At 64.6% G+C, this 57,037-nt stretch carries 51 protein-coding genes (2 of these 51 running past the window's edge); 24 read left to right on the top strand and 27 right to left on the bottom strand.

Features of this window, described 5'->3' with window-relative positions; all coding sequences use genetic code 11:
• The 6 genes from LB572_RS10335 to LB572_RS10310 form a co-directional block, all read left to right on the top strand.
• On the top strand, positions 1–164 hold the 3' portion of the coding sequence (locus tag LB572_RS10335) for an HPr family phosphocarrier protein (protein WP_224667646.1). The gene continues 139 nt to the left of window position 1, outside the view; only the last 164 of its 303 coding nucleotides appear in the window; its start codon lies beyond the left edge, outside the window; it ends in the stop codon at positions 162–164.
• Between the two features lie 41 nt (positions 165–205).
• Positions 206–1,780, top strand: a complete 1,575-nt coding sequence (gene ptsP, locus LB572_RS10330; protein WP_224667645.1) for a phosphoenolpyruvate--protein phosphotransferase — start codon at positions 206–208, stop codon at positions 1,778–1,780.
• Positions 1,781–1,787: 7 nt separating this feature from the next.
• A complete protein-coding gene (locus LB572_RS10325) occupies positions 1,788–2,219 on the top strand; it encodes a hypothetical protein (protein ID WP_140802019.1) in 432 nt (143 codons plus the stop codon).
• A gap of 23 nt (positions 2,220–2,242) precedes the next feature.
• Positions 2,243–3,229, top strand: coding sequence for a dihydroxyacetone kinase subunit DhaK (gene dhaK / locus LB572_RS10320; RefSeq protein WP_224667644.1), 987 nt, complete (start codon positions 2,243–2,245; stop codon positions 3,227–3,229).
• Between the two features lie 277 nt (positions 3,230–3,506).
• Positions 3,507–4,532 (top strand): nucleotidyltransferase family protein, encoded by a 1,026-nt coding sequence (locus LB572_RS10315; RefSeq protein WP_224667643.1) that lies wholly within the window; start codon positions 3,507–3,509, stop codon positions 4,530–4,532.
• Between the two features lie 8 nt (positions 4,533–4,540).
• Complete coding sequence (locus tag LB572_RS10310) at positions 4,541–5,524, top strand: formyltransferase family protein (protein WP_224667642.1); 984 nt, start codon at positions 4,541–4,543, stop codon at positions 5,522–5,524.
• A 6-nt stretch (positions 5,525–5,530) separates the two neighbouring features.
• On the opposite strand, the gene LB572_RS10305 is transcribed toward LB572_RS10310, so the two are convergent.
• From LB572_RS10305 to LB572_RS10295, 3 genes are read right to left on the bottom strand one after another with little or no spacing between them, the layout of a single operon-like run.
• The gene (locus LB572_RS10305) at positions 5,531–6,511 is read right to left on the bottom strand and encodes a serine kinase (protein WP_224667641.1); all 981 of its coding nucleotides are present in this window, start codon (positions 6,509–6,511) and stop codon (positions 5,531–5,533) included.
• Positions 6,508–6,939 (bottom strand): lasso peptide biosynthesis B2 protein, encoded by a 432-nt coding sequence (locus tag LB572_RS10300; protein WP_140802014.1) that lies wholly within the window; start codon positions 6,937–6,939, stop codon positions 6,508–6,510. The genes LB572_RS10305 and LB572_RS10300 overlap by 4 nt, the downstream gene beginning before the upstream one ends.
• On the bottom strand, positions 6,939–7,226 hold the full coding sequence (locus LB572_RS10295; RefSeq protein WP_140802013.1) for a PqqD family protein: 288 nt from the start codon (positions 7,224–7,226) through the stop codon (positions 6,939–6,941). The genes LB572_RS10300 and LB572_RS10295 overlap by 1 nt, the downstream gene beginning before the upstream one ends.
• Before the next feature lie 595 nt (positions 7,227–7,821).
• On the opposite strand from LB572_RS10295, the gene LB572_RS10290 reads away from it, so the two are divergent.
• The 3 genes from LB572_RS10290 to LB572_RS10280 all read left to right on the top strand — a co-directional run bounded on the left by LB572_RS10290 (position 7,822) and on the right by LB572_RS10280 (position 11,780).
• Positions 7,822–9,729 (top strand): propionyl-CoA synthetase, encoded by a 1,908-nt coding sequence (locus LB572_RS10290; RefSeq protein WP_224667640.1) that lies wholly within the window; start codon positions 7,822–7,824, stop codon positions 9,727–9,729.
• Positions 9,730–9,835: 106 nt separating this feature from the next.
• Positions 9,836–10,915 carry an acyltransferase family protein gene (locus tag LB572_RS10285; protein ID WP_224667639.1) on the top strand — a complete coding sequence of 360 codons (1,080 nt, stop codon included), beginning with the start codon at positions 9,836–9,838 and terminating at the stop codon, positions 10,913–10,915.
• 151 nt (positions 10,916–11,066) lie between these two features.
• Positions 11,067–11,780, top strand: coding sequence for a metallophosphoesterase (locus LB572_RS10280; RefSeq protein ID WP_224667638.1), 714 nt, complete (start codon positions 11,067–11,069; stop codon positions 11,778–11,780).
• Between the two features lie 62 nt (positions 11,781–11,842).
• On the opposite strand, the gene LB572_RS10275 is transcribed toward LB572_RS10280, so the two are convergent.
• The 6 genes from LB572_RS10275 to LB572_RS10250 all read right to left on the bottom strand — a co-directional run bounded on the left by LB572_RS10275 (position 11,843) and on the right by LB572_RS10250 (position 19,414).
• Entirely contained in the window at positions 11,843–14,224 is a 2,382-nt protein-coding gene (locus tag LB572_RS10275) for a polysaccharide biosynthesis tyrosine autokinase (protein WP_140802008.1), read from the bottom strand.
• Between the two features lie 167 nt (positions 14,225–14,391).
• Positions 14,392–15,288, bottom strand: coding sequence for a UTP--glucose-1-phosphate uridylyltransferase GalU (gene galU / locus LB572_RS10270; RefSeq protein ID WP_140802007.1), 897 nt, complete (start codon positions 15,286–15,288; stop codon positions 14,392–14,394).
• A gap of 29 nt (positions 15,289–15,317) precedes the next feature.
• Positions 15,318–16,304 carry a glycosyltransferase family 2 protein gene (locus tag LB572_RS10265; protein WP_140802006.1) on the bottom strand — a complete coding sequence of 329 codons (987 nt, stop codon included), beginning with the start codon at positions 16,302–16,304 and terminating at the stop codon, positions 15,318–15,320.
• Positions 16,294–17,232, bottom strand: coding sequence for a glycosyltransferase (locus LB572_RS10260; protein WP_140802005.1), 939 nt, complete (start codon positions 17,230–17,232; stop codon positions 16,294–16,296). Before LB572_RS10260 ends, LB572_RS10265 begins: the two co-directional genes overlap by 11 nt.
• Positions 17,232–18,212, bottom strand: a complete 981-nt coding sequence (locus tag LB572_RS10255; protein WP_412033551.1) for a glycosyltransferase family 2 protein — start codon at positions 18,210–18,212, stop codon at positions 17,232–17,234. The genes LB572_RS10260 and LB572_RS10255 overlap by 1 nt, the downstream gene beginning before the upstream one ends.
• Positions 18,213–18,238: 26 nt before the next feature.
• Positions 18,239–19,414, bottom strand: coding sequence for a glycosyltransferase family 4 protein (locus tag LB572_RS10250; RefSeq protein ID WP_140802003.1), 1,176 nt, complete (start codon positions 19,412–19,414; stop codon positions 18,239–18,241).
• Between the two features lie 196 nt (positions 19,415–19,610).
• On the opposite strand from LB572_RS10250, the gene LB572_RS10245 reads away from it, so the two are divergent.
• Together LB572_RS10245 and LB572_RS10240 are read left to right on the top strand one after the other, a co-directional pair.
• Entirely contained in the window at positions 19,611–21,107 is a 1,497-nt protein-coding gene (locus tag LB572_RS10245) for a lipopolysaccharide biosynthesis protein (protein ID WP_140802002.1), read from the top strand.
• 39 nt (positions 21,108–21,146) lie between these two features.
• Complete coding sequence (locus LB572_RS10240) at positions 21,147–22,169, top strand: phosphoribosyltransferase (protein WP_140802001.1); 1,023 nt, start codon at positions 21,147–21,149, stop codon at positions 22,167–22,169.
• A gap of 109 nt (positions 22,170–22,278) precedes the next feature.
• Here the strand turns inward: LB572_RS10240 and LB572_RS10235 are convergent, their stop codons facing one another.
• The 9 genes from LB572_RS10235 to LB572_RS10195 form a co-directional block, all read right to left on the bottom strand.
• On the bottom strand, positions 22,279–23,358 hold the full coding sequence (locus LB572_RS10235; protein ID WP_140802000.1) for a glycosyltransferase: 1,080 nt from the start codon (positions 23,356–23,358) through the stop codon (positions 22,279–22,281).
• 59 nt (positions 23,359–23,417) lie between these two features.
• Complete coding sequence (locus tag LB572_RS10230) at positions 23,418–24,638, bottom strand: glycosyltransferase family 2 protein (protein ID WP_181179167.1); 1,221 nt, start codon at positions 24,636–24,638, stop codon at positions 23,418–23,420.
• A 93-nt stretch (positions 24,639–24,731) separates the two neighbouring features.
• The gene (locus LB572_RS10225) at positions 24,732–25,175 is read right to left on the bottom strand and encodes a hypothetical protein (RefSeq protein WP_140801998.1); all 444 of its coding nucleotides are present in this window, start codon (positions 25,173–25,175) and stop codon (positions 24,732–24,734) included.
• Positions 25,176–25,186: 11 nt separating this feature from the next.
• Entirely contained in the window at positions 25,187–26,635 is a 1,449-nt protein-coding gene (locus LB572_RS10220) for a GMC oxidoreductase (RefSeq protein WP_140801997.1), read from the bottom strand.
• 90 nt (positions 26,636–26,725) lie between these two features.
• Positions 26,726–28,057, bottom strand: coding sequence for a UDP-glucose dehydrogenase family protein (locus tag LB572_RS10215; protein ID WP_140801996.1), 1,332 nt, complete (start codon positions 28,055–28,057; stop codon positions 26,726–26,728).
• 131 nt (positions 28,058–28,188) lie between these two features.
• Complete coding sequence (locus LB572_RS10210) at positions 28,189–29,061, bottom strand: glycoside hydrolase family 16 protein (protein ID WP_224667636.1); 873 nt, start codon at positions 29,059–29,061, stop codon at positions 28,189–28,191.
• 192 nt (positions 29,062–29,253) lie between these two features.
• Positions 29,254–29,631, bottom strand: a complete 378-nt coding sequence (locus LB572_RS10205; RefSeq protein WP_140801994.1) for a hypothetical protein — start codon at positions 29,629–29,631, stop codon at positions 29,254–29,256.
• Positions 29,632–29,755: 124 nt separating this feature from the next.
• Positions 29,756–30,778: a glycosyltransferase family 2 protein gene (locus tag LB572_RS10200; protein WP_140801993.1), complete on the bottom strand. Its 1,023-nt coding sequence runs from the start codon at positions 30,776–30,778 to the stop codon at positions 29,756–29,758.
• Positions 30,779–30,788: 10 nt separating this feature from the next.
• Positions 30,789–32,027 (bottom strand): nucleotidyltransferase family protein, encoded by a 1,239-nt coding sequence (locus LB572_RS10195; RefSeq protein ID WP_140801992.1) that lies wholly within the window; start codon positions 32,025–32,027, stop codon positions 30,789–30,791.
• Positions 32,028–32,528: 501 nt separating this feature from the next.
• Between LB572_RS10195 and LB572_RS10190 the strand changes: the two genes are divergently transcribed.
• From LB572_RS10190 to LB572_RS10165, 6 genes are all read left to right on the top strand, one after another.
• Positions 32,529–32,681 carry a lasso RiPP family leader peptide-containing protein gene (locus LB572_RS10190; RefSeq protein ID WP_095769314.1) on the top strand — a complete coding sequence of 51 codons (153 nt, stop codon included), beginning with the start codon at positions 32,529–32,531 and terminating at the stop codon, positions 32,679–32,681.
• Positions 32,682–32,836: 155 nt separating this feature from the next.
• A complete protein-coding gene (locus LB572_RS10185; RefSeq protein ID WP_140801991.1) occupies positions 32,837–33,136 on the top strand; it encodes a PqqD family protein in 300 nt (99 codons plus the stop codon).
• Entirely contained in the window at positions 33,120–33,536 is a 417-nt protein-coding gene (locus tag LB572_RS10180) for a lasso peptide biosynthesis B2 protein (RefSeq protein ID WP_224667635.1), read from the top strand. Before LB572_RS10185 ends, LB572_RS10180 begins: the two co-directional genes overlap by 17 nt.
• Before the next feature lie 3 nt (positions 33,537–33,539).
• Positions 33,540–35,453, top strand: coding sequence for a lasso peptide isopeptide bond-forming cyclase (locus LB572_RS10175; RefSeq protein WP_140801990.1), 1,914 nt, complete (start codon positions 33,540–33,542; stop codon positions 35,451–35,453).
• Positions 35,450–36,430, top strand: coding sequence for a serine kinase (locus tag LB572_RS10170; RefSeq protein WP_224667634.1), 981 nt, complete (start codon positions 35,450–35,452; stop codon positions 36,428–36,430). The genes LB572_RS10175 and LB572_RS10170 overlap by 4 nt, the downstream gene beginning before the upstream one ends.
• Positions 36,431–36,438: 8 nt before the next feature.
• Entirely contained in the window at positions 36,439–38,334 is a 1,896-nt protein-coding gene (locus tag LB572_RS10165) for an ABC transporter ATP-binding protein (RefSeq protein ID WP_224667633.1), read from the top strand.
• Here LB572_RS10165 and LB572_RS10160 read toward each other — a convergent pair.
• Entirely contained in the window at positions 38,308–38,580 is a 273-nt protein-coding gene (locus LB572_RS10160; RefSeq protein ID WP_224667632.1) for an exopolysaccharide production repressor exox, read from the bottom strand. The two genes, LB572_RS10165 and LB572_RS10160, sit on opposite strands and share 27 nt — an antisense overlap.
• A 608-nt stretch (positions 38,581–39,188) precedes the next feature.
• On the opposite strand from LB572_RS10160, the gene LB572_RS10155 reads away from it, so the two are divergent.
• The 4 genes from LB572_RS10155 (at position 39,189) to LB572_RS10140 (ending at position 43,864) form a co-directional block, all read left to right on the top strand.
• Positions 39,189–39,866, top strand: coding sequence for a sugar transferase (locus LB572_RS10155; RefSeq protein WP_041001197.1), 678 nt, complete (start codon positions 39,189–39,191; stop codon positions 39,864–39,866).
• A gap of 187 nt (positions 39,867–40,053) precedes the next feature.
• Positions 40,054–41,232, top strand: a complete 1,179-nt coding sequence (locus tag LB572_RS10150; RefSeq protein ID WP_224667631.1) for a polysaccharide biosynthesis/export family protein — start codon at positions 40,054–40,056, stop codon at positions 41,230–41,232.
• A 229-nt stretch (positions 41,233–41,461) separates the two neighbouring features.
• Positions 41,462–42,553, top strand: a complete 1,092-nt coding sequence (locus tag LB572_RS10145) for an acyltransferase family protein (protein ID WP_224667630.1) — start codon at positions 41,462–41,464, stop codon at positions 42,551–42,553.
• 27 nt (positions 42,554–42,580) lie between these two features.
• Complete coding sequence (locus LB572_RS10140) at positions 42,581–43,864, top strand: O-antigen ligase family protein (protein ID WP_140801984.1); 1,284 nt, start codon at positions 42,581–42,583, stop codon at positions 43,862–43,864.
• Here the strand turns inward: LB572_RS10140 and LB572_RS10135 are convergent, their stop codons facing one another.
• The 8 genes from LB572_RS10135 to LB572_RS10100 form a co-directional block, all read right to left on the bottom strand.
• Entirely contained in the window at positions 43,865–45,961 is a 2,097-nt protein-coding gene (locus LB572_RS10135) for an ABC transporter permease (protein ID WP_224667629.1), read from the bottom strand. It abuts the gene before it with no gap.
• Positions 45,958–47,019, bottom strand: a complete 1,062-nt coding sequence (locus LB572_RS10130; RefSeq protein WP_224667628.1) for a quaternary amine ABC transporter ATP-binding protein — start codon at positions 47,017–47,019, stop codon at positions 45,958–45,960. The genes LB572_RS10135 and LB572_RS10130 overlap by 4 nt, the downstream gene beginning before the upstream one ends.
• Positions 47,020–47,112: 93 nt before the next feature.
• Positions 47,113–48,051: an ABC transporter substrate-binding protein gene (locus tag LB572_RS10125; RefSeq protein ID WP_224667627.1), complete on the bottom strand. Its 939-nt coding sequence runs from the start codon at positions 48,049–48,051 to the stop codon at positions 47,113–47,115.
• Between the two features lie 81 nt (positions 48,052–48,132).
• Positions 48,133–48,960, bottom strand: coding sequence for an SDR family NAD(P)-dependent oxidoreductase (locus LB572_RS10120; RefSeq protein WP_224667626.1), 828 nt, complete (start codon positions 48,958–48,960; stop codon positions 48,133–48,135).
• An 18-nt stretch (positions 48,961–48,978) separates the two neighbouring features.
• Positions 48,979–49,749, bottom strand: a complete 771-nt coding sequence (locus LB572_RS10115; protein ID WP_140801979.1) for a glucose 1-dehydrogenase — start codon at positions 49,747–49,749, stop codon at positions 48,979–48,981.
• An 8-nt stretch (positions 49,750–49,757) separates the two neighbouring features.
• Positions 49,758–50,264, bottom strand: coding sequence for an acetone carboxylase subunit gamma (locus LB572_RS10110; RefSeq protein ID WP_224667625.1), 507 nt, complete (start codon positions 50,262–50,264; stop codon positions 49,758–49,760).
• A gap of 5 nt (positions 50,265–50,269) precedes the next feature.
• Complete coding sequence (locus LB572_RS10105; RefSeq protein ID WP_224667624.1) at positions 50,270–52,465, bottom strand: hydantoinase B/oxoprolinase family protein; 2,196 nt, start codon at positions 52,463–52,465, stop codon at positions 50,270–50,272.
• A gap of 14 nt (positions 52,466–52,479) precedes the next feature.
• Positions 52,480–54,621 carry a hydantoinase/oxoprolinase family protein gene (locus LB572_RS10100; protein ID WP_224667623.1) on the bottom strand — a complete coding sequence of 714 codons (2,142 nt, stop codon included), beginning with the start codon at positions 54,619–54,621 and terminating at the stop codon, positions 52,480–52,482.
• A 110-nt stretch (positions 54,622–54,731) separates the two neighbouring features.
• Here LB572_RS10100 and LB572_RS10095 point away from each other — a divergent pair, with 110 nt between their 5' ends.
• The 3 genes from LB572_RS10095 to LB572_RS10085 form a co-directional block, all read left to right on the top strand.
• Complete coding sequence (locus LB572_RS10095; RefSeq protein WP_224667622.1) at positions 54,732–55,511, top strand: helix-turn-helix domain-containing protein; 780 nt, start codon at positions 54,732–54,734, stop codon at positions 55,509–55,511.
• A gap of 142 nt (positions 55,512–55,653) precedes the next feature.
• Positions 55,654–56,319 (top strand): bifunctional DNA primase/polymerase, encoded by a 666-nt coding sequence (locus LB572_RS10090; RefSeq protein WP_224667621.1) that lies wholly within the window; start codon positions 55,654–55,656, stop codon positions 56,317–56,319.
• A protein-coding gene (locus tag LB572_RS10085) for a glycosyltransferase (protein ID WP_224667620.1) crosses the window boundary here: on the top strand, positions 56,316–57,037 show its 5' end (the start). It continues 1,384 nt past the right edge of the window; 722 of the gene's 2,106 nt are visible here — the first part of the coding sequence; it begins with the start codon at positions 56,316–56,318; its stop codon lies beyond the right edge, outside the window. Before LB572_RS10090 ends, LB572_RS10085 begins: the two co-directional genes overlap by 4 nt.

Here is a 57,037-nt window from a genome sequence, read left to right as displayed (position 1 = left end):
TCGACGCCAAGAGCATCGTCAAGGTGATGGCGGCGAAGGCGCCGAAGGGCACCCTGCTGCATATCCGCGCCAAGGGCGACGGTGCTGCGCAGGCGGTCAAGGCGCTGGTCGATCTGGTGCAGCGCGACTTCGACGAGGACGCGGATCATGCCCGGTCCGCTTGAGACGGATCCGCATGCCCACAGGCCCGCAAGGAAAGCGAGCCATGCGGGTTGACGGTATTCCCGCCTCTCCCGGCTACGCCGAAGGCCCGCTGTTCGACCTGGAGCAGCCGCCGGCCGCCTATCAAGGCAAAACAAACGCGACCGAGGAAAGAGCCGCGCTGGAAGGGGCGATCGGCAAGGCCGTCGGCCGGCTGGCTGCGTTGATCGAAACCGCCGATGGGGACGCCGCCGGCATCCTCGAATTCCACATCGCCATGCTGGAGGACGACGCGCTGAGCGGTCCGGCCATCGCGGCGATCGGTTCCGGGCAGCTGGCGGACGCCGCCTGGCGCGCGGCGCTCGACAGCGAGATCGCCGGCTACGAAGCATCGGACCAGGACTATTTTCGCGCCCGCGCGGCGGACCTGCGCGATATTCGTGACCAGGTGCTGCGGGCGCTGAGCGAGGACAGCGAAGCCGCGGCGCCCCCGGGCGCGATTCTCTGTGGCCAGGACATCGCGCCAACGCGCTTCCTCGAGACCGACTGGAGCAAAGGCGGCGGCATCGCGCTCGAGCGAGGCAGCACCGCCAGCCATGTCGCCATGCTGGCGCGCTCGCGCGGCGTGCCGATGGTCGTCGGTCTGGGCGCCACGGCCCGACCGGTCACCAGCGACGCGCTGCTCGATGCCGAACGCGGCGGGATCGTCTTCTTGCCGTCGCCGGCCGAGATCGAAGCGTTCCGGCAATCGGCCGCCGCCTTCGCCGACCGCCAGGGCGCGGCAAAACCATTCCTGACGGAGCCGGCGGTGACCAAGGCCGGCACAGCGGTGCGCGTCCAGGTCAACATCGCCTACCCTTCCGACGTCGACGGCATCGATATCGCGACCTGCGACGGCGTCGGCCTGATGCGGACCGAATTCCTGTTCGGCAAGACATTGCCTGACGAGGAGACGCAGTACCGTGCCTACCGCAAGGTGCTGGAATGGGCCGGCGACAAGCCGGTGACGATCCGCACCGTCGATGCCGGCGGCGACAAGCCGTCGCCGGGTTTCACCGTCGAGGAGACCAACCCGTTCCTCGGCCTGCGCGGCATAAGGCTTTCGCTCAAGCGTCGCGATATCTTCCGCGTGCAGATCCGGGCATTGCTGCGCGCCGCCATCCACGGCAATCTGAAGGTGATGTTCCCGATGATCGCCACATCCGATGAATACAGCCAAGCCGCGGCGCTGTTCGCCGAAGAACAGGCAGCACTTGCGGCGCAGGGCGTCGCGCGCAAGCTGCCGCCGCTCGGCATCATGGTCGAGGTGCCGTCGGTGGCGCTGGCGCCGGAGGCCTTCGCCGATGTCGCCTTCTTCTCGATCGGCTCCAACGACCTGACGCAATATGTGATGGCGGCCGCGCGGGACAATGCGGCCGTGGCGCATCTGAACACCGTCCGTCACCCGGCGGTGCTGCGGCTGATCGCAGCCGTCGCCGCCTTCGGGCGCGACAAGGGAATCCCCGTCAGCCTGTGCGGTGACGCAGGCGGCGATCCGGCAACCATCCCGGCGCTGCTCGAGGCCGGCCTGCGCGACCTGTCGGTCGCCCCCGCGCAACTCGCCATGGCCAAGGCGGCCATTGCGGCCGTTGCGGTATAGACGCGGCATGGCCGGGACCGAGAAGATACCGGAAGCCGGCTCGGAAGAGGCGATCCGCGCCTATAAGACGATCCTGTCGCAGGTGATCGACCAGCGCCCGTCGGGCATGCGGCAACGCCTGGCCGATGCGCTCGGCAAGCACCGCAGCTTCGTAACGCAGATTTCCAGCCCGGCCTATTCGATCCCGATCCCGTCAAAGCATCTGCCGTCCATCTTTTCCGTCTGCCATTTCAGCCAGGCCGAGCGCGACCAGTTCATGGCCGCCTATCACCAGGCGCATCCCGGCAAGGTGCCCGCGACCTCCGGTCCGCGCAGGACACGCCATGTCTCGCTCATCGTGCCGGATTTCGGCGACGATAGGCAGAACGCCGCGCTCGACCGGGCGATCAACGAATTCATCCAGAAAATAACCAGCATCGCCGGCAAGGGCAGCGGCTAGAGCGGGAGCATGGGAGGACTGCCATGAAGAAATTCATCAATTCGGTGGACACGGTCCTGGCTGAAAGCCTCGATGGCTTTGCGGCCGCTCATGCCGATATCCTCGTGCTGGGCGACGACCACAAATTCATCCGCCGCAGAGCGCTGAAGCCCGGCAAGGTGGCGCTGATCTCCGGCGGCGGCTCCGGCCACGAGCCGCTGCATGGCGGCTTCGTCGGCCATGGCATGCTGGACGCCGCCTGCCCCGGCCAGGTGTTCACCTCGCCAACGCCGGATCAGATGCTGGCGGCCGTGCAGGCCGTGGACACCGGCGCCGGCTGCCTGTTCATCGTCAAGAACTATGAAGGCGATGTGATGAACTTCGACATGGCGGCCGAGATGGCGGACGGCGTGCTGCAAGTGGTGACCAATGACGACGTCGCGGTCGAGAACTCGTCCTACACGACCGGGCGGCGCGGCGTCGCCGGCACGCTGGTGGTGGAAAAGATCGTCGGCGCCGCGGCCGAGCAAGGCATGGCGCTGCCCGCGCTCAAGGCGCTGGGCGAGCGCGTCAACGCCGCGACACGCTCGATGGGCGTGGCGCTGACCAGCGGTACGGTGCCCGCCGCCGGCAAGCCGACCTTCGAGATCGGCGACGGCCAGATGGAGTTCGGCGTCGGCATCCATGGCGAACCCGGCCGGCGACGCGACACGTTGAAAAGCGCCGATGCCATCGCCGAGGAGGTCTGCGCGGCAATCGCCGGTGATCTCGGCGACCGCGCCAAAGGGCCGGCGCTGCTGCTCGTCAACGGCTTCGGCGGCACGCCGTCGATGGAGCTCTATCTGATGTACAACAGCGCCCGCAAAATGTTCGAGAAACAGGGGGTGGTGGTTGTCCGCTCGCTGGTCGGGTCTTACGTGACCTCGCTCGACATGGCCGGATGCTCGATCACGCTGACGATGCTCGACGACGATACCGCGGCGCTATGGGACGCGCCGGTGCATACGGCGGCGCTGCGCTGGGGAATTTAGCCGGCGTCAGCCGAGGCTGAGCGGCGAATTCCGGGCTAGACCGGTGTTTTCGAGGCGGCCACCACGGTGGGCAGCCTGCCTGCCTTGCGCAAAACCGGCGCTTGATACGGCTTCTTGGTCATTTCATGCCTCCGACTTCAGATTGTAAGGATGCGGCAAAGCTATTGGCACTGTCAATTCATGCGCGGGCTTTGCCCTCGCGCTGCTGGCATCCCTGATGCTTTTCTGCAACCATGCCCGCCATATTTGTCTTCCAGGAACGAACCCCGACAGATCTATGCTGCCTTCTCTTGCGCCTGCCGATGAGAAACTGCTGCTGACCTTCGCCGACCCCCAGGCGCCGGCCGCCATTGGCAATGGTCTTGCGGCCAAAACCCTGCTGGCGCTGCTCGCCAACGCGGAGTTCCACGGCGTGCTGCCGATCATGCTGCGCAAACTCCGGGAGATCGGCGACGCCCGACTGCCGCAGGACGCAGCGCTGCAGCGGAAATTGTCGGAATTGCGCGACGAAGCGACAATGGCAACCGGTCAGTCGATGTTGCTGCAGTATCACGGCGACCGCATCATGAAAGCGCTGGCTGCGAAAGGCGTGCCGGCCCGGATCGTCAAGGGACCGGTGTTCGCACGCAAGCTCTATCGCCAGTCTGCGGACCGTCCCTTCACCGACATCGACATTCTCGTCGAGCCTACCAGCATCGAGGCGGCCAACCGGACGATCGGCGAATGCGGCTTCGAGCTTGGCAGCGACGAGACCGAGTCGCACGAATTGCAGGAGTTCAAATGGCTGGAGAAAGAGAACTCCAGCCTGCTGATCGAGTTGCATGGCAATCTTGTGCATGACACCGGTATGCGCCGGCGCTTGTCGCTCGGATTTCGGGAACTGCAGACAATTGACGACGGCGAAAACGACACGCCGGCCTCACTGCTCACCATCGCCATCGTCCATGCCGCCGGCGGCCACAAATTTCACCGGCTGCAGCTCTGCGTGGATGTGCTGCAAGGCGTGCGGGCGCTGAAATCGCCGGAAGAGGAAGCGCGCCTGCTCGAGGCCGCCCGCATGACCGGCATCGAGCTCGAGCTGGCCACGGTCCTCAACGTCACCGGGCGCCTTTTCGGCGCGCCGCGGGCGATCGAGCTCGCCAACCGCATCAAGCCGGACCTCTCGATACGGTTGGCGAAATGGCTGATCACCGGCAACATGCTGCTTCGGGTCAATTCCCGCGAAAAGCTGCGCTCGCGCCTCAGCCGCGATGCCTTCCGCTGGGTGCAGAGGCTGGCGCGGCCGCGGCCGTATCCAGCCTGAGTCTCGGCATGGAGAAGCCGCTCTCGGCCGTGTTCGTCACCGAGGTTTCTTCCGTCACCGGGCCGATGCTTGCGCGTTGGGCAAATCGCGGCCACCGCATTGCCGCCATAGTGGTGCCTGGCCCACGTGCCGGCAAACGCCGCAGCTTCAGCGTCCTGCGCCGTCGCCTGCGGCGCAGGCTTGCGTTGAGGTCTCATCTCGGACACGCTGTGCCCCCGCTGATCGAATTCAGCCCGCCCTATGACTGGGCTACGCTCGGGCCGCGGCTCAGCGCGCCTGGCGCCGATGTCTTGATCTGTTTCGGCTACGGCAGGCTGATTCCGCAAACCGCGCTAGAGCTGTTTCCAAAAGGCGGCCTCAACCTGCATCCCGCGCTTCTGCCGCACTATCGCGGCCCGAATCCGATCCACCGGCTAACTATCGACCAGATGCATGACGCCCATGGCGGCGTGACCTTGCACAAGATGACGTCCGGCTTCGATGAGGGCGATATCCTGGCGCAGGTCGGTTTTGCAGCAGAGGACTGGCGTTCGGCCGCAACGGTGAACCAGGCCTTGGCCGACGCCATGGCTGTGCTTGCGGCGGATATTGCGCCTGAGTTTTGCCGTGGCAGGCTTGCCGGATCGCCCCAGCCTGACGGGGCATATGTGTGGGCCCGCATCGAGCCCGGTCCGTTGGTCGTCGGCACGCAATCGTCAAGCGAGCATGTCGCCCGGCTATGCCGGATCGTCGGGTCGAGCGTGCCGGTCAGCGTCCTGATCAATGGAAAGCCGGTTCGGTTGGCTCAGCCGATCCGTCGCCTAGGACCGCCCACCGGCGAAGCGGCGAAATACCGATGGGGATTGGTGGAGTTCGATTGCGCCGACGCGCGCGTCGTGCATCTGGCCTACAACAAGCTTTCCCGGCTGTTGATGCGATGGAAGGCGAAGCGTTATCCGGCTCGACAAGAGCCACGATCCTTCGACATCAGGCGCTTCGGCGCGAAGGACTGACGCGCCTCAGCCCTGCACCGCAGCGCGGATCAGCGCCGCCGCCTCGACCGGCCTCGCCCCGATTTCCAGCGTGAAGGTCGGCACCCTCTTGACCAGCGCAGCGATCGCCGCCATCCGCCTTTTCTGCACCGACAGCAGGCCAGTCATGCCGGTCCTGACATTGTCCGTGGCCAGCGCCACCATGGCGTCGGTCCTGGCCATCGGCAGCAACCGGGTCTCGGTGTCCGCCGAACGCGCAAGATGCAGGAGCGCAACGACGGGTCTGGGGCGCACATCCTCGACGCGGATGATTTCGCCGAGGCGGTCCAGCGAAACGGATTGCTCGCCCTCGGCGTCCCATGTCTCCCCCAGGCAGGGCGACACGAAAGACAGCATCGCTGCGGTGTGGCGATGGACCTTCACCTTGCGCGGCATGCCCCAGGCCGTGACGCCATCGGCTGTCGTCTTCAGGATCATGACGTCGTCCGAGCAGAGGCCGAAGCCCTGCGAGGCGAGCGCCAGCGACGTCGTCGACTTGCCGGTGCCGCTCGGCGCGTGGATCAGCACGAGCGCCTCGCTGTCCGGCAGCGTCAGGCCGGCCGTGTGCAGCATATGCTGGCCGTCGGCATCGAGCGCTGCATCCAGCACCATCATCAGCAGGGTCCACTTGATCTTGCTGTCCGGATGGAGACGGATTTGGGCTCGGCCCTCGCCGTCGTGGATCGACACGGTCTGCTGGCCTGGGAAAACCAGATGGAAGACGCTTCCGGCGTCGATCATGCGGCAATGGCCGTCCAGCGGCACTTCGCCGTCGAAAGCCAGCTTTCCTTGGGGATTCTCCTGCAACTCGAGCGTTTCGACGATGTCGATGCGAAAGCCGGGCTGGACAGCTGCTTCCACACGCAACGTCCCGAGCATCAGGTCGAAATTCGGCCAGAGATCGGCGCGCGCGGCGGTGATGCCTATGACCTGGCCGTTGAGGTCGTAGCGGAAAGTCTGATCGCTCAAGCGGCTGTCGCCTTCGTCCTGGCCGGGTGGCGGTAGATCTCCACCATGCCGGGCTGGCTGTCGCTGACCACCGGCTTGCCGTCGAGGCAGACCCAGCAATGCGCCGACAGGCGGGGCTCTTGCATCGACTTGGCGTCGACGCCGAAACGCAACTCCGGATCGAGACCGGCCATGCGCAGAAAGCGAAAACCGAGCAGACCTTCCCGAAGGCATCTGCGGTCGCGCATCAACCAGGGGCGCCGCACCGTTCGTTTGACGCGCTGCACGATGTAGGTCCAGGGCAAGTCGCGATAAGGCGCAGGCGACTGCAGCGGCGCCAGTTTCAACACGCTTTCGAAATCGCGCCGGCCGACCAGCACCGGCATCAGCCTGGCGCTGAACCACAAATGAACGCGGAACAGGACGCGCAGGACCGGTCCGTCGGCCATCACGCGCCCGGGTCGGCGAGGATGCCTTCGGCCACCAGCTCGGCGGCCAATGCGGTCATGTCCTCGTCGAGCGTTGCCTTGTCGACCTCGAATTCGTCCGACAGCAGGTCGACGATCTGGTCGAGGTTGCGCGCACCATCGACCTTGCCTAGGAAAGCCTCGGTCGTGTCGTTGCAGGTGTAAAGCTGGCCGCTGCGGGCCAGAAGCACGACGGCGCCATCGCCGACATGCTGCACGGACGCGTCGTCCGCCATCCGCAGCACCGTTTCAGAGCCGATTTCAGCCATCCGCCCGCTCCCTTCGCTCAAGAGCAATTAGCGCGGCACCGCTAGGCTGTCCATCGCCGTGAGTGACGGTACCTAGGCGGGTTGCGACCTATCAGCCGCTCGGACCCGTCGGGCCGCTTGAATTGCCCGCCGCGAGAATCGACAACTTCCCGCGTTTGGTCAGCACCGGCTTCTCATAAATCCGCTTCATGAAATTCCCTCGATTCCACATCCGAAAGCGATGGCCGGCTCCCTGCCCGCCACGGGGCGAATATTAGCGAGGTCTTGCCTTCCTGTCCTTAGGTAAGCTATGAGTCCGCCGGGCTTTGGGGAGTGATCTGTATGCGTTACAACTGGGAACGGGCTCCGACGGCGTTCGAGCGCCATCGGAAGGCGCTTGCGGCGGCTATCCTGATCGCCGGCGGCGTCGGGTTGATGCTGGCGGCGCTGCCGCTTTAAGCCAGCCGATATCGCGGATTGTGACGGCGACGTCTCCAGGTAGGCGCCGAACGGAGCCGTTTGGCGGCGATGTCGACCAAAATGCAGGAAGACATGGCCGGCAAGAACGACTTAGGCTATTCCCAGGCAGCAAAACGTTCCTGGGGAGGAAGACCACATGGCCTCACGCTACCACGAAGTCTATGAGGGCTGGAAACGCGACCCCATAGGGTTCTGGGCCGAGGCGGCGAAGGCGATCGACTGGTATACGCCGGCCGACAAGGTCTTCGATCCGACGGCAGGCGTCTACGGCCGCTGGTTCACCGGCGCCACCTGCAACACCTGCTACAACGCAATCGACCGCCATGTCGCCGGCGGACGCGCCGACCAGCTGGCGCTGATCCATGACAGCGCGATCACCGGCACGATCCGGACATTCACCTATGCCGAATTGAAGCGCGAGGTCGTCGCATTGGCCTCGGTGCTCAGGCATCGCGGCATCGGCAAGGGCGACCGCGTCATCATCTACATGCCGATGGTGGCCGAAGCAGCCATCGCCATGCTCGCCTGCGCGAGGCTGGGGGCCGTGCATTCGGTGGTGTTCGGCGGCTTCGCCTCGCATGAGCTCGCCACCCGCATCGACGACGCCAAGCCGAAGCTGATCATCACCGCCTCCTGCGGGCTGGAGCCCGGACGCGTCGTCGCCTACAAGCCCTTGCTCGACAAGGCGATCGAGGTGTCGAAGCACAAGCCCGACGCCTGCCTCATCCTGCAGCGCGAGCAGCTGCGCTGCGAGATGAAGGACAATTACGATTTCGACTATGCCGATGCGGTCGCCCGCGAGCGCGCCGCCGGCGCCAATGTCGACTGCGTGCCGGTGCTGGCCACCGATCCGCTCTACATCATCTACACCTCCGGCACGACCGGCCAGCCGAAAGGCATCGTGCGCGACAATGGCGGCCACATGGTCGCGCTGAAATGGACCATGAACAACGAATTCGGCGTCAAGCCCGGCGAAGTGTTCTGGGCTGCGTCGGATGTCGGCTGGGTGGTCGGCCATTCCTACATCGTCTACGCGCCGCTTCTGCATGGCTGCACCAGCGTGCTGTTCGAGGGCAAACCGATCGGCACGCCGGACGCCGGCACCTACTGGCGGGTGATCTCGCAGCATGGCGTGGTGGCGCTGTTCACCGCGCCGACGGCGTTCCGCGCCATCAAGGGCCAGGACCCCAAGGGCGAGTTCGTGCCGAAATACGACCTTTCGAAGTTCCGCACGCTGTTCCTGGCCGGCGAGCGCGCCGACCCCGAAACCATCAAATGGGCCGAGCAGAAGCTCGACCGGCCGGTTGTCGACCATTGGTGGCAGACCGAGACCGGCTCGCCGATGACGATCAATCCGGCGGGCCTGGGGCTGCTGCCGGTGAAATACGGCTCGCCCGGCGTGCCGATGCCCGGTTACGACATCCGCATCCTCGACGATGCCGGCCACGAGGTGACGCGCGGCACGCTCGGCAATGTCGTGGTCAAGCTGCCGCTGCCCGCCGGCTGCCTGCCGACGCTGTGGAATGCCGATGCCCGCTTCCGCCAGGCCTACCTGGAAGAGTTCCCCGGTTACTACAAGACGGCCGATGCCGGCATGATGGACGAGGACGGCTATCTCTACGTCATGGCCCGCACCGACGACATCATCAACGTCGCCGGCCACCGGCTCTCGACCGGAGCCATGGAAGAGGTGCTGGCGGCGCATCCCGATGTCGCAGAATGCGCGGTCATCGGCATTGCCGATGCCATGAAAGGCCAGGTGCCGCTCGGCTTCGTCGTGCTCAATGCAGGCGTGTCGCGCGATACCGGCGCGATCGAAGGCGAGGTCGTAGGGCTGGTGCGCGAGCGCATCGGCCCGGTCGCCGCCTTCAAGACGGTGGTGACGATCAAGCGGCTGCCCAAGACCCGCTCCGGCAAGATCCTGCGCGGCACGATGCAGAAGATCGCCGACAAGGAGGCATGGACGATGCCGGCGACCATCGACGACCCTGTGATCCTCGACGAGATCACTGCAGTGCTGAAGGGCCGCGGCATCGGGGTGTAGACGCAAGACGGCAAAGCGGCGAATTTCTCCCGCAGCGCAATCGTCTGTTGTGCAATGCAGCAATAACGCCTAGACTTCGCGTGGGGGGCCATACCGAAAGCACGGCATGGCTCAGCACAAGACGACATTCGGCGGCGTCGACATCCTGCGTTTCCTGGCCGCCGTCATGGTGATGTTTTATCATTATGGCTTCTGGATCTGGGCCTTCCCCGACGGCATTTCGGCGCGCGCCACCGGCGGCATCCCGCCCCATCCCGAGATGGCCTTTGCCGGCTCCGGCTGGGTCGGCGTGCAGGTGTTCTTCGTCATCAGCGGCTTCGTCATCGCCTTCAGCGCCGAGAACGCCACGTCGCTGAAATTCTTCGAGGCGCGCTTCAGGCGGCTGGTGCCGGCAGTGTGGATCTGCGCGCCGCTCACCGCGATCGTCCTGCTTATGGTGGGCCTCTCCTGGCCGACGGACGCCGTGATCCGCCTCGTCCGCACGGGGCTGTTCGTGCCCTTCGAGCCATGGGTGGACAGCGTCTACTGGACGCTCGGCATCGAGATCGCGTTCTATGCGATCGTCTGGGTGCTGCTGCGGCTCGGTCGCTTCGACCTGATGGAGACCGTGGCCATCGTCATCGGCCTCGTCAGCACATTGTTCTGGTGCGCCTATTTCGCCTTCGGCTGGACCGATCTCGCCGAGACGCGCTGGCTGCAGCTGACGCTGGTGCATCACGGCGCATTCTTCGCCGTCGGCGTGCTTCTGTGGCTGATGCGCTTCAAGGCGATAACCCTGCCGCGCCTTGCCTTCGCGGCCCTGTTCCTGCTCGGGGGCGCGCTGCAGATCGCGAGCTCGGTCGACGTGCACGCCGTCAAGGTGGAAGCCGCGATGCCCTACGCGACGCCGATCATCATCTTCCTCACGGCGGTCGCCCTGATGGCCTGGTCGCTGCGCCTAGACCTTTCCTGGCGCGGCTGGCGGCGCATCGGGCTGATGACCTATCCGCTCTATCTCATCCACGATGTCGTCGGCGCGGCGATGCTCGGCGCCCTGACGCGCGCCGGCGTGCCCTATCTGGCTGCCATTCCCATTGTCGGCGCCGCCATGATCGCGGTGAGCTGGCTGATCGCGGCCGAAGCCGAGCCGCGCGTCCGGCTGCTCTTCGACCACACGCTGTTCCGCTATCGGTTGAAGGCCGCCTGACGACCGCGGCCGCCGAGCACGCGCCGGTGTGGAATTGTTTGCATTCGGCATGATATCGAGGCGCAAATCAGTGCAAGCATTCGAGCCTCAATCCGTGAGCCTGTTCCAACGATCGAGACGTCCTCGACCCGCTCCACGCGAGCGCCTTGTCATGGATATGCGCGACACGGTCGTCTACGCGATCGGCGACGTGCATGGCTGCTATGACGAACTGCGCGCGCTGGAAGGAAAAATCCAGCTCGACGCGCAGCGGTTCCGCGGCCGCAAGATCATCATCATGCTGGGCGACTATATCGACCGCGGGCCGAATTCGCGGCGCGTGATCGAACATCTGATGGCGCCGCCGCCGAAAGGCTTTCAGCGCGTCTGCCTCGTGGGCAACCATGAGGTCGCGCTGCTCCTCTATCTGGACGGCCATCTTTCGCGCGAACCCTGGCTCGGCTATGGCGCCCGCGAAACCTTGTTCTCCTACGGCGTCGACCCGGATCGCCTGACAAGTCTCTACCGTTCGGGCGAGCAGGCGGACGCGCGCATCCGCGAGGCCATTCCCGCCGGCCATGTCGACTTCCTGCGCACGCTGCCGGCGATGATCTGCTCCGACCAATTCGTCTTCGTGCATGCCGGCATCCGGCCCGGCATCGCGCTCGAGGCGCAAGACGAAGGCGACCTCCTCAACATCCGCGAAGAGTTCTTCCAGGCGGCGCACCGCCTCGACCGCTGGGTGGTGCACGGTCACACGATCGTCGACGCCCCGACGCTCGACGGGCGCCGGCTCGACATCGACACCGGCGCCTTTCAAACGGGGCGGCTGACCGCGCTCAGGATCGTCGGCAAATACGGCCGGCTGCTGTCTTCACAGAATTAGGGCGGCACGCCATTTCAGGCTGAGCCGCCCCGTGTCCTTGTTTTTCCAACCGTAAGGCCGCCTCAAGCAGCCTGTTTGGCGCGCGATTCCGACTTATCCAGATAGTAGGTCGAATAGCGGTCGAAGAACCTTTCCGAGCCGCCGAGCGAGCCGTATTTGGCCAGCTTCTTCAGATCGACCTTGTTGAGCACCGCGCCGATCACCTTGTTGGCGATATAGGGCTCTGATTCCAGCATCGAACGCACCATGTTGCGCGGCGTGCGGCCCCATTCGGTGACCATCACGAAGCCGTCGACCAGCGGCGCGAAGGCCTTGGCGTCGACGACTGGCCCGAGCGGCGGCAGGTCGACGATGATGTATTCGAACGTCTCCTTGGCGTTCTCGATGAAACGCCGCATGCCGGCCGAGCCCAGAAGCTCGCTGGTGTGCGAGAACTGGCCGCGCAGCACGGCCGGAATGATCGCAAGCTTGGTCTGGCGGTCGACCTTGCCGACCGACTGCCAGGTCTGGCCGTTGACCACCGCCTCCATCAAGCCCTGCTCGGTCTCCATGCCGAGGCTGCGGCTCAAGCCCGGATTGCGCAGGTCGCCGTCGATGAGCAGGGTCCTGGCGCCGTTGGCGGCGAGCAGGCCGGCGAGGTTCGCGGCCACCGTCGACTTGCCTTCCCCAGGCAGCACCGAAATGACGCCGATGACCCGGCTGCCGCGGTCTTCCATCACGACGTCGAAGGCGATCTTGGCGTTGCGCAGCGTCTCGGCGAACATCGAGGCCGGGGCGTCGATGCTGACGCGCATGCGCGCCCGTTTCTCGGCCGCGGAGAGGCTGGCGACCTTGCCGTCGGCCGGCAGGTCGTCGGGCTTGGAATCCCTTGCCTTGCCGCCGCCGATCGTCGGCAGGTAGCCGAGGAACTTCAGACCGACGCGGTCACGGATGTCCTCGCCCGTCCTGAAGAACCGCTCGTTGAACTCGTTGAGACCGCCGAAGCCGGCGCCAAGCATCAGGCCGAGCACCAGCGACAGCGACAGCACGCGCAAGGTGCGCGGGCTGGAAGCCGCGAGCGGCATCGTCGCGTCGGAAATGATGCGGACCTTGCCGACCGGGAAGGACTGCTGCTGCGAGGCCTCCTCATAGCGGCTGAGGAAGGTCTGGTAGAGCGTGGTCAGCGCCTGGGCCTGCTGGTCGAGCTCCTTCAGCTTCACCTGCGACTGGTTGTCGATCGAGCTCTTGCCGGCGGCGGTGGAAATCTTGTCGCGCAGCGCCGTCTCGCGCGCCTGCGCCACTTCGAAATCGTTACGGTAGCTTTCGGTGAGCTGCTTCAGCTGGCCGAAGATCTGCGCCGAGACATCGGCCTTTTCCTTGGTCAGCGCGACCGCCTGCGGGTGGTCCTTGCCGAAATTCGTCTCGACGTCCTGCAGGCGCTTGGCGATGGCCAGATAGCGGGTCTTGAGCGCGATGATGACCGAGCTGCTCGGCTGGTCGGCGCCGATGGCCGAATCGTTGAAGGCGCTTTCGGAGCCGCTGTCGACAATCGCCTTGTATTGCTGATAGCGTGCGCTGGCCCTGGCGGTATCGGCCTGGGCGACGATGAGCTGGGCGTTGAGGTCGGCGAGCTGCTTGTCGCTCAGCAACTGGCCGTCGCTGTTGGCGGAGAGCCCGTGCTCGGCCCTGAACTTCTCGACCGCCATCGCTGCCTGCTGTGAGCTTTCGCGCAATTCGGTGAGCCTGCCCTGCAGCCACAAGGCGGCGCGTTCGGTGGCGTCGAAGCTGGCGTTGAGCTGGTCGGCCAGATAGGCATCGGCATAGGCCTTGGTGATGGCCGTGGCCAGTGCGGGATCGGGCGCCTGGTAGCCGATGGAAAGCACGTAGCTGCGGCCGTTGCGCTGCGCCAGCACCTCGCTCTGCAGCTTCAGCACCGCATAGTCGTGGCGCGCCGTCCTGATCATGGCCTGGCGCGTCGCCTCGTCGACATTCTGCATGCCGGGGATGTCATCGGCCGAGCTGCCGCGGAAATAACCGACCACGCCGCGCAGGAAGCCGACGCCCTTGGCCAGGGCCGATTGCGGCGGGTTCATGAACGCGTCGTTCTGGTCGAGCTTCAGCTTGTCGACCACCACCGACGCCAGCCGTGCGGAGGTGAGAATCTCGACCTGGCTGAGAAAGGAGGCGTCAGTCTGAACGGTTTGCGACGCCGCCGAAATGTCGTCGACGACCTTGTTCAGGCCCTCGTCGATCAGGACGCTCGCCACGGACATGTATTGCTTGGGGGTGGTCTGCAGATAGATCACGCCCAGGAACAGGCCGATGATGGCGCAGACCGCCACCACCTTGGCCTGTCGGGCGGCCATGCCAAGCAGACGCTCGACATCGATGAAGTCTTCACCCTTTTCCGGATCGGTACTGGGCAACGGCATCCTCTTGTCGAGAGGGAAGTTGGCATAGTTCATCTTCGGTCCAATTCCAGGTTGCAGGCGCTATCGGCCTTGGTAGATCGGCGTCGTGACCAGAAAAGACCGCGCAACGTCGTTGCCAGGATGCGCCGGGCCGGAAGGCCCGGGCGCTTGTATGGCTGTCGCGCCATCGCGGGTTCGCATATGCACCCGAAACATGGGCATTATGCGGCTACTTCCCGGCGCTCATGCGACCGGACGAATTGCTGCAGCATCTCGAAGACAGGCCCCTTCATGTCGTCGCGCGCCAGGGCAAACGCGATGGTGGCCTCGATGAAGCCTTCCTTGGAGCCGCAGTCGAACATGCGGCCATCGAAAGGCTGGGCGTAGAAGGGCTGGCTCCGGGCCAGGCGCACCATGGCGTCGGTGAGCTGGATTTCATTGCCCGCGCCGCGCTGCTGGTTGCCGAGCAGGGCAAATATCTCCGGCTGCAGCACGTAGCGGCCGTTGATGTAGAAATTCGACGGCGCCTTGGCCGGTGCGGGCTTTTCGACCATCTCGGTGACCTTGAAGCCGGAACCGACCTCGTCGCCACGGCCGACAATGCCGTATTTGCCGGTTTCGGCCGGGTCGCAGCGCTCGACGGCGATCACATTACCGCCTGTGCGCTGGTAGAGATCGACCGTTTCGGCGAGGCAGCCGCGCGCGCCGAAGGACACCATGTCGGGCAGCAGCAGCGCGAAGGGTTCGTTGCCGATCACGTCGCGCGCGCACCATACGGCGTGGCCGAGACCCTGCGGCGACTGCTGGCGAATGAAGGAGGTGGCGCCGGCCATCGGCAGCAGGCTCTCCAGCGATTCGAGCTGCGCCTTCTTTCCGGTCTGTTCCAGCGTGCCGATCAGTTCAGGATGCAGGTCGAAATAGTCCTCGATGACCGCCTTGTTGCGGCCGGTGACGAAGACGATGTGCTCGATGCCGGCCTCGAAGGCCTCGTCGACGGCATACTGCACGACGGGCTTGTCGACGACGGGCAGCATCTCCTTCGGCATCGACTTGGTCGCCGGCAGGAACCGCGTTCCGAGCCCCGCGACCGGGATGACTGCCTTCCTGACTTTCTGCATCTGATATTCCTTCTGAGAGAAAAAGATTTCTACTTATCGCTGGCTATCAAATCGCCCGCATGCTTCGTCTCCCCGCCCCGACGGCGAACTTGTGCCGCAATCCTTCTCAGCCGGACCGCGATAGGCATGCTCATATGCCCGATCGCGGCCGGATCCCTGATCGCCGCGCCGATCGCCTTGAGCGGCGCGCGCGCCTTGATGTGCTGAACCAGGGACAGGAACGACGCTGCCTTGCGCAGGCTGCGGCCGCGCCTGGCGAAGGCCGCCCGGGCGCCGCTGTCCATGGGATATGCCGCCGCGAAGGCGGCGTCGGCGCGCATCATTGCCTCGACATGATGCAATTCGAGCACCCGCGAGATCGAGCCGGTGCGGATGTGGTAGACATAGCCGACGGTCGGCTCGACCACGCAGCGGCCGCCGCTGGCCAGCGCGCTCGCCAAAAGAATGTAGTCCTCGCCGATGCGCAGCTTCTCGTCGTAGCGCAGCCTGTTGTCGTCGAGGAGGCGGCGCTGGAAGATCGGCTTGAGATAGCCGAAATTGAAGCGCGATTCGAAGACCAGATTGCCGGCGATGTAGTCGGCGAGCGAAATTTCGCGCAAGCCTTCGAGATAGCCGGCCGGGAACATGGTGTCGTCGGGCGTGCCGTCCTCGCGCACGACCTGCACATTGTCGACCGCAATCTGGGCACCCGCCGCTTCGGCGCGGGAGATCATCGTGGCAAGGCGGTCGGGAAGCACCGCATCGTCGGAATCGAGCACCGCCACCCAGCGGCCCCTGGCGAGGTCGAGGCCGGCATTGCGGGCGCCGCCGGGACCACGATTGGCGGGCAACGCGACCACCTTGACGATATCCTGCGGATAGCCGCGCGCCACATCCAGCGTGCCGTCGCGCGACTGGTCGTCGACGACGATGACCTCGACGGTCACGCCAAGTTGGGCGATCGCGCCGGCGATGGCGCGGTCGAGAGTGGCCTCCGCGTTATAGGCGGCGATGACGAAGCTGACGTCAGGCTGCACGCTTGTTCCCTTGTTCTGGCGAAGTGAGGCCGTACTGGCGGATTTCGCGGACGCCGACCAAACCGCTGACGACACCAACGTGCATAATGCCGCGCAGCACGCTGCGGTTCCGTCGCACCGGGCTGATCGCGGTCAAAATCGCCATGCCGAAGCAGTAGGCGGCCTTGGCCGAAGCCAGCCCGACCTGGCCGGCGCGGCGCACGCCGCCGGTGCCGTGCCCGATCAGATGGCCATGCGTTTGGCCGAAACGGAAGCGGCGGCGGCGCAGCCAGTCGAATGCGGCCCTGGCGCGGGGCACCACCTCGTCGACGAAGGCATCAGGCGCAAAGGCGATGCGGCCGCCGGCCTTGACCATGGCATCGAAGAACTCGGTATCCTCGCCGCCGGTCTGGCCGCGCGCCAGGCTGAAGCGACGGCCGCGCAGGCTCGCATCGGTCATCCTGAGCAGGACGTTGCAGGTGTAGCCGGTGCGGATCTCGCCGCGCACCCAGACCGGCAAGGTCGAGTGGAAGTCGCCCTCTTGCATCCAGGCCGGTGCGTCCTGGCGATAATGCGCCCGCACCGGTCCGAGCACGGCCGCGGCGCCCGTGGCATCGGCCGTCGTGACCAACTCGACCAGCCAGCCGGGCGATGCCGTCTCGTCGTCGTCGATGAAGGCGGCGAAGTCCGAAACGCTGGCATCGAGGCAGGCGTTGCGGGCGATCGAGATGTTGCGCGCCGGCGCGTGGCGATAGCGGACCGGCAGCCTCAGCTCCTCGGCCAGTGCCTTCACCAGCTTCTGGGCGCTGGGCTCGTCGTCATTGTCGGCGATGACGATGCCGATCTCCAGTCCCGCGGGCTTCTCCAGCGCGGCGACCGAGCGCAGCGTGTCGGCCAGCTCCGGCCGGCGGAAGGTGCAGATGCAGATATCGATCGAGCGCCCGGCCATCACGCCACCTTGCGCTGCGAGCGCGGCGTCAGAAGCTGCTGCCAGAAGCCGACCGACCAGCCGAAATGCATAACCATGGCCGAGACCCCGGCCAGCGCGATGCTGGCGTTACGCTGGCGTATCGCCGTCGCCAGGCCGTAGCCGAGACACACCGCCGCCCACAAAAGGAAAGGCACTGCCGCCAGCCAGTGGACGAAGGAGAACAGGGCGAGCAGCACCACCGGCGCCACCAGCAGCGGGATCATCTGGCGGACCTTCGGCACCATGCGATGCTTCAGCACGTTCCTGGCGCGGCCGCGGCCATAGCCGAGATACTGGAAATAAAGGCTCTTCAGCGTCGAACGCGGATAGTAGACCATCTGCGTCCTGCCGCTCATCCAGATGCGGTAGCCGGCCTGGCGTAGCCGGTAGTCGAGCTCGGCGTCCTCGTTGTGGCTGAAACTCTCGTCATAGCCGCCGACATCCTTGAACGCGGCGATGCGCATCAGCGCGTGATGGCCGTGGTCGACCCATTCGCCCTCGGACATATGCCGGTGCTTCGAGCCGCCGGTGCCGAGCTTGGAATTCTGCGCCGCCGCGACCGCCTTCTGCACGGCGCCGGTGCCCGCGGTCAGCATCGAAACGACGACCGAATCGGCGCCGGTGGCAAGCGCTTCCTCGACCAGCCGGTCGCAGTAATCGTCCGGATAGCCGCCATGCGCGTCGATGCGGATCAGGTAGTCGACGCCTTCGCCGAGGGTCGCCACCGCGAGATTGATGGCGGCGCTCTGCAGGCGCTTCGGGTTGGCGAGCAGGATAACGCGAGGATCCTGCGCCACGACCTTTTCGACGATGGCCTGCGTGCCGTCGTCGCTGCCGCCGTCGGCGACGACGATGCGGCCGCCAAGCTGTGCCGCCGCGGGCCGCAACTGGTCGAGCAGGCCGCCGATATGGGCTGCCTCGTTGAGGCAGGGAATGACGATCAGGATCGATGCCCGCATCATCGGTTCTTGTGCGTCTCCCGCCATCACGCCGCCGCCTCCGTCGTCGCAAAATTTGAAGGCATCGCGGCAAGGCCGCGCAGTTTGTCGACGAAGGCTGCGCAGTCGCTGCGGTCGTAGCTCCAGATCCTGGGATTGCGCGCCAACACCCGCGACTTCAGGCCGCGATATCGGTCCTGATCCATCCGGCCGAGCATCGTCTCGATGGCTTCAGGCGTGGCTTCGGACAGGAGCACGCCTATGTCCTGCCCCTTGAGGAACCTGCCGGTTTCGGTGCCGGCCATCGAGATCGGCACGGCGCCGAAGCGGCAGCCCTCATAGAGGCGGTTGGGAAGCAGCCATTCCGAATTCTGGCCGGCCTCGAAGAAATCGATCGCCCAGGAGAAATGCACTTCCCCGTAGATGGCCGCCATGTCCTCCGGGTTGCGGTAAGGCCCCTCGAACGAAAGCCAGGGCTCGGCCTCGACGAAACCGCGAAAGTCCGGGAATTCGGACAGCGCCGGGCGGCCCCTGAGCACGACCTCGAAACGCCCGGCCTGGCGGCGGGTGAAATCGGCCAGCAATTCCAGCGAGCGGCGGCAGCGCAGCGCGCCGAACCAGCCGATGCGCCACGGCGGCGTCGCCGGGCTGTCGTCCTCGAAAGACTGCGCGGCGACAACGGACGCCGCCTCGAAATATTTGTTCTCGATCAGCTCGACGGGCGCGCCGATCTGCCCGAACGGCTCGAAATAATTGGCGATGAAGGCGGGCGAACTCGTCACCAGGAGCTTCACGTCGCGGGCGAGACGACGCTCGGCGCCGCGCAGCGTCCTGCCGACGAAATCGTCGCGCAGCACAAGACGATGGATATCGAGGCATTCATAGACGATCGGCATGCTCCCTCCGAGCGCGCCATTGGCGCGGCGGGCCAGCGCCAGCATTTCGAGGTTGCGCGCGATGATGAGATCGGGCGTGGGCATGGCGCCCAGCTTCGCGCCGATCGACATGGCTGCCTTGGCGACCGCGCCGAGGCGTTGCGCGAATCGGCCGTCGCGCGTCGCGCCGAGGTCGACAGGCTCGACACCCTCGATCTCGGCGACCGGGCTGGTGGTGCGGCGGAAGCCCGCCAGGGTGACCCTGGCGCCGCCTGCCTTGAGCATCTGAACCCTCCGGCGCACCGCCGGGTCGGATACGTCATGCACAAGGTACAAGACATGCAGCATGTAACTCGACCGCTGTTGGGCCCACCCATCGGGGATGCTAGTACAGCTTTTGCTGCATCGCAACAATTTTGGTGCGGCGTAGCAAATGCCCGCACATTTTTTGTTGCACTGCAAAAACGTATTGCGGTAGCTTATGCATGGCGGCGGGCGCCGGTCTCGACGATGTCGGACCGATGCAAGATCAGGGATCCTGAATTTGGAAACCAGTGCATTCGATCCGCCTGAGGGCTCGCTGCGCAAATCGGTCGGACGCGGCGCGGTCGTCACCGCGATAGCGCAAGGCGTGCGGGTGGCGACGCAGATCATCTCCGTCATCGTGCTGTCGCGCTTGTTGTCGCCGCAGGATTTCGGCGTCGTGGCGATGTGCGCGCCGGTGCTTGCCTTCATCGCGCTGTTCCAGGATTTCGGCCTGACCCAGGCGACGATCCAGAAGACCGGCATCCGCCACGAGGAAGTCAACTACCTGTTCTGGATCAACGTGGCGGTGAGCACGCTGCTTGCCTGCGTGCTTGCGGCTTCGGCGCCGCTGGTAGCCGCCTTCTATGGCGAGCCGCGCGTGACAGGCCTCGTCGCCGCCTTCGGCCTGCAGATCATAGCCTATGGCCTGGGGGCCCAGCATGTGGCGCTGCTGACGCGCCGCATGGAGTTCACGCGGCTGGCCATCATCGACATCGCCAGCGCCATCGTCGGTGTCGGCGTCTCGATCGCCTGGACCTTCATCGACCGCTCCTATTGGGCGCTTTTCGCCGGCACGCTGGCAAGCGCCGTGCTGCCGACGTTGTGCTACTGGTACTCTTCGCGCTGGCGTCCCGGCCTGCCGCGCAAGGTCGACGGCATCGGCGCGCTGATCAATTTCGGCGCCGGCATCACCGGCTTCAATTTCGCCAATTTCTTCGCCCGCAACCTCGACAATGTGCTGATCGGCAAATACTGGGGCGAGGCGCAGCTCGGCCTCTACGACCGCGCCTACAAGCTTCTGCTCTTCCCGCTCAGCCAGATCACCAATCCGCTGGCGAAGGTGATGGTGCCGGCGCTGTCGCGATTGAAGGACGAGCCGGACCGCTACCGCAGCGCGTATCTGCGAGTCATGCCGCTGATCCTTCTGGTGGCGCTCCCGGGCGTCGCCTTCGCCACCGCCATGTCGGACACGCTCATTCCCTTCGTGCTCGGCGAGCAGTGGCGGGGAAGCGCGCCGATCTTCCTGGCGCTGGGCTTTGCCGGATTGCTGCAGCCGCTCAACAACCCCGCGGGATGGCTGTTCGTAAGCCAGGGCCGCTCGGGCGACTTCATGCGCTGGGGCATCGTCACCGCGGTGACCTCGGTGCTGGCCTTCGCCATCGGCCTTCCCTACGGCGCGCTCGGCGTCGCGGTCGCCTACGCCATCAGCGAGTATATGCGCACGCCCTTCCTGTGGCTCTATGTCGGCAGGCACGGACCGCTCAAGGCCAGCCATGTGCTCCACGCGGCCTTGCCTTTCGTGCTTGGCGCGCATGTGGCGTTCGGCCTGGTCTGGATCGTCAAACCAATGCTGCAGGCGCCGCCCGTCGTCGCGCTGGCCGCCGGCGCGGCGCTCTCCTATGCCGCCACCATTGTCGTCGCGCTCGCCTTCGGCGCCGGCCGCGACGCGCTTCGCGAGGCCTTGCGGCTGGTCCCGGCACGAGGGTTTTCCGCCGCCCCCAGCGGGGCGAAATGAGCCCGCGCGACACGCTGATCTCAGAACAGGGATAACCGCATGAACTACCGATCGATTTCAGACATGAACGACGCGATCGTGCGCAACCTGCACCGGCTGCCGCGCGATATCGACCTGGTCGTCGGCGTGCCGAGGAGCGGCATCCTCGCCGGCACCATGGTCAGCCTGATCGCGAACATCCCGATGACCGATCTCGACAGCTTCCTGGCCGGCAGGATCTATACGTCCGGGATCACCAAGCGCTGGGCAGGCCTCGACCGGCAGGCTTCCGAGATGCGCAAGGTCCTGGTGATCGACGACAGCATCATCGGCGGCACCGCCATGCGCGATGCGCGCGAAAAGGTCGCGGTCAGCGGCATTAAGGGCGATTTCATCTTCGCCGCCGTGTTCGGCCTGTCGCTGCAGCACGAGGAAACCGACATGGTCTTCGAGGCCGTGCCGCATCCCAGGATGTTCCAGTGGAATTTCATGCATCATATGTTCCTCGAGCAGTGCTGCGTCGACATTGACGGCGTGCTTTGCCTCGACCCGACCGAGGACGAAAACGACGACGGCCCGGCCTACGAGAAATTCCTGGCCGAGGCGCGGCCGTTGCTCGCGCCGACACGCAAGATCGGCTGGCTGGTGACGAGCCGGCTGGAAAAATACCGCAAGCTGACCGAGGCATGGCTCGCCAGCCGCGACATCAAATACGATCATCTCATCATGCTCGATCTGCCGAACAAGGCCGAGCGGCAGCGGCTTGGCGCGCATGGCAGCTTCAAGGCCGAATTCTACCGCAAATCGGACGCCATCCTGTTCATCGAGAGCGAGCACGAGCAGGCGCAGAGGATCGCCAGGCTCTCCGGCAAGCCGGTGCTGTGCGTCGAAACCAACGTTGTGAGCCTGCCCGACCCGATGTCGCTGCCGGCGCTGCAGCAGGCGGCGCGCAACCTGCCCGCGCGGCTGAGGCAGATCAATTCGACCGACGGGCGAAAGCAGGCCGTCAAGGCGACGGCCCGGGCGCTGCTCGGCGAGCGCGGCTACGCGGCCCTGAAGAACCGGGTGAAGCGCCCGGCGTAGAGCGTTAAAGCGCGTCGCGATCTTTCAGATTCGCTCCTTGCGCTTTAGGCTTTTGATTTTGCGCATGTCTTTGCCTCGAAACCGGTTCCCACTTTCGGGAGACATGCTTTTAGGCCGCGCGCCGGACGCCCTGCCGGGCCGCCCTTTCGAGCAGATCGAGAAACACAACCAGCTGCCGCGCCGGATCGAGTTCCGGGCGTTTGGAGAAGGCAACAGCCGCGGCCGATAGCCGTTCGTATTCCTGGCGATCGTTCCACAGGCGCCTCACCGCCGCAGCCCAGTCGGCGAGCGGGGCGTCGTAGTCGAGCACCACGCCGCCGGGCCCGATGGCTTCCGGCAGGCCGCCCCGTTTCGATCCGACGACAGGGATGCCGCTGCAATGCGCCTCTGACGCGACGCGGCCCCAGGCTTCCTCCCATTTGCTCGGGGCAAGCAGGATCCTGGTGCGGCCATAGACCGTCTTCATGTCGTTGGTGCGGTTTTCGAGCGTAACGTTCGGAAGCGGCGCGATGGTCTTGTCGATGCGGGCGCGATGGTCGTCGTCCAGCTTCCAGCTTTCCAGGAAAAGGAACGGGATCTCCGGACAGGCAGCCGCGATCCTGACCGCCAGGTCGAAACCCTTCTCCTCGTAGGGGTTGATCATGGTGACGAATTCGCCGGTCGTGTGCGTGCAGTAGAGCGCGTCGTTGATGGTCGGCGGAAGCACGATGGACTCGATGCCGAATTTTTCCTTGTAGGTGCGCGCCGTGAACTCCGAATTGGCGATGAATAAGGCCGAACCGAGCTCACGCGGATCGCCGGCGAGCTCATGGAATTCGACATTGTGGAGATAGACGACCAACGGCACCCCTTCGGCCAGAAGCGCCTTTCCGAGCAGGACCGACTTATGGCACTGCACGACGGCGACGTCGGGTCTGGTCTTCCCGACGGCGAAACCGGCCGCTTCCCAGGGGAACCAGGCGCGCATCACCGGATAGCCTGGAAAAGTGTCGACGACCGCGGGCTGCCGCAGCAGCTTCATCTTGGCGCGCGCCTTGAAGCCGAACATGCCGTCGCCGAACAGCGAGGCGAGGACCGAGGCCTGGTGACCGTGCTCGATCAGCTGCTCGACCAGATGATGGGTGTTGGATTGCACGCCGCCGGTAAACTCGGGGATGTATCCGTTGCCGCTTGCAAAAAGCACTTTCATCGGTCGGCTCCTAATTCGGTCCAGCGTTGTCCGGCAATCCGGCGCTCAATTGCAGGCCGTCAGCTTGCGCCGCGCAGCAACGGAAGCTTCGACGTCATCGCCCGACAGAGGCGCCCGACCGAGCCTGAAAGAGACAACGTCGAGTACTCCCGCCAGAGCCTCGATGCAGGAACCAGTTTTCCCGCCTTCAAATCGCGGACGAGGAAATGCGGGAAGGAGTGCATGTATTCCCTGACGATATCGGTCTTCAGGGCTCCCGCCTTCCATCCCTTCACGGCCGAGACGAATTCGTCGGCGGGGGCGGTGGCCAGGCCCGTGTCGTAGGCTTCGAAGGTGCGCCGCACGATGGCGCGTTCCTTGTCGCTGAGCGACGTCTTTCCGGCCCGCTCGGCAAGCAAGGCATAGCGGCGGATATCCTCGGCCGCGTGGTGCCATAGGCCCTTCCTGGCCATGATGCTCGAGCGCTGCAGCAGCGCCTGCATCTCGAGATCGGCCGTCTTCGGCAAGGCCTGCTCCGAGCGGTCGAGATATTCATGCAGATCGACCGATTTGTAGATCGCTTCCATGATCACCCGGTCGTACGAGCCCCAGGCCTTGATCCGGTCGGTATAGGAAATCACCACCTTGGTGCTGCCGCGCACCATGTCGTGCTGGCGCTGGAAGAACATCAGGCCGTCGACCCTGACGCCCTTGAACCGCCGCGCCAGCCTCAGCATCATCTCGTAGTCCTGCGACCGGACCAGGGTCTCGTTGAAGCCTCCCACCTCGTCATAGCATTTGCGGCGCACCAGGAGGCCCGGCTGGTGGACGTGGCAATATTCGAGATGGGACGGGAAGAAATTGTCTTGGGCGACATGGCCGAAGGCGACGATCTCGTAATCCTGCTCCGCGATCTGTGCCGAACGCTGGAAACGCGCATATTCGCCGAAAGCGAAGTCCGCCGCCGAATCCTGCTCGAAGGCAGCGAGAAACCGCTCGAGCGCCGTCGGATGCGCGACGTCGTCGTCGTCGAATATCCAGACGAAATCTCCCCTGCAGTGCTTCAGCGCGAAATTCAGCGCCGTCGACTTGCCGCCATTCTCCTTGCGGTAATATTCGACCGGCGCGGGAAAAGCGCCCGCCACCGCGCCGGTGTTGTCCGTCGAGCCGTCGTCCACGATCAGGATCTGATCCGGCACCACAGTCTGCCGCAGCAGGCTGTCGATGGCTTCGGGCAGGAACTTTTCCCGGTTGAAGGTAGGGACGATGACGGTGACCGTCGGTTTGCGCTGCGCAGCCATTGGGGACCTCATGCTAGAGCAATTCCAGGAAAAGTGCGGGACGGTTTTCCGTCCGGAATTGCGTGAAAGCAAAGAGCTTCTGTTCCGCCTGCCTTACGCATTCTGCGGTTCCAGATTGGCGAAGGGATTGGTGCATGGATGCCAGCCGGTGAAGCGGATCGGATCGTCGGGCGAGCTGCGCCAGGCATAATCGGTCAGCATGTGGAACTCGGCGATGACCCAGCGGTCGAAATGGCGGAGGTCGCGCCGCTTGTCCTGGGGCAGCAGCTCGCGCGCCTTGCCGAGCTTCACCGTTTCCGCCAGCGTCACCACGTCCGCCACCTTGGCGCTCGGGAATATCCAAGGGTTGCGGTTCTGGAATTCGAGCACGAACTGCTGCAGGTGTTCGATGCGCATGTTGAGCGGGCCGAAATATTTCTCCAGCGTGACGCGAACCAGGTCCTCGTCCGAGAAGGACGAGACGGCAGCGGCCGCGATGCCGGTGGAGGCAATCCCGCCGGCGACGATGGCCAGTGCGGTGCGGCGCGTGATCTTCATCGGGCTCTCCCTCATGCTGCCAGCTTGCCCGCCGCCCGCAAGGACAGGGCAGCCGCGGTCAGGCTTGGATTGGCGCAGGAACAGCTCGGATAGGTGCTGGTGCCGACAACCACGAGGTTCCTAAGCTGGTGATGGACCATGTCGCGGTCGACCACGGAGTCGGCCGGGCCCGTGCCCATGCGCAGCGTGCCCTGCACATGCGATTCGGTCGGCCTTATGCCGCGATCGAAAATCTCTTCGACCGGCAGCGGCTTGAGCAGTTCCGGCAGCCTTTCCAGCGCTTTCGCCATGCCCTTGGTCGCATAGTCCGACGCGCCCTTGAAGGTCACGAAGGCGTTGTCGTCCTTGTCGAGGATAACGCGGTTTTCCGGATCGAGCAGGTTCTCGGTGACAATGACCAGCGGCAGCACCTGCCGCAGCCGCCCCGGTTCGGCGCGCATGCCGTGCTGCCAGCGGTTCTCGAAATAGACGAGCGCCGCCGCGTGCTCGGCGCGATGCGGGCCGTCGTAGAGGCCGAAATTCAGACCAGTGGTGATGGTCGAGCCGTCGAAATTGTCGACGCCGCCGAGATAGGCCTCGTAATTCCAGCCATAGGATTCGTGCAGACCCAGGCCGACGAACTCGCCGCCAAGTCCGGAGCGCAGCAAGATCGCCGGGCTCTGTATGGCATTGGCGCCGAGGATGAAGAGATCGCCGCTGACCGAATATTCCTTGCCCTGCTGCGTGAAGACGACGGAACGGACCGCGCCGCCGACATGGTCGAACCGGCGCACCTCGACTCCGAGGCAGACCGAGACCTCCGGATGCTGGAAGACATGCATCAAGCCGTTGTTGACGGTGAACTTGGCATCCGCCGGGCACAGCCAGCATCTGAGATTGGCGCAGCACGAGGCGCGCTGCGACGTCGCCACGCGCGCCCGGGCGGTCGGCATGACGAAATGCTGATCCGGCTGCGCCGCCTTCATCATGCGGTCGGGCGTCGACATGCGGTGCGGCGGCTGCGGAAACGGCCGCGAGCGCGGCAGCATTCGCGCCATGTCGGGGTCGCCGGAGATCGACATGATCTCCTCGGCGTCGCCGTAGAACGGCTCGAGCTCGTCATAGCTGATCGGCCAGTCGTTGCCGACGCCGTAGGTGCTCTTCAGCTTGAAGTCGTTGGGGTGGAAACGCGGCGTCTGCGCGAACCAGCAATTGGTGCCGCCGCCAAGGCCGATCGTATAGTTCCACGGCTTGTCGGCATTGTCGGTCTTATAGGTGCTTTCGTCGTCGATGTCGGTGTTGGCGTTCTGGCTGAGCTGCCACTCATGCGTGTTGTGGCGGCCCCATTCGAGCACCAGGACGCGGGCTTTGCGCCGTTTCAGGAATTCGTGCAGGAAGAAGGACGAACCGAAACCGGATCCGATGACGACGAGATCGAAATGCTCGCTGGCGATTTGTTCGGGCCGAACGTCGAGCACCATCAGATCGAACCCTCCTGCTTTGCGCGCATGGTCATTGTCGGCCCCGCTGTCGTTCGCGGCGGCGGCTGTCCTCGAGGCTTGCGGCCATCGTCATGCCGCCATCCTGCCGATCGAGAAATATTCGATGCCGTAGCGCGCGATCACCTTCGGATCGTAGAGGTTGCGGCCGTCGAAGATGACCGCCGTCGTCAGCGCGTCCTTGAGCGCGTCGAAGGACGGCGCGCGGAAGCTCTTCCATTCGGTGCAGATCAACAGCGCGTCGGCGCCGCGCAGCGCCGCCTCCTTGGTGCCGCACAAGAGCAGGTCGTCGCGCAGGCCGTAGATCGCCTGGCATTCCTGCATCGCCTCCGGGTCATAGGCCTGCACCTTGGCGCCGGCCGCCCACAGCGCTTCCATCAGCGTGCGCGACGGCGCCTCGCGCATGTCGTCGGTGTTGGGCTTGAAGGCGAGTCCCCAGACGGCGAACGTCTTGCCCCTGAGCGCACCCTTGAAATAGTGGTTGACCTTGTCGAACAGGACCGACTTTTGCGCATTGTTGCGCTCCTCGACGGCGCGCAGCAGCTTGGCATCGAACTTGACACCCTCGGCGGTCTTGATCAGCGCGCGCACGTCCTTCGGAAAACAGGAGCCGCCATAGCCCAGGCCGGGATAGATGAAGTGGTAGCCGATGCGCGGATCCGAGCCGATGCCCTTGCGCACCTCCTCGATGTCGGCGCCGAGCTGCTCGGCGAGATTGGCCATCTCGTTCATGAAGCTGATCTTGGTCGCCAGCATGCAGTTGGCGGCGTATTTGGTGAATTCGGCGCTGCGCACATCCATCACGATCATCTTCTCGTGGTTGCGGTTGAACGGCGCGTAGAGCTCGCGCATCACCATCTCGGTGTCCTCGCTGAAGGTGCCGACGATGATGCGGTCCGGCTTCATGCAATCGGCGACCGCCGAGCCCTCCTTGAGGAATTCGGGATTGGAGGCGACATCGAAGGCGAGATCCTCGCGGCCGCGCTTCTTCAGCGTTTCGGCGATCCTGGCCTTCACCTTCTCGCACGTGCCGACCGGCACGGTCGACTTGCCGACGACGATCTTGGCGCTGTCCATCTCACGGCCGATGGTCTCGGCGACGGCCAGCACATATTTCAGGTCGGCCGAGCCATCCTCGCCCGGCGGCGTGCCGACCGCGATCATCTGGATCTGGCCATGCCGGACCGCCGCTGCCGCGTCGGTGGTGAAGCGGATGCGGCCGGCCGCGTGGTTTTCCTTGACGAGGGCTTCCAAGCCGGGTTCGAAAATCGGGATCAGGCCCTGGTTGAGCCGCTCCACCTTCTTCTCGTCGATATCGACGCAAACCACCTCGTGGCCGACCTCGGCAAGCACTGCGGCCTGGACGAGACCGACATAGCCAATCCCAAACACCGTCAAATTCATTTGGTTCTATTCCTGTCAAAGGCCGGGCCGCAAAAGCGGTCCGGCCGGTTCAGATGTCCCCCAGGCCCGACGGCCTAGCTGGTTCGGCATGATCTTACCCCAAAACCGGTTCCCACTTTTGGGGATCATGCCTAGTTGGAATTACTTATGCTGCATGCCAGCGATTCCGGAAACTGGCATGGCTGACCCAAGGCGGTGAAAGCGACGCGCTTGACCTCCATGGTCACCTTGCTGCCGGGATCGGTGAAGGCGCCCATCCAGTTGGTCAGCTTGTCGCTGCCCCAGAGGCTGAAGAAGATTTTCTGCGAATGGGTGGGCAGCTCGTCGGGGTTGGTCACCTCATGGACGAGCTTGCCGTTGACATACCAGCGCAGGCGGTCCTTCTCCCAGACGAAGCCGTAGTCGTTGAAGCCCTTGTCGGCGCCGCCTTCGACGTCGACCAGCTTGCCGTTCTTCGGCTTGCCCTGGATGTAGCTGTTGACCTGCACCTTCGACGGATCCTTGGTGAGGACCTCGAAGTCGATCTCGTCCCAGGGCTGTTTGTCCTGCGGGCCGATATAGGAGAAGAAGGCGGCGTTGAGGCCCGAGCCGGTGCCGGTCTTCATCCGCGCCTCATAGACGCCGTAGCCGTAGCGCTGCTTGGTCTGGATCTCGGCGCAGGCGAAATCGCGGTCCTTCAGCTTGCGCTTTTCGAAGCCCAGCGACAGCACGCCGTCGGAAAGCCGAACCAGATCCTTCGACCAGGTGCAGTTCTGATGGGCGCCATTAGTCCAGCCGTCCGAGACGAACCAGCGGGACTGGTTGAAATTCGAGAAATTGTCGACGAAGGACGGCGCGCTTTGCAGCTCTTGCTGCGCCTCTTGCGCGTGCGCCGGATGCAGGCTCGCCGCGATCGCAAGCAGGGCGCCGACCACGCCGAGCCGAAGGTTGGTTAATCCGCTCCCTGGCGCATGCGATATCGCGCAAGCCGCCACGGTGGAGGTGTTGTCTGGATCTGCGTTCATAACAAACTCACCTTGTGTTGTTCCGCCCCAACCCAAAGTCATCCTTGGCCCGCCTGAGCGAGCCCTTCCGATCCTCCGCCTTTGAACTCCGCTCTGTTCCTTGTTTTTACGCAATTCCGGACGGAAAACCGCTCACACTTTTCCTGGAATTGCTTCAGTGCCTCGGACCGATGACGGCGCCCGCAGGCGCCATCAGCCTCTTGCCGTCGCCTGCGCAGCAGACCGGTCGGAACCATCCTCGACGATCGCGTCAAGGGAATGACGCAGTTCCTTCACCAGGCCTTTCTGGCGAACGAGGTCTGCAATGCGCCGCTCGCAATTCAGGATCGAATTCGTCATCGCGCTGACATCCGAGCCCTTGCTGGTCGACGCCGAACCATTCTCCATCGCCTCGACCAGAAAGGCCGCGTTGGCGGCCGTCGACCTGTAACGATTCTCCAGCCCGGTCTTCTCCGCCTCGATCTCGGCCGCAATCTGGTCGAACAGCTTCGCCAGCCGGTCGAAACGCTGGAGATCGGTCTGCCGGTCGCGAGCCGGATCCCGGGATCTGAAGCCAAAAATCGAAGCCATGCTATCGGCCTTTCGAAATTGCTGCATTGCAACATAGACTGCCATTACCGCAGCGACTAGGCAACATCATAGTTTTGCAAATGCGGATTTTTTGAGGGGCGACGGCTTCCGGCGCGATGCGGGATCACTCGTTTGCGGCGCTCGTTGCCGCCATCAGGAAGCGCGTCGGCGGTATTTGTTGCTTTGCAGCAATACCGGTGCGACGGAACAGCGCGTCGAGTTTGTCGGTGGCGACGCCGCGCACGATCGGGATCAGATTCGACTGGCTGGCGAAGGCGTAAGCCGCGGCCGACGCCAGCCCATGCTCGGCTTTCACGTCGAGGAAATTGCGCAACCGGTATTTGTCGCGGACATGGCGCTCGTGGCGACGCAACGCGGCCTTCGAGCGCTCCGGCAGGTTGTCGAGCGCCAGCAGCGCCAGGTCCGCATCGGCAAGACGCTTCAGATCCAGCGTCCTGTGGCGACCGCTCAGCGAATCGGCGCGCACGATCGCGCCATAGCCGCAGGACTTGATGATCTTGAAGCGCGCCCCGCGGGCGACGGCGCGCGCGTAGAGTTCGTAATCCTCGCCAAGCCTGAGATTCTCGTCGTAGCCCAGCCCGTGCCGTTCGAGAAAAGCCCGGCTGATCACCGGCTTCAGGAAACCGAGCTCGCCGCGCAGGACGCGGCGGCGCGAGATGTTGCCGTCGATGAAGCGCTCGAAATCTAGAAATTCCGGATCGGCCGCGAAAGACGGCGCGGCGACCTTGGCAAGGTCGGTCGCGGCATCGTCGCGGATCAGCATGATGTTGTCGGCGGCGAAATCCCAGTCGGCGCTGGCGAAAAGCCTGCGGAAGCGGCCTTCGAGGAAGAAATCGTCGGCGTCGAGAATGCTGATGAAGGGCGATCTGGAGGCCTGGATGGCGGCGTTGCGCGCGGCGGACGGACCGCGATTGACGTCGAAGCGGATGACGGCCAGCCGGCCGCTGCCGTCGTCGGCGGCCAAAGCCACATCGCGGGTGTCGTCGGTGGAGGCGTCGTCGACCACGACGACCTCGGCGACTTCCGCCTCGCGCAGCGCCGAAGCGATGGCGGCGGGAATCGTGCGCGCCGCATTGCGGGCGGCGATGATGACGCAGACCCCCGGGCTCGTCACAGGCGTCGTCATGGGCATGGGCTCACCTTTCGCTTGCATGAGTGGCAGCCCCGCCCGCGATTTTGATCATTTCGCTCCGCGCCGGCTCGATATGGGCCGGGCGCTCGAAGATGCGCCGGCTGAGGTCGGCGGAGGCCGCCCAGCCGGCTTCGGCCAGGTAACGGACCGGCTCGCGGCCGCAGAGCTCCCAAAGCACATGGCGTCGCTGCGGCCAGCGCAGGGACGCCAGCCAGGGCGCGATCACCATATGGAAGAGATCGGCATTGCCGATGCGGGCCAGGACGCGGGTGGCGCGATCCGAAAGCAGCGTGCCGGCGGCGCCGAGCAGCACGTCGGCCGCGCGCAGGCCGAGGAGCAGCGTGTCCGCCAGGCCCTGCCGGGCGGCATGGTCAAGCACCATCTGCTGCTCGGCTTCGCTCAGGCGGCTGGCGCTGGCCCTGACGTCGCAGACATAGCCGGCGCAGGGCTCGCGGTTGAAAAAGGCCTTGGCGACGCTGATCGAGGACAACAGCAAGGTGTCGGCGGCCGCGATCACCGGCATGGCGGCGCCGGCTACCTCGACTTCGCGCCTGCGGCGCAGGAAGCCGTCGGTATCGCGAGGACTGGGCGAACCCGGCTGCTGCAGCCGGTGGTGGAGGTCGACCGTCGAGACCCTCGCGCCATCTTCGCGAACCATATGCTGCTCGCCGAGGAAGCGCACCCACCAGACCGAGCGCGACTTGCCGGCAACCTCATAGCCGATCGTGCGCAACGCATCCCGGGCCTTGGCGAAACCGGTCGGCGAAACCAGTATGTCGACATCACCGGATGGCTTCATGAAATGGTCGCCATAGAGCAGATGCTGCTGCAGCGGCCCCTTGACGAAGACGAAATCGACCCGGCTCTCGCGCAGCACGCGATCGATGGCCATCGAATCGCCGATGCAAGCGGCATTCATCGACATGGTGCGCCGACGGTAGCCATCGAGCCATCCAGACAATTCCGCAGGCGCGGCACCGACGGGCGCACGCTTGAGCGCCTTGAGAAGAAACACGGCGACTTTGTTCAGCCTGGCGATGTCGGCGACGTTGGCGGCCGAGATCGTTGGGGCTGGCAGGATTGTCGGGGCCGACGAGATCGTCGGCGCGGGCGTGTCGACCCGGCCGCCCATGATGCCGACGCCTGGCGCGAAAAACAGCCTCAGGCAGGCCTGAACATAGGCGACTTCGTCGGCGCAGCTGGCGGCGCGCAGCCTTTCATAGGAGCCATCCTGCATCGCCATGCCCGATGTCGTTCTCCGCAAAATGCCGCCCGAGGCGCTTATACCGCAACTGCGAAGAAAAGCACCGGGAAAATTATCGCGACCCGCCCAGGGGCCTGCTCGGGCCGCTTCATCTCTGCAACCCAAGCGTTAGAATCGTCGCACCTTCAATCACTTTTGAAGACAACGAAGGAGATATCCGGCCGGTGCCAAAAAGTGGCGATTTTTTGCGGCAATTTCTTCGCATATGCGAAATGGCTTTCGCGATCCGAAAATTACCACAAATAAATCAAATGCTTATTTAAACGGCAAAGACTTGCGGTTGAATCCGAGAGCGGTCGAGGTTTACGATAATGGGCCTCACGGCTTGATCACCAACGAAGGCGAGCGCAACCGAGAATTGATTAATGCTTGGTAAATCAGGCTTGACTCATGAATGGTGCCGTGCAGCAATCGCGCTGCAGCATAGCAATATGCTGGCGGCGTTCTGCGGCCGCTTCCAGTCCTTAATTGGAGAGTAAAATGGAACAGAATGTTGAAAAGCATGAGTACGAGACCCCCAGCCTGACGGTTCACGGTTCTATCGAAACGATCACGCAGGGCGGTGCTGGCACGACGGCGCTTGACGCGAGCTTTCCCGCGCACACGCCGGTCGGCGAGCTGACTTTCTCTTAAGCTTGCAGACATCCGGGTGTCTAAGTTGGGGCTCCGGATGCTCTTCCAACAGGTGAGCCGGGGGGCTTCTGTCCCCCGGCTTCCTGTCAAGGATCGTCGGCAACCGATCCACGGCAAGGTCTGAGGGCGCGGCGGGCCAGCAACGAGGTTTTAGGATGAACTGGAACCCTTCGGACCATGACCGCGTGGTCGCGACCAACGAGGCGGTGGCTTGTGAATTCGGCGCCGGGCTGGCGCTGCTCCACCTCAAATCCAATGTCTATTACAGCCTGAACGGCGTCGGCGCCTTCATCTGGGAGCAGATCCAGGAGCCGCGATCGATCCTCGATATCCGCAGCGCGGTGTTCGCGCGCTACAATGTCGATGCCGAGCGCTGCAAGGCCGATGTCGAGGGATTGCTCAAGGGGCTGAGCGAAGCAGGGCTTGCGAGGCTCCACAGTGAAGAACTGGTCTAGGCTCCGCTCGCTGAGCGGCCAGGAGATGCTGTTTCTGGCACGCTGCCTGGCAGTGGTGAGCGCGGTACGGCTTGCGCTGACGCTGTCCTCCTATAGCCATGTCCGCAGCCTGGTGACGCGGCTGGACGCCAGACGCGACGCCAGCATCGCCGACCTGCGGCGTGTCGCATGGGGCGTCGCCGCCGCGGCGCGGCTCGTGCCGGGCGCCAGCTGCCTCACCCAGGCGCTGGCCGGACAATATCTGCTCGCCCGCCAGGGCAACGCCTCGAAGATCAGCATCGGCATCGAGAAGGGAACGGGCAGCGAGCTCAAGGCGCATGCCTGGCTGATGAGCGGCAGCCATATCGTGCTTGGCGGCTCAATCAACGGGTTTGCCCATCTGGTCGACCATGGGTCGTGAGCGATGAGCGGCGTCGCCGGAATCCTGCTCAGCGACAATGGCCGGCCCGCCGCGGCCGCCGATATCCAGCAGATGCTTTCGCGCATGCGCCACCGCGCCCGCGACGGCAGCTCATGGTGGACGGAGGGGAGCGTGGCGCTCGGCCACGCCTGGCTCGACACGACCGGCGAGGACGGCCCCGGCCCGCTGACCATGGCCGGCGGCAAGCTCGCCATCACCGCGGACTGCCGGCTGGACAATCGCGACGAGCTTCTGGCGCGGCTCGGCCTGCGCGACCGGTCGATCGCCGACGCGGTGCTGATCATGCGCGCCTATCTCAAATGGGGCGAAGCCTGCCCGACCTATCTGCAGGGCGATTTCGCCTTTGCGATATGGGACGGCGAGCGCCAGGCGCTGTTTTGCGCGCGCGACCATTTCGGCGTCAAACCTTTCTACTATCATTCGACCGGCAGGCGCTTTGCCTTCGCTTCGGAGATCGGGCCGATCCTGGCGCTGGACGGTGTCGGCAGGCGCCTCAGCGAGCACCAGATCTCCGGTTTCCTCGCCGGCTTGCCGGACGATCCGCAGGCCACGCCCTATGCCGAGATCTTCCGCTTGCCGGCGCGGCACAGCATGACGGTCGCGAACCGTCAGGTGGTGCTGCGGCGCTACTGGCAGATCGAGCCGTCCCAGCGGCCGCCGCGCTCGGACGCGGCCGAGGAATTCAGGCATCTCTTCGCGCAATCGGTAGAGAACCGGATGCGCGGCACGCCGGCCGTCGGCGCCATGCTGAGCGGCGGGCTCGATTCCTCCTCGATCGCTTGCGTCGCGGGTCTTCGCGCGGCGGCGCAGCGCAACCCGAAGCTCAAGACCTTCTCGCTGGTCTTCGACAAGGGCTCGTCGATGGACGAGAAGCCGTTCATCGATGCGGTGCTCGACGACAATCCACTCGACGCCACGCTGATTGCCGTCGGCAATTACGCGCCCTTCGCCGAATTCGAGCGCATCCTGGAGGAGCAGGAAGGCACGTTCCTGGCGCCAGGCCTGTCCTTGACGCGCGACCTTTACCGCACGGCGGGCGCCAAGGGCGTCAAAGTGCTTCTCGACGGGCATGGCGGCGACGAGGTCGTCTCGCAGGGCCATGGACACCTTCATGAGCTCGCCAATGCCGGCAGGTGGCTCGAGCTGTGGCGCGAATTGCACAGCGCGGCCAACACCTATGGCGAGGGCATGCTCTCCCTCTATTTCAAGTTCCTGACCATCTACGGGCCGGCCTGGCGGATCGCGCGGATGCGGTCGATGGCCAGACGCGTCGTCGGCAAGGTGCGGCGCAGGCCGGCGCCAGCCGCGCGCGCCGCCTGGACAGGCCTGGTCAACCCGGAGCTTGCCAGGCGCACCGATCTTGCCGAGCGTTTCCATCGCAGCGGTTACATGCCGACAGCCGTCACCGCCAGCGAAGCGTTGACGCATCGCTGGCTGCTGTCGACCGGGCTGGTACCGCACGCCTTCGAAGTGCTCGACAAGGCCGCCGCCAATTCCGGCGTCGAGCCCCGCTATCCGTTCTGGGACAAGCCGCTCGTCGAATTCTGCCTGGCGCTGCCCGGCGAGGAAAAGCTCAAGGACGGTTTTGGCCGCCATGTGCTGCGCCGGGCCATGCACGGCGTCCTGCCACCGGCCGTGCAATGGCGGCGCGACAAGATCGATTTCACCGCCAACCTGGTCAAGGGCATGCTCGGCAACCACCGCGAGCTTCTGGACAGGCTGCTGATATCGGACAGCGAGCGGATCGCGCCCTATGTCAACTTGCCTGAAGTGAACGCGGTCTATGAGCGCCTGCTGCGCCAGCCCGAGCAGGCGACGCTGCCCGACGTCCAGCATGTCTGGCGCTCGGTATCGCTGTCGTTGTGGCTGCGGCAAGTCCAGGGAAGCCCCGCATGAACCTCCCGATCGCTTCCCTTGCGCGGCCCGACCCCGCCACCGAGACGACGGCGCCAGCCGGACGCGTCCGCCATTTCTACAAGGCCTACGGGCTGATCGTCAGCTCGGACGTGGCGCTGCCGGAACTGGAACCGGCGGCGACGGCGACACCCGACCTGGAGATTGCTGTCGGGCCGGTCGACTTCCCCGACGGCGCATCGCAGGGCGCGACGGCCTTCCGGTTCGAGCCGACGCGCCAATATCTTTTATGGCAGGCCGTCGGCACCTTCATGATCAGCGACGGCAGGCGTATCGATGTCGATCCCGCGCCGGGGATCGACGACCCGCTGCTTGCCTTTCCGCTGCTCGGGCCGGTGATGGCGCTCGCTCTTCACCAGCGCGGGCTGCTCGTCCTGCATGCCAGCGCCATTGCCGTCAGCGGCGAGAGCGTGATCTTCATGGGCGACAAGGGTGCCGGCAAGTCGACGACGGCGGGCGCGATGATCCGCGCCGGCCATCGGCTGCTCACCGACGATGTCGTGGCGCTGGATCTGTCCGATCCGAACCGGCCGATGATCCTGCCTGGATTTCCGCAGCTCAAGCTCGCCGCGGACGCGGCCGGCGCCATTCGCCTCGATCAGGCGGAGGTGCGTCCGCAGGTGCATCCGCAAATCGACAAGGCGCAGCACCGGCTGCGCGACGGATTTGCCGGCGAGGCGGTGCCGGTATCGCGCATCTATGTGCTCGAGCGCGGCGGGCGGGCGGCGATCTCGCCGCTAACCGGCGCCGCCGCGCTGCCGGCGATCATCAAATTCTCCTATGTCACGCGGTTCGGCCGGCAGGCGCTGCCCGGCGATCTTGCCGCCGCGCATCTCAGCCAATGCGCACAGGTCGCCGGGCGGGTCGGCGTCAGCCGCCTCGAAGTGCCGACCGGACTCACCCGGATCGACGAAGCGGTCGCCGCGATCGAAACCGACCTGGCGTCCGGGACAGGGTGAGCCAAGGCATGGGCTGGTCCTCGAAATTTCGCCTGTCGCTTTTCCGGGACGTCGCCGGTTTCGGCGCCATGATGGCGCATGTCGGCGGACGGCGCACGGCGACGGCGCTTGCCTTCCTGATGCTGGGGAGTCTCACCGAAGGCATGTCGATCCTGCTGCTCGTGCCGCTGTTGCGCCTGATCGGCAAGGCCGAGCAGGATTACGCGGTGCGAGTGCCGGAGGCCTTGCATTGGCTGGTGCCCGGCGGGACGCTGTCGCTCGCCACCGTGCTCTCACTGCTCGTCGCGCTGGTGGCGCTGCAGGCGATTTTCAACCGCTTCAAATCGGTCTACATGGCGCGGCTGCTCTACGACTTCGTCAACCGCGTGCGCATGAACCTGTTCGAGAGCGTCGGCAAGGCGCGTTGGGGCGTTTTCACCCGCATCCGCGGCTCCGATCTCGACCATGCCCTCAACGGCGACGTCGACCGCGTGCAGGTGGCGGCCTTCTCGCTGCTGATGCTGACCCAGGCGACGTTGCTCCTGGCCGGCTATCTCGTGGTCTCGCTGTTCATCTCGCCGGCGATGACATCCTTCGCCATCCTCATCGGGCTGGTGCTGCTGGTCGCGCTGCAGCCGTTCAGGGCGCGCGCCAGCGCCTACGGCCGCACGCTGACCGGCAATCGCCAGGACCAGTACCGCACGGTCTCCGAGTTCCTCGGCGGCATCAAGGTCGCCAAGAGCCTGAATGTCGAGGCAAGCTACTTTTCCGAGCTCGGCGCGACGCTGGAGAGGATGAAGGCCGACAACATCGCCTTTGTCCGCAACAGCTCGCTCGGCACCGCGCTGTTCCAGGTTACGAGCGTGATCGGGCTCAGCCTCTTCATCTATATCGCGCTGGTCCGCTTCCACCTGTCGCTGGCCGAGATCGTCGTGCTGCTGCTGGTCTTCATGCGGGTCGCGCCGCGCTTCATGGATATGCAGCTTCAGACCCAGCAGGTGCTGATCAACCTGCCGGCCTACGCTTCGATGCAAAACCTCCAGGCCCGCTTCGACGCCGAGCGCGAGCCGGAGGAGAGCATGGCCGAACAAGCCGCAAAACTGTCGCTCGAAACCGGTCTCAACATCCGCGATGTGGCCTTCGCCTATGGCGAGGGCGACGGCAAGCCGGTGGTCAGCGACATCACTTTCGGCCTGCCGGCGGGCAAGGTGACGGCGCTGATCGGCCCCTCCGGTTCCGGCAAGAGCACGATCGCCGACATGCTGCTTGGCCTGCTCGAACCCACCGAGGGACATATCCTGACCGATGGCGTCGAGATCACGGCGCAAAATCGCAGGGCCTGGCGCGACAAGGTCGCCTATGTGCCGCAGGACGTGTTCCTGCTGCACGACACGATCGCCGCCAATCTGCGCCTTGCCGCGCCTGAGGCCAGCGACGACGAGCTATGGGCGGCCTTGCGCAACGCCCACGCCGCCGATTTCGTCGAGCGGCTGGCATTGCGGCTCGATACGGTGGTGGGCGACCGCGGTGTGCGGCTTTCCGGCGGCGAGCGGCAGCGCATCGCCTTGGCGCGGGCGCTGCTGCGCAAGCCGTCGCTGCTCATCCTCGACGAGGCGACGAGCGCGCTCGACTGGCAGAATCAGTCGCTGATCGCCCAATCGATCGAGGCGCTGCGCGGCCGAATGACGATTTTGACCATCGCGCACCGGCCATCGATGATCGCCTTCGCCGATTGGGTCGTGGCGATCGAGAACGGACGCATCGTCGAGGTCGGACAATATCGGCGGCTGAAAGCGAAGGCCAGCAGCCGCCTGGCCAGGATGCTTTCCGGCGAGCAGGCCGAGCGCGAAACCGCGCCATCGGTCGAAGCCGGGTCGATACCGGCGCCGGCCGAACGATCAGTGGAGGCTGCGTCTGGCGCTTAGCTTTTCGCCTTCGGCGACCTCGTTCAGGATTGCGCCGCGGTCGGCTTCGCGGGCCTTGTCGGCCGATGTCGGCGTGGTTCTGCCGATCATGGCAAAGACCAGAAGGAAATAGCCGGCCTGGATAATGACGGCGCAGACGACGGCGCGAAGCAGGATGGTGCCCGCCGAGGCGCCATCGAAATAGGACCAGCCGATGACGATCGCCAGCGCGAACATCATGCCTATGATGAATTTCGGCAGAGACATGTTCGCCGGCCCCTCAACCGAGACGAGCATGCAGAAGCTGCGACTTACCCACCCGCGTAACTCCCCGTTGCGCCAAAGAGCTTTATATGGCTGCCCCTATCCGGCCGGTTGCTTCCGGCCTTCCTTACCCATGCAGACTATGACAGGAACATTTTGCGACTCTATTAAGGCGCGCCTGCCGGAGCAAGGCCGCGCAGGTATGGTTTCCAACGATTTTACGAGATCGACTCTGCCATGCTGCGTCGCACACTCTGGCTCCGGCAGCTATTCAATTAGCCGCCTACCGCTCCAGTAAAACCTGTCACTTTGATTAGTATTTTAGCTGAATAACTTACCATGGCGAGTGCTTCCAGCCGTGTGCAACCGCGTTTCTTCTGCAGCAAAGAACGCACTGTCCAAAAATGGCCCAAAAGGTGGACTACATTTTCCTGGTTTTCTCTCATCTTGTCATAAACGTGCCACAAAGGTGAAAATTTGGGCAGGGCAGGTTTATTATTTAGTCAATTCATGACGTGAACATTTCAATGCGATGGGAAATTGTGTGTTGCGCTGCAGCATTTTTTTGATATCTTGCCGTAAACCATCCGTTCAACGTATGGAGCTTCTGCATGAGGGACGTCGCCAAGTCGGCTAATGCGGGTTTTGCGCAGGTCGGCGTTGATTTTCCACCCCCCATCGGCGGTCTGCTCAAACGCAGTTTCGATATCGTCGGTTCCCTGTCCGGGCTGGTTCTGCTCAGCCCGCTTTTCCTAATGGTCGCCCTGCTGGTCAAGCTTTCGGACAATGGTCCGATCTTCTATGGCCACAAGCGCATCGGCCGCGGCGGCAGGATTTTCTCCTGCCTCAAATTCCGCACCATGGTGACGGACGGCGAGCGCGTGCTCGCCGCCTATCTGGCCGCCAATCCGGAAGCCAACGCCGAATGGATCGCGACGCGCAAGCTGAAGAACGATCCACGCGTCACCCGCGTCGGCCAGGTGCTTCGCAAGCTCAGCCTCGACGAGCTGCCGCAGATCCTCAACATCCTGCAGGGCGATATGAGCCTTGTCGGCCCGCGCCCGGTCGTGCGCGACGAGCTGGAGATCTATGGCAGCGCCGCGGTCTATTACCTGAAGTCGCGTCCCGGCCTCACCGGGCTGTGGCAGGTAAGCGGGCGCAACGACGTGTCCTACGACACGCGCGTCGCCTTCGACCGCCACTATGTCGAGAACTGGTCGATGTTCCAGGACATTCGCATCATCTTCAAGACCGTTCCTGCCGTGTGGATGTCGCGCGGCAGCTACTGACCAACTAGGCCTGCCCCCGCCGAACTCGGGGCAGGCATCCGGCAGTGATCTCATCGGGCGGATGGGGCCAAAGCGGATCGGAAACGTTCATTTGACAAAAGCCCTCTTAGGACTGTCTTTCGCCTGCAGTCTCATATCCCGGACACCAGCCCGCTTCGCGGGCGTTTTGCTTGCGGCGTCGCTGACCATGCCGCAACTGGCGGCCGCCGACGATTATCAGCTTGGCCCACAGGACAAGCTTAACATCCGCGTCGCCGAATGGCAGACGGTCGACGGCACGTTCCGCGACTGGTCGGCCATCAATGGCGAGTATTCGGTCGGCCCGGGCGGGACGCTCTCGGTGCCGTTCGTCGGCAACTTGCAAGCCGCCGGCAAGACGACGGCCGATGTCGCCTCGGCGATCGGGCTTGCCCTGCAGCGTAAGCTGGCGCTACCCGACAAACCGGAAGCTTCGGTCGAGATGGCGCAGTTCCGGCCGTTCTACATTTCGGGCGAAGTCCAGACCCCCGGCCAGTTTCCCTTCGTGCCCGATCTGACGGTGCTCAAGGCAATCAGCATCGCCGGCGGCATAAGGCGCAACGCCGATTACGGCCCCCAGCTCGGCAAGGACCTGGTCACCGCCAAGGGCAGCTTCGACATCTATGACGACCAGCGCATCCGCCTGCTCGTCAAACGCGCCAGGATCGATGCCGACCTCGCCGGGAAGACGACCTTCGAGGTGCCAAAGGAAATCGAGGGCGATCCGAAACTGGCGACCATCGTTGCCGACGAAACGGCGATCTTGGTCTCCGACCAGAAATCGCTGAAGCTGAAGCTCGATGCGCTCGACGATTTGAAGGGTGTTCTGCAGTCGGAAATCGAATCGCTGCAGAAGAAGATCACCAACCAGCAGAAGCAGGTCGACCTGGCCGAGAAGCAGGCCGAGAGCATCGGTCCGCTGGCGCAGAAAGGCCTGGTTGCCAATGCGCGCCTGCTGTCGTCGCAGCAGTCGGTCACCGACCTGCAAGGCAAGATCCTCGACTATGAGACGGCCATCCTCACCGCCAAGCAGTCGATCAGCAAGGCAGATCAGGACGCCATCGATGCCAAGAACTCGCTGAATTCCACCCTCACCGCCAACCGCCAGCAGGCCGAGGCGGACCTCAACGAGGCGACGTTGAAGGCGGGCATGCAGAAAGGCCTGATCGCGCAGGCGTCGGACCCGGCGACGGCGGCCAGCATGACCGGCGACCAGGAGCCGACCCTGCTCTATTCGCTGGTGCGGGTCGCAGACGGCAAGACCAGCGAGGTCGAAGCCAAGGAAGACACGCCCGTGCTGCCGGGCGACGTGATCAAGGTGAAGCTGGCGCCGACGGCCAGCCAGTAGCGCCGCCGGTCCGAGGCTTGCGCGGAGCGAGCCGGGAACGCAGGCGGGAGGGACAAGCCAGGCTCGTTCGCGTCGAGCCGGATATGATTTCAGGTCGATGACCCGAAATCATCCGGCTCTAAACCAAAGAGATAGAGCATGATGTCATCCGAAAACCCGCTTCACACTTTTCGGCATCATGCTCTAGGCGCGGGCGGGCGATCTGTTTTGGACCGCTTGAAGGCATAACATGCAGGCCGCAGCCCCGCGTCACGTATATCTGAACCTCGACGCCATCCGCGGCGTGGCGGCGATCAGCGTCATGCTGTACCACTTCTCGCCGTTCCTGGCCGACGCCAAGGTGCTGCCGTCGAGCTATCTTGCGGTCGATCTTTTCTTCCTGCTCAGCGGCTTCGTCATCGCGCATGCCTATGACCGCAAGATCGAGAATGGCATGGGCTTCGGCACTTTCGTGGCCATCCGCCTGATCCGGCTCTATCCGCTCTATCTCGCCGGCACGCTGCTCGGCTTCTTCTATCTGCTGGTCAAGAACGGGCTGATGCCGGCCGAATACATGCCGCTGTCCGAGATCGGCATGCAGCTGACCACCGGCATGTTCTTCATCCCGCTGGTCAGCGATGCCTATCACACGATCTTTCCGCTCAATCCGGCTTCGTGGTCGCTGTTCTTCGAGCTCATCGTCAACATCGCCTATGTCGCGGTCTTCGTCATCTTGTCGCGGCGCGTCCTGACGGGGATCGTCGCCGTCAGCCTCGTGCTGCTGATCGTCGCCTCGATCTTAGCCGGCACGCTGGACTTCGGCATGACCGGCAGCACCATCCTCAGCGGGCTGCCGCGCGTCACCTTCTCGTTCTTCCTCGGCGTGCTGCTCTGCCGATCGATGGCGCGCTGGCAAGATGGCCTCGGCTTTCTGCGGCGCGGCTTATGGGTCGAGGGCGCGATCCTGCTCACGCTTGGCGTCTTCGCCATCGCGCCGGCCGGCGGCGCGCGCGTTGCCTACGACCTTGCCGCGATCGTCATCGTCTTCCCGGTCATGGTGATGACCGGCGCGGTGGCGCCGACCGCGCCGCTTCTGTCCGGCTTCTATGGCTGGCTCGGGCGGATTTCCTACCCGATCTACATTATTCACACGCCGATGCTGATGATCATCGCCGGAGCCGGCAAGGCCTTCTCGATCGATCCGTTCGCGCATCATCCCTGGTTCGGCATCGTGATGGCGGCCCTGGTCGTCGTCATCGCCGACATCGCCACGCGCATCTATGACGAGCCGGTACGTCGCTTCCTGCAACGGCAAATGCAGCGCGCCCGGGCCGTGGCTTAGAGAAGGGCTAAACGGACAAAATCCGGTATGAAGATTCCGAAATCCATCCTGATCGATCCCAATCGCAACGAAACCTACGGCACCTTCGCCGTCGCGGTTTCGATGCTCGCCTTCGCCTATTCGCCGAATTTCGGGCAGATCCTTATCCTTGCCTACTACGCCGTCTGGCTGCCGCTGCTGTTCGTCGACTATCGGCGCTTCACCTGGAGACTTTCCAGCGCCTGGCTGCCCATACTGCTTGCGGCCTATGTCTGCTTCTCGGTGTTCTGGTCCCAGGCGGCGGGCATCAGCGCGCGCGCCGCGGTGCAATATTCCTCGCATATCGTCTGCGCCTATGTGGCCGCGCGCACCATCAACATGCGCACGCTGGTAGTGGGCTCGCTGATCGGCATCTTCTTCGTTCTGCTCTATTCCCTGAAAGTCGGCGCTTACGCGCTCGACACGATCGACGGCACGGTCAATTTCGTCGGCGCCTTCGGCTCCAAGAACCAGATCGGCTTCTTCTCGTCGCTCGGCATCTTCTTCTGCCTTGCCTTCCTGGTCTTCTACCGGCGCAACTGGCTGGGCTTCGTCTGGACCGCGCCGATCATGCTTTTATCGGTCTATATGCTGGCCATCGCCCATTCGGCGACGTCGGTGGCCTCGCTGCCGGCGGTGATCGGCATCGTTATGCTGCTCACCATGACCAAGGTCTTGTCGCTGCGCTATCGCCGGGTGCTGTTCATCGTCGGCGCCGGCGCGCTGGTGACGGGCGTGGTCGCAGCGCTCAACCTCGGCCTGCTGGACGTCGTGCTCGGCCTCTTCGGCAAGGATTCGACGCTCACCGGCCGCACCTATCTGTGGGAGCAGGGCTGGGAGGCGGCGCAGCAGCATCCGCTGCTCGGCTATGGCTATGCCGCCTATTGGGTGCAGGGCTTTGCCGATCCGGAGCGGCTGTGGGCGGAGTTCTACATCTCGACGCGCTCCGGCTTCCATTTCCACAACACCTATGTCGAGACGCTGGTCGAGATCGGCTTCATCGGCGTCACCTTGCTGGCGCTGGTGATCCTGCGCTCTTTCTACGGCCATGTGTCGAAAGTGGTGTTCGGCGACTGGAACGCCGATTCGGTGGTGCTTGCCGGCGCGATCGGGCTGATGCTGATCCGCTCCTTCTTCGAGGTCGAGATGCTCGGCCCCTACTTCATGGCATCCTTCATCGTCTATTACGGCCTGTTCACGCTGACCCCATTGCCGGCTTTCCGGCGCCGCAGGGTTGCCATGCCCGCCGAGGATGACAGACCTGCCAACGGCCGCGTCCCGGCGCCGGTCTGATCAGTGTGAAGCAACCGCGGAGCGCGCGACGGCGGCCTGGATCAACCGGTCGGCAAGGATCGCCAGGAAGGCGATCGACAGGCCGGCGATGAGGCCCATGCCGGCATCGGCCTTGCCGAGCGCGACATAGACCGCCTGGCCGAGATCGCGCGTGCCAACAAGGGCGGCGATGGCCAGCATGGAGAGCGCCGCCATGATGGTCTGGTTGAGGCCGAGCATGACGACCGGCAAAGCGAGCGGCAGCTTGGCCTGCAGCAAGGTCTGCATCGGCGTCGCGCCCATCTGCTCGACCGCCTCGACGACGTCGGCGCGCACATGCCTCAGTCCGTGCTCGACATAGCGGATCGGCGGCACGATGGCATAGAGCATGATGGCGATCAGCGCCGTGAACTCGCCGACCTTGAAGAACATCAGCGCCGGGATGAGGAAGACGAATTGCGGCATGGTCTGCAGCGCGTCGCAGATCGGCTTCAGGATGCGCGAGACGCGGTCGCTATGCGCCGCCCATGTGCCAAGCGCGCCGCCGACCAGAAGGCAAAGCAGGACCGCCAGCGTGCAGAGATAGAGCGACTGCACCAGCTGTGGCCACAGCCCGTTGACCAGGATCAGCCCGAAGCCCGCTACCGCGAAGAGGCCGAGCCGCGGCCCGCCCACCTGGGCGGCAAGCAGGGCGACGGCAAGGATGAAGACGAGCCAGGGCAGATCGAGGAAGCCGGTGTAGAGAACGAGGCCGGCGGCGACCACGGCGACCGCCGCCCGCCAGCCGGAACGGCGCACAACCAGAACGGCCAAGGCCAGCACCAGGACGACATAGGCGGCCAGTGCCGACGGCGGCAAGACGAAGCCCCACATTGCCGGCGTTGCCGAGCCCGAAATGCCGACGCGCATCGGCAGAAGCAGGCAATAGAGCACGGAATTGCGCAGGCCGTTGAAGAACCAGGCATAGTCGCGCACCAGCCCCAGCAGCCACTGGTTGACGGCGCCCATCTGCATGCGCAGCCCGGTTTCCGGCAGAAGCGTCGCATCGGGGGCTGCGAGCCGGATGACGACGGCGAGAGCCAGCGCGACCGCCAGCGTCATGGCCAGGCGGCGCGACGTCATCCAGCGCATGGCGCGCGTCGGCCCGGTTTCCGGCGCCTTGGCGAAGCCGATGGTGAGGCGGTCGATGAGGATGGCAAGCAGCGCGATCACCAGGCCGGAGAGGATGCTCTGGCCGAACTCGGCCTTGCGCATCGAGGACAGGACTTCCCAGCCGATGTCCTCGAAACCGCCGATGATGGCGGCGACGATCACCATCGACAGCGCCGCCATCGTCGTCTGGTTGAAACCGACGAGAAGCTGCGGCAGCGCCGTCGGCACCTCGACCTGCCAGAATTGCTGGCGGCGCGTGCAGCCGCTCATCAGGCCGGCCTCGCTGATCGCCGCCGGCACGCGGTCCAATCCGAGCATGGTGTTGCGCACCATCGGCGGCGTCGCGTAGATCGCCGAGGCGATCAGCCCGACCACCGGCCCGAAGCCGAACAGAAGCAGGAGCGGGATGAGATAGGCGAAGGCCGGTACCGTCTGCATCAGGTCGAGCGCGCCGAGCAGCACCGGACGCCAGCGCGGGCGAGCGTGGCCGAGAACGCCAAGCAGGAAGCCGAGCACGGTCGAGATCGGCACCGCCAGCAGCACCAGCGCCAGCGTGTTCATGCTCTGCGGCCAATAGCCGGCAAGCAGGATATAGGCGAGCGTGGCGAGCGCGAAGATCGCCAGCCGCTCGCCGCTCGACTTCAGCGCAAGAGCGACCACGGCCAGCATCACCGCCGGCCAGGGCAGCCAGGCGAGCGCCAGCCGCGCGCCGCGCATCGGCGCATCGAGCAAAGCGGAGAGCGCCCGGAATCCGGGCTGGATGACGGCGACCACCGCGTCGGTCACCGCGTTGATGTAAGTGGCCAGCGGCAGCGTCCATTCCTTGGGGAAATTGACCAGCCAGGGAAGCTCGGCTTTCAGGAGCAGGCAAAGCACCGCCAGCACGGCCAGCACGCACCAGGGAAAAAGGGCCGGCGCGATGGCGAACCTTTGCGGGGATGGTGCGAGCGCGACCGGCGCGGTCATTCGCGGGTGCGCCTCGCCTGCTCGCGCTCCAGCACGGCAAGCACCGCGCTGGCGCTGAGCAATGCCGGCGGACTGTCGCCGGCACCGGGAACGGTGAAAGCGCCGACGCCGGAGGCGAGCTGCGGGATAAGCGCCTCGAGGCTGGTGTCCGCGGCGACGCTTTGTTCGGGCAGCGCCGCGCCATTGGCCGGCGTGGCGATGTCGCCGGCCGTGATGACGCGCAGCAGCGGCATATCATCGGTGAACTGCGCGACATACTCGTCGGCCGGATTGAGGACGATGTCGGCGGGGCGGCCGATCTGGACGATCTTGCCGGCCCGCATGATCGCCAGCCGATCGGCCAGGCGGAAGGCCTCGGCGATGTCGTGGGTGATGAAGATGATGGTCTTCTTCAGCATGCGCTGCAGGCGCAGGAACTCATCCTGCATCTGCTTGCGGATCAGCGGATCGAGGGCCGAGAACGGCTCGTCGAGGAACCACAGCTCCGGCCCCACAGCGAGCGAACGGGCAATGCCGACGCGCTGCTGCTGGCCGCCGGAGAGCTGGTGCGGGAAGGACGCTTCACGGCCTTCGAGCCCGACCAGCGCGATCATCTCGCGGGCGCGGGCCTCGCGCTCCTTCGCCGGTTTGCCCTGGATCTTCAGCGGGAAGGCGACGTTGCCCAACACGTTCAGATGCGGCAGCAGGCCGAAATTCTGGAACACCATGCCCATGGCGTGGCGGCGCAGTTCGATGAGCTCCTTGCCGCTGGCGGCGAGCAGGTTCCTGCCGTCGAGCAGGATCTCGCCGGCGCTCGGCTCGACCAGACGCGACAGGCAGCGCACCAGGGTCGACTTGCCGGAGCCGGACAGACCCATGATGACGAAGATCTCGCCGGTCGCCACCTCGAAGCTGGCATCGACCACGGCCGGCAGATGCGCCTCCGCGCGCAGCCGCTCGGCCAGCGCGTCGGGATCGATCACATAGCCGCGCGAGTCGAAGTAATAGCCCGGGCGCCGGCCATAGACTTTCCAGACATTTCGACAGGCAAGCTTTATCGGGCGCGCGGCAGTGTCCATTCCCATCAACCCATGCCGATTGTTCGCCCGGCTCCGCGCATTGCGAAAGCCGGGTCGTTGTTGCCCTCAGCCCTTGTCAGGCATATCGGCGAATTATCCCTTGGCGCCATCCAGCCAAGGTTTCCACACCGCCTCGTTCTTGTCGATCCATTCCTTGACGACGGCGTCGAGGTCCTTGCCCTGCTTGTCAACCGCCAGCATCAGCTTCTGCTGCTCGGTCGCGTCCATCTTGAAGGCCTTCAGGAAGGTGTAGGCCGCCGGCCATTTGGCGCCGAAGCCGGACCAGACGATCTTGTCAACATCGGGCGGCGTGATGCAGTGCTCGTTGGTCTGCTCCTTGCAGGGCGGCATCGTCACCCAGCCGACATCGTTCTCGGCCAGCGCGTAATGCGGACCCCAGAACATCATGATCAGCGGCGTCTTGGCCGCTTCTGCTGCTTCGAGCTCCGCGACCAGCGCGCCTTCCGACCCCGACGGCACAGCGGTGTAGGGCATGCTGTTGTCGGCAAGGATGGTCGCCGCTCGCGAGCCCCAGTCGGACGGGTAGTCGAGGAAGCGGCCATTGGGCGCCGTCTCGGGCGTCGACAGCGCCTGCACGCATTCGGGCTTGCTCAGCGCAGTCCAGTCCGGCAGGCCGGGACAAACCTTTTCCATGAATTTCGGGTAGATCCAGCCTTCCTGGGTCTTCAGGTCGAGCTTGCCGATGTCCTCGATCTGCTTGGCAGCCAGCACCTTCGGATAGATGTCGCCGACATTGTTCAACCAGATCTCCACCGAGGCGCTGAGCGAGCCGTCGGCGAGCCCTGAGAATTGCGGGAAGTTGCCGGCGGTGACGTATTCGACCTTGTAGCCGAGCTTCTCGAGAATCTGGCCGGCGATGTGGGTGGAGACGTGCGCGCCGGTCCATTCCAGCATCGCCAGCTTGATCGGCTCGTCCTTGGCGCCGAGATCGGCGCTTTGCCCGGCCGTCGTTGCGGCAAGCATCAGCGCCAGGCCAATTCCGGCCCCTTGCAAGGCATTTCCTATCTTCATGTCAGTTCCCCTGTTGGTTGATGGTCCTTCTGTTTATGCCGGCCCCTCCCACGAGACCGGGATCCATCACCCCGACCGACGCTACCACAAGGCGCCGCCGGTGATCTGGATATTTTCCATGGTGATCCCCTTGGCGAGATCCGAGCAGAGGAACACCGCGAGCGCGGCGATCTCCTCCGGCTGCATCATGCGCCCCTGGGGATTGCCTTTCCTGAACTCGTCCATCAGTTCCTCGGCGCTGCGGCCCTTGCCTTCGCGCTCGACGACCTGCGCCACATTGCGGCGCATCAGTTCGGTCTCGACCCAGGTCGGGCTGATCATGACGCAGGTGACGCCATGCGCAGCACCTTCGAGCGCCACGCAGCGCGTCAGGCCGAGCAGCCCGGCCTTGGAAGCGCAGTAGGCCGGATTGTCCTTCCAGCCGACGGAAGCGGCCGTCGAGCCGATGTTGACGATGCGGCCCCAGCCGCGCTCGATCATGCCCGGCAGCACCGCGCGCGTGGTGCGGAAGGCGCCAGTGAGATTGGTGTCGACGATCTTGTCCCAGAGTTCGTCGGAATGACCGCAGACCGGCTGCTCGGCCGTGGTGCCGGCGGCGTTGACCAGGATGTCTGCCTGGCCGACGGCCGCCTGGGCTTGCGCGAAGAAGAGGTTGGTGAGCGCGCTGTCGCGCACGTCGAGATGGGCGGCATGCACCTTGGTGCCATGTGCGGCCAGCGCCGAGCGCACGCGCTCGATCTCGTCCGCGCCGGGATAATAGGCGGCGTCGACCCTGCCCGCCTGCGGCGAGGCCACATAGGAGCCGACGGCAACGTTGGCGCCGGCCTTGGCGAGCGCCGTGGCGATGGCGAAACCCATGCCGGAAAAGCCACCGGTGACGATGGCGCTGCGGCTGGTGAGGTTGGTCATCGCGAACGCACTCCGTGTTCACACTGCAAGATAGCCTCCATCGACGACCATTTCGGAGCCGGTGACGAATTTCGATTCATCCGAGGCGAGGTAGAGAACCATGTAGGCGATGTCGTTCGGCTCGCCGAGGAAGCCTATCGGGTGGCGGGAAAGCGCCTTGGCTTTCTCCTGCTCGAGCTTGCCCAGATCACGCAGGTAGTTCTCGGTCTGCGGCGTCCAGATATAGCCCGGATGGATGGAGTTGCAGCGGATGCCGTAGCGCTGCTCGGCGCAATGCACGGCGACCGCCTTGGTCAAGGTGCGCACGCCACCCTTGGAGGCACAGTAGGCGGCAAGCTCTGCCTCGCCGATGATGCCGTCGATGGAGGAAAGGTTGATGATCGATCCGCCGCCGGATTTCTTCATCAGCTTGATGCCTTCCTGGCAGCCGAGGAAGACGCCGTCGAGATTGATCGCCATGGTGCGCCGCCATTCGGCGAGCGTCGTGTCCTCGACGTTTTTGGCGATAGCGATACCGGCATTGTTGACCAGCACGTCGAGCCGCCCGAAGCGCTGCTCGACCGCCTCCATGACGGCCGGCCAGTCCTCGGGCTTCGAGACGTCGTGGCGAAGCGCCAATGTCTCGCCGCCCGCCTTGACGATCTCCGCCGCCGTATTGCCGGCGAGGCCTTCTTCGATGTCGCTGACGACAAGCCTGGCGCCTTCCGCCGCCAGCAGAAGCGATGACGCCCGCCCGAGGCCGAGACCGGCCCCGGTCACGAGCGCTACCTTGCCTGCGACGCGGCCCATTCTCGGCGTCAACCTCCCTTGTTAGCCGGCTCCAGCGGTTTACCCAGCCAGTCGCGGTAAAATCCTTCGAGGTCCGGCTCGAAATCATGCACGATCGGGTAGCCCGGCGCGGCCGCCTCGACTTCGTGTAGCGTGCCGCATTCCGGGCAGATGAACTCGCGGATTTCCATCCAGTCCGGATCCGGCAGGTCGCTGTTGGGGTAGATCTCGCGCAGCGTTTCCTCGCTGTCGCGCACGATGATTGAAGCGTTCAGCTTCCAGTTCTTGCGGTAGTCGCCGAAGGAATGACCGCATTCGCATTTCGTCACCCGTTCCTCGCCGCTCTGGCAGATGAAGAGATGGTCGCCCACGGGGAGCAGGATCGGGTCCTTCCAGCCGACTCGGTCCTGCAGCACCGCGACATATTTGAAGAAACGATCGTCGTCCTTGTAGGCGCTCATGATGCGGCGCGTCTGCGGCCAGGGCAGCGTGCCGGCAACCAGGTCGGCGATGACTTCCTTGCTGTATGAGGTCATGGTCCTTACTCCACGCCGAAGGTCGACTTGGCATCGACATCCCAGAAACTCGAAAAGTCCTTGGTGAAGCGCGACGAAAGCTTGATCGCGCTGGCATACATCTTCTTCACCTCGGGCGCGAAGTCGGCGGCTTTCACCCGTTCGCGCTCCTTGGCGACCCACTCCGAAACCGGCTTCGCGCGGGCCAGGCGCTTTGCCCGCATGTCGGCGCGATGGCGCTTGGTGGCGTCCAGATTGGCGACCGGAAAACCTTCCTCGTCCTCGTCGAGCACGATGCCGAAGATGCCTTCTGCCGCTTGCCTCGTGAGGAAGCCGTTCTCGACATCCCAGGCGGTCTTGACCGGGTCCCGCTCCAGCACGTCGCCGTAGCCGCCGCCGCCATTGTAGGAGTGGGTGAAGACGTCGCCTGTCTTGTGCGGCGCGGTGATATAGGGCCCTTCCATCGTCACATGCTGGCCTTCCAGCCGCACCTCCAGCTCCGAGCGGTATGGGTTGGTGCCGGTGTGATGCGCCAGCGGCGCGCCCTTTTCGGCAAGCTCGAAGATGTTCGAGTCGCGCACCGCGCGGTGCTTCTGGCAGGTCGGCGCCGGATAGCCGCCGCAGAGACCGCCATTGTCGAAGACGCGGGAGGAGTGCTCCGACGTCACCAACCTGAGATGATCGGTCTTCGAGACCAGCCAAGTCGACAGGAAGGAACAGCCGCCGCGATATTTGCCGGCGCCGCCCGAGTTGGGAACGATGGAACGGCCTATATAGAGCATCGGCATGTTCTGTTCCCAGATCTCGATATTGCCCATGTCGGATTCCGGGTTCCAGCCGACATAGGCGGTGTCGAGGCCGTCCTTGATCGCCAGCGCGCCCGAGCCGGCGGCGGCGCATTCGAAATGCGCCATGCCGAACGGCGTGCCGTACTGGCTGGTGCCTCCCATCTCGATCATCGGGCTGTTGACCTGGCCGACGAACGCTTCCTCGACGAAGCCACGCGCGATGAAGGAGCGCGACAAGAGCCGCTGGAAGACGCCGTAAGCCGGCAGGAGAAGCGCCCAGGATGTGGCGGTCGCCACCATCTCGTTGTCGGGATTGGTCCAGGTGCCGTGCGGCAGCTTCAATTCGGTCGCCATCCAGGCGCCGTCATTGACCAGGCCCTCGAAGTTCATGTGCTGGGTCAGCGTCACGAACATGCCGCCATCCATGCCGGCCGGCGTGCAGTTCATCGAATGGTAGCCCCAGGGCTGCGTGCCCTCGAAATCCATGATGATCTTGCCGTCGGACCTAATCTCCATCTCGATCGGCATGTTGTAGAGCCAGTCGGGATCGCCGAGCGGCTGGTAGCCTGGCTTGCCGGCGGTGACATGGCCATAGAAGGTGTGGCCACGATAGATGCCGGGCACGGTGAGCTGGCGGGTACGGGCAAGCTGGGCGCGGCGCCCTTCCTCGATGAACTCCTTCGACACCTGCATCCAGTAGTCGAGGCCGATCTCGTCGATGAGCGCCTTGACGCTTTCGCGCATGTCGATACAGGAGGCGACCTTGGCCTTCTCGTCGAGCACCCAGTAGATCGGCATCCTGAGATTGCGCTCGCAGCGGATGACGTAGTCGCGCCTGAGCTCATCGTTCTCGCCGACCTTCTCGGCGCAGACGAACAGGCCTTCGGTGAAGCGTTCCTGTGCAAGTGCGACGTCGCCGCCGGGTGTGATGCCGCCGGCCTCAAGCTCGTGACAGACGGCGCCGGCCCAACCGACCAGCTTGCCCGAATGGAAGATCGGTACGACGTCCATCACGTCGGGCACCTGCACGGTGCCTATGAAGGCGTCGTTATTGGCGAAGATGTCGCCGTCGCGGATTCGCGGGTTTTCCTCGTAGCCGTTGCGGATCATCCATTTGATGAAGCGGCTCATCGTGTGCACATGCACCATGATACCGTTGGAGAGCGCGATGGCGTCGCCTTCCGGCGTGTAGATGGCGACGACCATCTCGCCGACCTCGCGCACGCCGGGCGAGGCGGAGATGCGGCGCGCCATCTCGCGGGCCGAGACGCAATAGGCGCGCAGCTTGGTGTGCAGCGTCTCGAATTTCAGCGGGTCCTGGTTGCGCAAATGGAGTTCCGTGATGCCGTCATAGCAGCCGGTCTCTTCCATCAGCCGTTCGGATTCGATCAGCCGCTCGCGGATGCGCAGCGCAGAGGCGGGTTTGTCCAGCATGGCGTTCGCCCTTCTCAAGCGTGGGTGTAGTGCAGCAGCGTCCATTCATCGACATGGACGCGGTCCTGCGGATGGACGACGAGGGTCGTCGCCGGGTGTTCGATGATGGCCGGGCCGATGACCTCATGGCCGGGCTGGAGCAGGTCCATCTCGTAGAGATTAGCCTTGTGCCAGCGGCCACCGATATAGGCTTCGCGCACGCCCTTGTGGGCGGATGCCGGATCGGACTTGCCCAGCGGACGCTTGACCAGCGTCGGCTTGACCTTGTCGGCGGTGGCGATCAGCCCGAGCTCGGTGATCGAGAAGCCGGCCTCGCCATAGCGCGAGACGCGGTGGTTGACCTTGGCATAGACCGCCTCGAACTCGGCGATGACCTTGCGCATGTCGTCAGCCGATTTGATCGCCGACAGCGGCGCGATCACCTCGACGTCCTCGAGCTGGCCGGTGTAGCGCATCATCAGGAACGGCACGGTCTTGATCTTGTCGCGGCCATGGCCGTCGGCGATCATTTCGTCGACCGCTGCCCTGGTGAGATCGTCCCAGACAGCTGTGACCTTCGCGCCGAAAGCCTGCAGCTCGTCATCGCTGGCGCGCGCGCCGATGTCGATCTGCGTCGACACCGAGTGGCGGCGCATGAAATCGGCGGTGGTGCAGCCGAAGGCCGAGAAGGCGGCGGCGAACTGGAAGGTGATGATGTCCTTGAAGCCGATGCCCCTGGAGCAGCCGGCCAGATGCAGCGGCCCGGAGCCGCCATAGGAGAGCAGCGTGAATTCCGAGGGGTGGATTCCCTGACCGGAGATGACGCGGCGCAGCGCATTGTTGGCGTCGGCCTCGAGCATCTCGATCATGCCTTCGGCCGCTTCCTCGACGCCGACGCCGAGCAGGCGCGAGCATTTCTCCTCGAAGGCCTTCCGAGCTTTCTCGACCTGCAGCACGACCTTGCCGCCGAGGAAGTAATGCGGGTTCAGCCGGCCGAGGATGGCGTCGCAGTCGGCGATGGTGGGCTCAGTGCCGCCCTTGGCGAAGCAGATCGGGCCAGGATCGGAGCCGGCGCTTTCCGGTCCGAGCGAGACCTTTCTGGTCAGCGGGTCGACCTTGAGGATCATGCCGGCGCCGGCGCCGATTGTGTCGAGATGCAGCGTCGGCACGTTGAGCTTGAAACGGTCCATCAGCGGCTCGTTCTCGATCCGCGTCTGGCCGCGCGTGATGACGCCCATGTCGAAGGAGGTGCCACCCATATCCGAGCAGATCAGCGAGTCGTTGCCGATCAGCTTGCCGACATAGGCAGCACCCAGGATGCCGCCGATCGGCCCGGAGATCATCGTCTCGTGCAGGCGCGGGTGGTTGATCGAGGTCAGGCCGCCGAAGGAAAGCAGCGTCTGCACGCCATATTTGAAGCCGTATTTCTTCGAGACGTCCTCGATGCCCTTGAGCTGCTTGCGGCCGCGCGAGGTGGCGTAGGCTTCGATCAGCACCGAATTCAGCCGCGACTGCTCGCGGATGACCGGACGCACCTCATGGCTGGTGTAGACCAGGATGTCGGCGCCGGCAGCAGCGATCTCCTCGCGGCAGATCTCGGCGATGCGTTTCTCATGCGCCGGATTGACATGCGAGAAGACGGTCATGATGCAGATCGCCTCGACCTTGTCGGCGATGAGCTTCTTCGCTGCCGCATGCGCCTCGTGCTCGTAGAGCGGCAAGATGACGTCGCCGAACTGGTCGATGCGTTCGGTGACGCCATAGGTGCGGCGGCGCGGCACCAGCGGATCGGGATGATGGTGGGTCACCGCATGCAGGCGGTCGGCATAGGAATAGTCGGCCCAGGCCTGCAGACCGCGGCCCATCAGGATCATGTCCTCGAGGCCCTTGGTGGTGATCAGCCCTAGCTTGCGGCCGGTGCGCGACAACAGCGTGTTGAGCATGCCGGTGCCGGAATAGAGCACCACATTGACGCCCGAGAACAGGTCCTGCAGCGAGATGCCCCAGGCATCGGCCGCGTCCTCCGCTGAAGCGAGGAAGCCTTCGGCCTCGTTCTTCGGCGTGGTCGCCGATTTGCCGATCTTGAAGTGGCCGTCCTGATCGACAAGGATCGTGTCGGTCATGGTGCCGCCGGCGTCGATGCCGATGACGATTGGGTTGGTAGTGATCTGGTTCACGGGTCGCCTTCCCTTATCGAGAATGACCACAGGCTAGATTCCCGAAGCCGGATCGCGCCATATGCCTAAAGACACAATGACCGCGCGGCGCGGTTCGCCGAGAAAAGGGCATGCGCATGGGCAATATCTGGGCGCCGCTGGCCAAGGCGATCGCCGCCACCGGCACCGACCGGCATGTCGACTGCCTGATCGACCTGATCGGCGCCGACATCGCGCATGACCTGGTGACGGTGACGCGCTATTCGGCGACCAGGACGCCGGAATTCGTCAAGCACCGGCGCTTCTCCGACGAGATGGTGCGGCGCTACCTCGACAACTATTACGTCTTCGATCCCTTCTACGCATCCTGGCGACGCGAACGGCGCCTCGGCATCATGCCGCTCAAAGGGCTTGCCGACGAGGAAGCCAAGCGCGGCCAATACATAGCCGGCTTCCTGGCGCAATCGGAGATTTGCGACGAGGTCGGCATCATGCTGGCCGACGGCGGCGACTGGTGCCTCGGCATCTTCCTCGACCGCTCGACGGTGTCGTTCAAGGACAGCGAGATCGCGCTGCTGACCGAGCGGCTGCCGGTGTTCGAAGCGCTGCATGCGCTCGACATCAAGGCGCGCGGCTCAGACTTTTCCCGCACTTCGGCGCCGAGCGGTCCCGGCGCCTCGCCGCAGCAGAAGCCGAGCATTCCGGAAGGCCTCTGGCCCGAGCTTTCAGCGCGCGAGCGCGAATTGGTGCAGCTTATCCTCGCGGGGCATCCGACCGCCAACATTGCCGAGCGGCTCGGCATCACCGTCGGCACGGCGAAGAACCACCGCCGCCGCATTTACGAGAAGCTCGACATCACCACCGAGCGCGAACTCTTCCTGCAATTCTTCCATCACCGGATGGAGGTGTAGCCAGCAGCGGTGCTTCGACGATGCGATCAGGGCGCGTATTCTGCCTGCATAGATCGCAGTAACGTGATGAACAACCGGCGCAGTTCTCCATCCAGTGCTTGACGAGAATAGCGCCGGCAAAAAGGATCGAGCAGGAAATTCCGTGGGGTACTGGCGAATGCAGCCCGGGGGACTGACCGAATATGCCATAAGCCTGCTCGAGCGCGGCTATATCTGCTTGCCGCTTCGTGCCGGCGGCAAGCACCTCGACCTTGCAGCGATGGAGTATGACCCGCTGCACCTGCGGACGTTGCGCAAGGATCTGAAGGAGCTGGCCTTCACCTCCATCACCTTCCAATTGGCGCAGAAGCCGCCGACGAACGGCGACACCGCGCGCTGGTTCCGCGACTTTGCCGGCAATGTCGGCATATTGGGAGGGTTTTCCAACCTGATGATCCTCGATTTCGACGACGCCGTCGGCTACCAGGCCTGGCTGGCCGATCACAAGGCGATCGCGAACGCGACGCCGATAGCAAGGTCGCCAAGCGGGTTTCACGTCTATCTGAGGACACGCGAGCCGATGGTCTCCTCCAGCCTCCATTTCGGCTTGCGCCGGGTCGGTCACGTCAAGGCGCTCGGCGGCTATGTGGTCGGCTCCCCTTCAGTGCTCAGGGACGGTTCCTCCTACAGCTGGGTCAAAGGCCAGTCGCCGTTCGATATCGAGCCGCGGGTCGTCGATGGTCTTGGCAGTCTTTCGCTGCGCCCGGTGTCGCTGCTCAAGTATTGCTACAACCGCCTGCTCAAGCGTGGCTTCTTCGAACGGCAATGAACGGCTCAGCGGTTATCAGCGTCGTTATCCCGGCAAGAAATGCGGCTGCAACGATCGAGACGGCGCTGGGCAGCCTTCTATCCGACAAGCCGCTTATCCGCGAGATTTTGCTGATCGACGACGGATCGGATGATGGCACGGCGGACATCGCCTTGCAGACCGCCCGACGCCTCGGCCTGCCCATGGGCGTGGTAAGCACACGACTGGGCAGCGCGGGCGCGGCGCGCAATGCGGGGATCTCCCGGGCCAGGGGCGATTTCATCTTCTTTCTCGATGCCGACGATGCGGCGATACCCGGAAGCCTGTCGGCGCTTAGATCCGCCCTTGCCGGGAGCGGCGCCGGGCTGGCGATCGGCGCAAGCATCAGGCGCACGAAAGGCCGGCCGGACAAGGTCAAGACGCCGCATGGCTACGGTCCGGACAGGCGCTTGAACACAAGCCGGTATCTGCGCAACGAGCTCTGGCCGATCGCCATGGGAAGCGCGCTGGTGGCCAATTGGGCGACAGCCGGCATTCGCTTTCCGGAAACGATCGGCCTCGACGAGGACACCTGCTACTGGGCCTCGGTGCTCGCGCGCACCGATGCCGTCACGATCGACACGCCGGTGCTCTTCTACCACCATGACGAGGAACGGATGGCGCGGCGCTTCATCACGGCGCCGCGCAAGACGTTCCTCGCCATAGCGCGCGAGCTCAACGGCCTCGCGGCCGCCGGCGT

Source organism: Mesorhizobium sp. BH1-1-5, from assembly GCF_020165615.1.
Taxonomy (GTDB): Bacteria; Pseudomonadota; Alphaproteobacteria; order Rhizobiales; family Rhizobiaceae; genus Mesorhizobium.
The sequence above is the reverse complement of the archived record's forward strand: the minus strand, read 5'-3'. Positions and strand labels throughout refer to the sequence as shown.

What these genes read in the sequence shown, in the direction of transcription:
- LB572_RS10165 (WP_224667633.1), top strand. Translation starts at nt 36,439, where the DNA reads ATGGGCTGGTCCTCGAAATTTCGCCTGTCGCTTTTCCGGGACGTCGCC.
- galU (WP_140802007.1), bottom strand. Translation starts at nt 15,288, where the DNA reads ATGCAGAAAGTCAGGAAGGCAGTCATCCCGGTCGCGGGGCTCGGAACG.
- LB572_RS10115 (WP_140801979.1), bottom strand. Translation starts at nt 49,749, where the DNA reads ATGGGCCGCGTCGCAGGCAAGGTAGCGCTCGTGACCGGGGCCGGTCTC.
- LB572_RS10125 (WP_224667627.1), bottom strand. Translation starts at nt 48,051, where the DNA reads ATGAAGATAGGAAATGCCTTGCAAGGGGCCGGAATTGGCCTGGCGCTG.
- LB572_RS10325 (WP_140802019.1), top strand. Translation starts at nt 1,788, where the DNA reads ATGGCCGGGACCGAGAAGATACCGGAAGCCGGCTCGGAAGAGGCGATC.
- LB572_RS10225 (WP_140801998.1), bottom strand. Translation starts at nt 25,175, where the DNA reads ATGAAGATCACGCGCCGCACCGCACTGGCCATCGTCGCCGGCGGGATT.
- LB572_RS10280 (WP_224667638.1), top strand. Translation starts at nt 11,067, where the DNA reads ATGGATATGCGCGACACGGTCGTCTACGCGATCGGCGACGTGCATGGC.
- LB572_RS10260 (WP_140802005.1), bottom strand. Translation starts at nt 17,232, where the DNA reads ATGGCCGGGCGCTCGATCGATATCTGCATCTGCACCTTCCGCCGGCCG.
- LB572_RS10220 (WP_140801997.1), bottom strand. Translation starts at nt 26,635, where the DNA reads ATGGTGCTCGACGTTCGGCCCGAACAAATCGCCAGCGAGCATTTCGAT.
- LB572_RS10285 (WP_224667639.1), top strand. Translation starts at nt 9,836, where the DNA reads ATGGCTCAGCACAAGACGACATTCGGCGGCGTCGACATCCTGCGTTTC.
- LB572_RS10155 (WP_041001197.1), top strand. Translation starts at nt 39,189, where the DNA reads ATGAGGGACGTCGCCAAGTCGGCTAATGCGGGTTTTGCGCAGGTCGGC.
- LB572_RS10300 (WP_140802014.1), bottom strand. Translation starts at nt 6,939, where the DNA reads ATGGCCGACGGACCGGTCCTGCGCGTCCTGTTCCGCGTTCATTTGTGG.
- LB572_RS10205 (WP_140801994.1), bottom strand. Translation starts at nt 29,631, where the DNA reads ATGGCTTCGATTTTTGGCTTCAGATCCCGGGATCCGGCTCGCGACCGG.
- LB572_RS10235 (WP_140802000.1), bottom strand. Translation starts at nt 23,358, where the DNA reads ATGAAAGTGCTTTTTGCAAGCGGCAACGGATACATCCCCGAGTTTACC.
- LB572_RS10290 (WP_224667640.1), top strand. Translation starts at nt 7,822, where the DNA reads ATGGCCTCACGCTACCACGAAGTCTATGAGGGCTGGAAACGCGACCCC.
- LB572_RS10195 (WP_140801992.1), bottom strand. Translation starts at nt 32,027, where the DNA reads ATGGCGATGCAGGATGGCTCCTATGAAAGGCTGCGCGCCGCCAGCTGC.
- LB572_RS10145 (WP_224667630.1), top strand. Translation starts at nt 41,462, where the DNA reads ATGCAGGCCGCAGCCCCGCGTCACGTATATCTGAACCTCGACGCCATC.
- LB572_RS10295 (WP_140802013.1), bottom strand. Translation starts at nt 7,226, where the DNA reads ATGGCTGAAATCGGCTCTGAAACGGTGCTGCGGATGGCGGACGACGCG.
- LB572_RS10170 (WP_224667634.1), top strand. Translation starts at nt 35,450, where the DNA reads ATGAACCTCCCGATCGCTTCCCTTGCGCGGCCCGACCCCGCCACCGAG.
- dhaK (WP_224667644.1), top strand. Translation starts at nt 2,243, where the DNA reads ATGAAGAAATTCATCAATTCGGTGGACACGGTCCTGGCTGAAAGCCTC.
- LB572_RS10160 (WP_224667632.1), bottom strand. Translation starts at nt 38,580, where the DNA reads ATGTCTCTGCCGAAATTCATCATAGGCATGATGTTCGCGCTGGCGATC.
- LB572_RS10230 (WP_181179167.1), bottom strand. Translation starts at nt 24,638, where the DNA reads ATGGCTGCGCAGCGCAAACCGACGGTCACCGTCATCGTCCCTACCTTC.
- LB572_RS10150 (WP_224667631.1), top strand. Translation starts at nt 40,054, where the DNA reads ATGCCGCAACTGGCGGCCGCCGACGATTATCAGCTTGGCCCACAGGAC.
- LB572_RS10315 (WP_224667643.1), top strand. Translation starts at nt 3,507, where the DNA reads ATGCTGCCTTCTCTTGCGCCTGCCGATGAGAAACTGCTGCTGACCTTC.
- LB572_RS10190 (WP_095769314.1), top strand. Translation starts at nt 32,529, where the DNA reads ATGGAACAGAATGTTGAAAAGCATGAGTACGAGACCCCCAGCCTGACG.
- LB572_RS10175 (WP_140801990.1), top strand. Translation starts at nt 33,540, where the DNA reads ATGAGCGGCGTCGCCGGAATCCTGCTCAGCGACAATGGCCGGCCCGCC.
- LB572_RS10310 (WP_224667642.1), top strand. Translation starts at nt 4,541, where the DNA reads ATGGAGAAGCCGCTCTCGGCCGTGTTCGTCACCGAGGTTTCTTCCGTC.
- LB572_RS10200 (WP_140801993.1), bottom strand. Translation starts at nt 30,778, where the DNA reads ATGACGACGCCTGTGACGAGCCCGGGGGTCTGCGTCATCATCGCCGCC.
- LB572_RS10095 (WP_224667622.1), top strand. Translation starts at nt 54,732, where the DNA reads ATGCGCATGGGCAATATCTGGGCGCCGCTGGCCAAGGCGATCGCCGCC.
- LB572_RS10105 (WP_224667624.1), bottom strand. Translation starts at nt 52,465, where the DNA reads ATGCTGGACAAACCCGCCTCTGCGCTGCGCATCCGCGAGCGGCTGATC.
- LB572_RS10140 (WP_140801984.1), top strand. Translation starts at nt 42,581, where the DNA reads ATGAAGATTCCGAAATCCATCCTGATCGATCCCAATCGCAACGAAACC.
- LB572_RS10120 (WP_224667626.1), bottom strand. Translation starts at nt 48,960, where the DNA reads ATGACCAACCTCACCAGCCGCAGCGCCATCGTCACCGGTGGCTTTTCC.
- LB572_RS10255 (WP_412033551.1), bottom strand. Translation starts at nt 18,212, where the DNA reads ATGCGGGCATCGATCCTGATCGTCATTCCCTGCCTCAACGAGGCAGCC.
- LB572_RS10210 (WP_224667636.1), bottom strand. Translation starts at nt 29,061, where the DNA reads ATGAACGCAGATCCAGACAACACCTCCACCGTGGCGGCTTGCGCGATA.
- LB572_RS10110 (WP_224667625.1), bottom strand. Translation starts at nt 50,264, where the DNA reads ATGACCTCATACAGCAAGGAAGTCATCGCCGACCTGGTTGCCGGCACG.
- LB572_RS10275 (WP_140802008.1), bottom strand. Translation starts at nt 14,224, where the DNA reads ATGAACTATGCCAACTTCCCTCTCGACAAGAGGATGCCGTTGCCCAGT.
- LB572_RS10130 (WP_224667628.1), bottom strand. Translation starts at nt 47,019, where the DNA reads ATGGACACTGCCGCGCGCCCGATAAAGCTTGCCTGTCGAAATGTCTGG.
- LB572_RS10215 (WP_140801996.1), bottom strand. Translation starts at nt 28,057, where the DNA reads ATGAATTTGACGGTGTTTGGGATTGGCTATGTCGGTCTCGTCCAGGCC.
- LB572_RS10240 (WP_140802001.1), top strand. Translation starts at nt 21,147, where the DNA reads ATGAACTACCGATCGATTTCAGACATGAACGACGCGATCGTGCGCAAC.
- LB572_RS10185 (WP_140801991.1), top strand. Translation starts at nt 32,837, where the DNA reads ATGAACTGGAACCCTTCGGACCATGACCGCGTGGTCGCGACCAACGAG.
- ptsP (WP_224667645.1), top strand. Translation starts at nt 206, where the DNA reads ATGCGGGTTGACGGTATTCCCGCCTCTCCCGGCTACGCCGAAGGCCCG.
- LB572_RS10250 (WP_140802003.1), bottom strand. Translation starts at nt 19,414, where the DNA reads ATGCTGCATGTCTTGTACCTTGTGCATGACGTATCCGACCCGGCGGTG.
- LB572_RS10135 (WP_224667629.1), bottom strand. Translation starts at nt 45,961, where the DNA reads ATGACCGCGCCGGTCGCGCTCGCACCATCCCCGCAAAGGTTCGCCATC.